General features: G+C 45.8%; 38 protein-coding genes, 7 tRNA genes and 1 other RNA gene. 28 read left to right on the forward strand and 18 right to left on the reverse strand.

The features are described 5' to 3' along the window. Window positions 1-2: 2 nt before the first annotated feature. The 10 genes from MKHDV_RS16875 (at window position 3) to MKHDV_RS16920 (ending at window position 8,679) form a co-directional block, all read left to right on the forward strand. Complete coding sequence (locus MKHDV_RS16875) at window positions 3-311, forward strand: DUF2590 family protein (protein ID WP_254060508.1); 309 nt, start codon at window positions 3-5, stop codon at window positions 309-311. After that, the gene (locus tag MKHDV_RS16880; protein WP_371416041.1) at window positions 311-1,489 is read left to right on the forward strand and encodes a baseplate J/gp47 family protein; all 1,179 of its coding nucleotides are present in this window, start codon (window positions 311-313) and stop codon (window positions 1,487-1,489) included. The genes MKHDV_RS16875 and MKHDV_RS16880 overlap by 1 nt, the downstream gene beginning before the upstream one ends. Next, window positions 1,489-2,013: a phage tail protein gene (locus MKHDV_RS16885; RefSeq protein WP_254060509.1), complete on the forward strand. Its 525-nt coding sequence runs from the start codon at window positions 1,489-1,491 to the stop codon at window positions 2,011-2,013. The genes MKHDV_RS16880 and MKHDV_RS16885 overlap by 1 nt, the downstream gene beginning before the upstream one ends. Next, window positions 2,013-4,172, forward strand: a complete 2,160-nt coding sequence (locus MKHDV_RS16890) for a phage tail protein (RefSeq protein ID WP_160717397.1) — start codon at window positions 2,013-2,015, stop codon at window positions 4,170-4,172. The genes MKHDV_RS16885 and MKHDV_RS16890 overlap by 1 nt, the downstream gene beginning before the upstream one ends. A gap of 4 nt (window positions 4,173-4,176) precedes the next feature. Further along, on the forward strand, window positions 4,177-4,482 hold the full coding sequence (locus tag MKHDV_RS16895; RefSeq protein ID WP_160717399.1) for a hypothetical protein: 306 nt from the start codon (window positions 4,177-4,179) through the stop codon (window positions 4,480-4,482). Further along, window positions 4,469-5,365, forward strand: a complete 897-nt coding sequence (locus tag MKHDV_RS16900) for a hypothetical protein (RefSeq protein WP_160717401.1) — start codon at window positions 4,469-4,471, stop codon at window positions 5,363-5,365. The genes MKHDV_RS16895 and MKHDV_RS16900 overlap by 14 nt, the downstream gene beginning before the upstream one ends. Further along, a complete protein-coding gene (locus MKHDV_RS16905) occupies window positions 5,362-5,919 on the forward strand; it encodes a DNA-binding protein (protein ID WP_160717403.1) in 558 nt (185 codons plus the stop codon). Before MKHDV_RS16900 ends, MKHDV_RS16905 begins: the two co-directional genes overlap by 4 nt. Further along, window positions 5,916-6,593: a hypothetical protein gene (locus MKHDV_RS16910; RefSeq protein ID WP_160717405.1), complete on the forward strand. Its 678-nt coding sequence runs from the start codon at window positions 5,916-5,918 to the stop codon at window positions 6,591-6,593. The genes MKHDV_RS16905 and MKHDV_RS16910 overlap by 4 nt, the downstream gene beginning before the upstream one ends. A 455-nt stretch (window positions 6,594-7,048) precedes the next feature. Then, window positions 7,049-8,188 (forward strand): hypothetical protein, encoded by a 1,140-nt coding sequence (locus tag MKHDV_RS16915; RefSeq protein WP_160717407.1) that lies wholly within the window; start codon window positions 7,049-7,051, stop codon window positions 8,186-8,188. A 17-nt stretch (window positions 8,189-8,205) separates the two neighbouring features. Then, window positions 8,206-8,679 (forward strand): hypothetical protein, encoded by a 474-nt coding sequence (locus MKHDV_RS16920; protein ID WP_160717409.1) that lies wholly within the window; start codon window positions 8,206-8,208, stop codon window positions 8,677-8,679. Window positions 8,680-8,704: 25 nt separating this feature from the next. Here the strand turns inward: MKHDV_RS16920 and MKHDV_RS16925 are convergent, their stop codons facing one another. Both MKHDV_RS16925 and MKHDV_RS16930 read right to left on the reverse strand, forming a co-directional pair. Further along, window positions 8,705-9,418 carry a hypothetical protein gene (locus tag MKHDV_RS16925; protein ID WP_160717411.1) on the reverse strand — a complete coding sequence of 238 codons (714 nt, stop codon included), beginning with the start codon at window positions 9,416-9,418 and terminating at the stop codon, window positions 8,705-8,707. Between the two features lie 88 nt (window positions 9,419-9,506). Beyond that, the gene (locus MKHDV_RS16930; RefSeq protein ID WP_160717413.1) at window positions 9,507-9,920 is read right to left on the reverse strand and encodes an HNH endonuclease; all 414 of its coding nucleotides are present in this window, start codon (window positions 9,918-9,920) and stop codon (window positions 9,507-9,509) included. A gap of 124 nt (window positions 9,921-10,044) precedes the next feature. Between MKHDV_RS16930 and MKHDV_RS16935 the strand changes: the two genes are divergently transcribed. From MKHDV_RS16935 to MKHDV_RS16950, 4 genes are all read left to right on the forward strand, one after another. Further along, a complete protein-coding gene (locus MKHDV_RS16935) occupies window positions 10,045-10,662 on the forward strand; it encodes a hypothetical protein (RefSeq protein WP_160717415.1) in 618 nt (205 codons plus the stop codon). Between the two features lie 315 nt (window positions 10,663-10,977). Then, the gene (locus MKHDV_RS16940; protein ID WP_160717417.1) at window positions 10,978-11,163 is read left to right on the forward strand and encodes a hypothetical protein; all 186 of its coding nucleotides are present in this window, start codon (window positions 10,978-10,980) and stop codon (window positions 11,161-11,163) included. Then, window positions 11,160-11,348 carry a hypothetical protein gene (locus MKHDV_RS16945; protein WP_160717419.1) on the forward strand — a complete coding sequence of 63 codons (189 nt, stop codon included), beginning with the start codon at window positions 11,160-11,162 and terminating at the stop codon, window positions 11,346-11,348. The genes MKHDV_RS16940 and MKHDV_RS16945 overlap by 4 nt, the downstream gene beginning before the upstream one ends. A 156-nt stretch (window positions 11,349-11,504) precedes the next feature. Beyond that, window positions 11,505-12,083 (forward strand): hypothetical protein, encoded by a 579-nt coding sequence (locus tag MKHDV_RS16950; protein ID WP_160717421.1) that lies wholly within the window; start codon window positions 11,505-11,507, stop codon window positions 12,081-12,083. 416 nt (window positions 12,084-12,499) lie between these two features. Here MKHDV_RS16950 and MKHDV_RS16955 read toward each other — a convergent pair whose 3' ends face one another. From MKHDV_RS16955 to rfbB, 5 genes are all read right to left on the reverse strand, one after another. Continuing rightward, window positions 12,500-13,672 carry a tyrosine-type recombinase/integrase gene (locus MKHDV_RS16955; RefSeq protein WP_160717423.1) on the reverse strand — a complete coding sequence of 391 codons (1,173 nt, stop codon included), beginning with the start codon at window positions 13,670-13,672 and terminating at the stop codon, window positions 12,500-12,502. A 162-nt stretch (window positions 13,673-13,834) separates the two neighbouring features. Continuing rightward, window positions 13,835-14,194, reverse strand: a transfer-messenger RNA (tmRNA) gene (gene ssrA / locus MKHDV_RS16960). Between the two features lie 230 nt (window positions 14,195-14,424). Further along, the gene (gene lpxB, locus MKHDV_RS16965) at window positions 14,425-15,540 is read right to left on the reverse strand and encodes a lipid-A-disaccharide synthase (protein ID WP_160717425.1); all 1,116 of its coding nucleotides are present in this window, start codon (window positions 15,538-15,540) and stop codon (window positions 14,425-14,427) included. Window positions 15,541-15,552: 12 nt separating this feature from the next. Next, window positions 15,553-16,500 carry a hypothetical protein gene (locus MKHDV_RS16970; protein WP_160717427.1) on the reverse strand — a complete coding sequence of 316 codons (948 nt, stop codon included), beginning with the start codon at window positions 16,498-16,500 and terminating at the stop codon, window positions 15,553-15,555. Between the two features lie 388 nt (window positions 16,501-16,888). Further along, complete coding sequence (gene rfbB / locus MKHDV_RS16975; protein ID WP_160717429.1) at window positions 16,889-17,911, reverse strand: dTDP-glucose 4,6-dehydratase; 1,023 nt, start codon at window positions 17,909-17,911, stop codon at window positions 16,889-16,891. A 367-nt stretch (window positions 17,912-18,278) separates the two neighbouring features. On the opposite strand from rfbB, the gene MKHDV_RS16980 reads away from it, so the two are divergent. Both MKHDV_RS16980 and MKHDV_RS16985 read left to right on the forward strand, forming a co-directional pair. Beyond that, window positions 18,279-19,061: a sirohydrochlorin cobaltochelatase gene (locus MKHDV_RS16980; RefSeq protein WP_160717431.1), complete on the forward strand. Its 783-nt coding sequence runs from the start codon at window positions 18,279-18,281 to the stop codon at window positions 19,059-19,061. 25 nt (window positions 19,062-19,086) lie between these two features. Beyond that, window positions 19,087-20,373, forward strand: coding sequence for a hypothetical protein (locus MKHDV_RS16985; RefSeq protein WP_216846955.1), 1,287 nt, complete (start codon window positions 19,087-19,089; stop codon window positions 20,371-20,373). A gap of 426 nt (window positions 20,374-20,799) precedes the next feature. Here MKHDV_RS16985 and MKHDV_RS19015 read toward each other — a convergent pair whose 3' ends face one another. Genes MKHDV_RS19015 through MKHDV_RS19025 form a run of 3 tightly spaced genes read right to left on the reverse strand, consistent with a single transcriptional unit; the run spans window position 20,800 to window position 23,414 of the window. Continuing rightward, entirely contained in the window at window positions 20,800-21,972 is a 1,173-nt protein-coding gene (locus MKHDV_RS19015) for a pitrilysin family protein (RefSeq protein WP_254060510.1), read from the reverse strand. 10 nt (window positions 21,973-21,982) lie between these two features. After that, a complete protein-coding gene (locus MKHDV_RS19020; protein WP_254060511.1) occupies window positions 21,983-23,002 on the reverse strand; it encodes a pitrilysin family protein in 1,020 nt (339 codons plus the stop codon). Continuing rightward, window positions 22,956-23,414, reverse strand: a complete 459-nt coding sequence (locus tag MKHDV_RS19025; RefSeq protein WP_254060512.1) for a pitrilysin family protein — start codon at window positions 23,412-23,414, stop codon at window positions 22,956-22,958. The genes MKHDV_RS19020 and MKHDV_RS19025 overlap by 47 nt, the downstream gene beginning before the upstream one ends. A 205-nt stretch (window positions 23,415-23,619) precedes the next feature. On the opposite strand from MKHDV_RS19025, the gene MKHDV_RS16995 reads away from it, so the two are divergent. Beyond that, window positions 23,620-25,170 carry a hypothetical protein gene (locus MKHDV_RS16995; RefSeq protein ID WP_160717435.1) on the forward strand — a complete coding sequence of 517 codons (1,551 nt, stop codon included), beginning with the start codon at window positions 23,620-23,622 and terminating at the stop codon, window positions 25,168-25,170. Between the two features lie 89 nt (window positions 25,171-25,259). On the opposite strand, the gene MKHDV_RS17000 is transcribed toward MKHDV_RS16995, so the two are convergent. The 6 genes from MKHDV_RS17000 to MKHDV_RS17025 form a co-directional block, all read right to left on the reverse strand. Continuing rightward, entirely contained in the window at window positions 25,260-25,532 is a 273-nt protein-coding gene (locus tag MKHDV_RS17000; protein WP_160717437.1) for a hypothetical protein, read from the reverse strand. 210 nt (window positions 25,533-25,742) lie between these two features. Next, on the reverse strand, window positions 25,743-26,840 hold the full coding sequence (locus MKHDV_RS17005; protein WP_160717439.1) for a nitronate monooxygenase family protein: 1,098 nt from the start codon (window positions 26,838-26,840) through the stop codon (window positions 25,743-25,745). A 128-nt stretch (window positions 26,841-26,968) separates the two neighbouring features. Beyond that, window positions 26,969-29,866 carry a PD-(D/E)XK nuclease family protein gene (locus MKHDV_RS17010; RefSeq protein ID WP_160717441.1) on the reverse strand — a complete coding sequence of 966 codons (2,898 nt, stop codon included), beginning with the start codon at window positions 29,864-29,866 and terminating at the stop codon, window positions 26,969-26,971. Between the two features lie 2 nt (window positions 29,867-29,868). Next, complete coding sequence (locus MKHDV_RS17015; protein WP_160717443.1) at window positions 29,869-33,069, reverse strand: exodeoxyribonuclease V subunit beta; 3,201 nt, start codon at window positions 33,067-33,069, stop codon at window positions 29,869-29,871. A gap of 74 nt (window positions 33,070-33,143) precedes the next feature. Further along, entirely contained in the window at window positions 33,144-33,935 is a 792-nt protein-coding gene (gene blaOXA, locus MKHDV_RS17020; protein WP_160717445.1) for a class D beta-lactamase, read from the reverse strand. 129 nt (window positions 33,936-34,064) lie between these two features. Beyond that, window positions 34,065-35,405 carry an ATP-dependent 6-phosphofructokinase gene (locus tag MKHDV_RS17025; RefSeq protein ID WP_160717447.1) on the reverse strand — a complete coding sequence of 447 codons (1,341 nt, stop codon included), beginning with the start codon at window positions 35,403-35,405 and terminating at the stop codon, window positions 34,065-34,067. A gap of 257 nt (window positions 35,406-35,662) precedes the next feature. Here MKHDV_RS17025 and pdxA point away from each other — a divergent pair, with 257 nt between their 5' ends. The 3 genes from pdxA (at window position 35,663) to MKHDV_RS17040 (ending at window position 39,603) form a co-directional block, all read left to right on the forward strand. After that, on the forward strand, window positions 35,663-36,670 hold the full coding sequence (gene pdxA / locus MKHDV_RS17030) for a 4-hydroxythreonine-4-phosphate dehydrogenase PdxA (protein ID WP_160717449.1): 1,008 nt from the start codon (window positions 35,663-35,665) through the stop codon (window positions 36,668-36,670). Window positions 36,671-36,776: 106 nt separating this feature from the next. Next, complete coding sequence (locus MKHDV_RS17035; protein WP_160717451.1) at window positions 36,777-38,456, forward strand: hydantoinase/oxoprolinase family protein; 1,680 nt, start codon at window positions 36,777-36,779, stop codon at window positions 38,454-38,456. Between the two features lies 1 nt (window position 38,457). After that, complete coding sequence (locus MKHDV_RS17040; protein WP_160717453.1) at window positions 38,458-39,603, forward strand: glycoside hydrolase family 3 protein; 1,146 nt, start codon at window positions 38,458-38,460, stop codon at window positions 39,601-39,603. Window positions 39,604-39,727: 124 nt separating this feature from the next. Here MKHDV_RS17040 and MKHDV_RS17045 read toward each other — a convergent pair whose 3' ends face one another. Further along, window positions 39,728-40,402 (reverse strand): TVP38/TMEM64 family protein, encoded by a 675-nt coding sequence (locus MKHDV_RS17045; protein ID WP_160717455.1) that lies wholly within the window; start codon window positions 40,400-40,402, stop codon window positions 39,728-39,730. Window positions 40,403-40,491: 89 nt separating this feature from the next. Further along, on the reverse strand, window positions 40,492-41,217 hold the full coding sequence (locus tag MKHDV_RS17050) for a glycosyltransferase family 2 protein (protein ID WP_162859889.1): 726 nt from the start codon (window positions 41,215-41,217) through the stop codon (window positions 40,492-40,494). 162 nt (window positions 41,218-41,379) lie between these two features. On the opposite strand from MKHDV_RS17050, the gene MKHDV_RS17055 reads away from it, so the two are divergent. From MKHDV_RS17055 to MKHDV_RS17090, 8 genes are all read left to right on the forward strand, one after another. Continuing rightward, window positions 41,380-41,456: transfer RNA gene (locus MKHDV_RS17055), tRNA-Met, on the forward strand. 12 nt (window positions 41,457-41,468) lie between these two features. Further along, window positions 41,469-41,545, forward strand: a tRNA-Trp gene (locus MKHDV_RS17060). Between the two features lie 220 nt (window positions 41,546-41,765). Further along, a tRNA-Met gene (locus MKHDV_RS17065) sits at window positions 41,766-41,842 on the forward strand. Window positions 41,843-41,854: 12 nt separating this feature from the next. After that, window positions 41,855-41,931: transfer RNA gene (locus tag MKHDV_RS17070), tRNA-Trp, on the forward strand. Window positions 41,932-42,091: 160 nt separating this feature from the next. Next, window positions 42,092-42,168 (forward strand) — tRNA-Met (locus MKHDV_RS17075). A gap of 453 nt (window positions 42,169-42,621) precedes the next feature. Continuing rightward, entirely contained in the window at window positions 42,622-43,992 is a 1,371-nt protein-coding gene (locus MKHDV_RS17080; protein ID WP_216846956.1) for a serine hydrolase, read from the forward strand. Window positions 43,993-44,307: 315 nt separating this feature from the next. Next, window positions 44,308-44,384 (forward strand) — tRNA-Met (locus MKHDV_RS17085). Window positions 44,385-44,508: 124 nt separating this feature from the next. Further along, window positions 44,509-44,586 (forward strand) — tRNA-Met (locus MKHDV_RS17090). The last annotated feature ends 2 nt before the right edge of the window (window positions 44,587-44,588 follow it).

Raw genomic sequence — 44,588 nt, forward strand, 5'->3', positions numbered from 1 at the left:
ACCTGCTTGTGACGGGCGATGACATAACGCTTGATGCAGGGCATAACCCTGTATTTGTACATGATGTGGACTGCATTGCGCAGGATTTAGTGCATATGATTCGTGAGACGGGGTTACTTGTGGAGCTGGTGGCGAACAAGGATAAGCGCAAGCGTTCTGCGAATCTTATTAAGCTTGAAATTGCTATTGAGGAAGACGACCGAATTAAGCCTGGTACTGTGTACATAGAAGAGCCGGAGCTTGGTGTTTTTTATGTACTAGCGGAGACGCTTGAGTTTGGAGAATTTTCCCTGCAGCTGGAGGCAAACTAGTGGCAGAGCATAGAAAGATATTTACTGCCATGCTGCAAGATGCCGGTGTGCCTGTAACAGAAGAAGCAATGCAGCAGCGCTGGAATACAATTAACAGCGAGCAGGGCGGCATTATTCAAAATGACAGTAAGTGGAGCCCGTTTTGGAGGCTGATTACTGCTGTTGTTACAGAGCCGTGTAAGCAACTGGTGAAGCTGCTTGTTGAACATGCGTTGCCTAATGTTTTTTTACGATACGCAAGCAACACATGGCTTGATTTGTATGCTTGGGGCGTGGATGTGGAGCGAAAATCCGGAGTGAAGGCGCAGGGGCAGCTTGTTGTTACCCGTACCGTGAGCACGGGAACTTTGTTTATTCCAGCTGGTACGGTTGTGGAGAGTCCGCCAATCAACGGCTATGTTTACAGGCTTGTGAGCGATGCAGATGTATCCATTGCAGACGGGCAGATTACAAGGCTTTTACCTGTAACAGCAGAGCAGATTGGCAATGCTTACAACCTTGGGCCGTCGTATTATTCAATTCTTCCGGTGGCTATTACGGGAGTTGCTTCCGTCACAAACAACGCGGATTGGCTGCACGTTTCAGGCGCGGATACAGAAGAGGACGAACCGCTGCGGCTGCGTTGTCGTAATCAATTTTCTGCGGTCGGGCAGTATCATCATGATGCGGCGTACACGGCGGAAATCTCCAGCTTTGCGGGCATTCGTCCGGATTATCTTTTCTTTGAGCATGATGCCCCGCGTGGTGCCGGATCTGCCAATTGTTATGTGATGATTGAAACTGGCGTACCCACGCAGGACGTTGTGGACACCATCAACACACACATTTGCGATACCGGAAACCACGGACATGGCGATGACCTACGCTGTTTTCCTATGCCCACAACTGCTGTGCTGCTGACAGTTACGGTGCATCCTGTGGCGCATCTTTCTGATGAAAAACAGGAGGCGCTGCGAGTTGGTGTTGAGAATATGGTGCGCTGTGCCTTTAGAGAAAACACAGATTTTACCGTTTCCAAAACATGGCCGCTTGGTCGTTTTTCCTTCTCTCGCCTTTCCGATGAACTGCACAGCCAGTTTGTTGATTTACAGTCTGTAGAATTCTCCCGTGATGACATTGTGAGCGAGCTTACTTTGCCTATGCTTTCTACTCTTACAGTTCTACTGGGGGCAGAATAGTGCAGCTACCGTTTTGGTTTTCTAAAGAGCAGATTAGCGCGCTTGCTGCTGCCTGTTCCCAATGGTTTGCTAAGCTCACAGAGTGGGCAATGTGGCCAGCCGTGCAGAGTAATCCGGAAACATGTGCAGAAGGTGTACTCAACCTTATTGCATGGCAGCGCGACATAGACCGCTTTAAAGGTGAGCCGCTGAGTCTGTTCCGAAAGCGCGTGAAGTATGCCTACATTAACGCCAAAGACGCAGGAAGCGTTGCCGGATTCAAGCGCATCTTTATGCGGCTTGGTATTGGCTATGTAGAAATTGAAGAGCGCATGGACGGTGTAGATTGGGACGTGGTGGATATTCAGTTATCCGACTCTCAGCTGGCTGAAAACCAACGGCTGCTCACCGTACTTATTCAGCATTACGGGCGCACCTGCAGGCGATATAGATGGACAGTAATTACACCTGTTCCGCTGCAGATAACTGCTATTGAATTTAACAACGACTATCAGGACATTTTAGCCGTATCCGAGGGGCAATAATGAGTACTGTAATTACCGCTGCCGGTGAAACATTGATTGCGCAGAAGCATATTTCCGGTGAAGCGCTGGTTATCGATCGAATCATTTTAGCCAACATCCCGGGGCTTGATGTTTCTTTGCCTGTGGATCCGGAGCAAGGAAAACCCTCCGCCAACAAAATTGTTTACGACTACGTTATTCCGCAAGACTACAAGGGCTTCGTTAATCCGAATCAGGTTGTGTATTCCATGCTGCTTGGAAGTGAAGTGGGAAACTTCCAATTTAACTGGCTTGGCTTGTTTTCTTCTGCAGAGAATGCCCTTGTAGCTGTTACGCATTTACCCGTTACAGAGAAATGGCAAACGGATAAGGGCAGCAATACGCTTGGGAACAACCTTACCCGTAACTTTCTACTCCAGTTCTCCGGAGCGAAGGCCGTAACCAACATTACTGTTGAGGCTAAAACATGGCAGGTAGATTTTACTGCGCGTCTTCGATCTATTGATGACCGTGAGCGTTTGAGTAACCGCGATATATACGGGCGTAGTTGCTTTTTTAATGACGGGTTTAATCTGGTAAAAGAGAGTGGAAAGTACAAGCTTAAAGCTGGAGTCGGCTATGTAGACGGCCTTAATTGCGTTCTCGCAAGTGATCTACAGGTTGCGGTTTCTGCGCTGCCTAAAAATGTTTTTATTGATGTGTCGTTGCAGCAACAAGGCAGTAATGTTCTGCCGGTGATTGCTCCAAAAATTGGGAGCAACTGGGAAGATTATACGGACGGAAATAACGTACGGCATTACTGCATTAAAGTTGCAGAAATCAGCGCTGCAGGAGTGATTAATGATGTTCGCAGAGCTGAGGGCGTTACCAGTGATCTGGTAGAATACCTAAAGCGCAGGACAGATACTCACGCGAACCGCAAGGATGATCCGCATAATACGTTGGCCAAAGTGCGGGCTCTTTTTAGCAGCTCCACTACAAATGCCAGCTCTTCCAGTATCGCCACACCATTGGCTATTAAGACTGTTAATGACAGCCTAAGTACACACAAGTCTGCAAACGATCCGCACGGTGTTGTTGCTAAAGTAAAAGCTTTGCTGACGAGTTCAATTACCAGTTCCAGCACAACTACATTTGCGACACCGAGAGCAGTTAAGACTGTTAACGATTCGTTGAATGCCCATAAGTCGAGTAATGACCCGCATGGCGTAGTAGCAAAAGTTAAGGCGCTACTAAGCAACGCTACTACAAGCTCAAGTACGACAACCTTTGCCACTCCTAAAGCAGTAAAAACAGTTAACGATTCACTGAATGTTCATAAGGCGGGCAATGATCCACACGGTGTAGTTGCCAAGGTAAGGGCGCTGCTTACCAGTTCCGTCACCAGCACAAGTACAACCATGTTTGCAACGCCAAGGGCTGTGAAAACTGTTTATGACCATTTGAATACGCACAAAGCCGCAAGTGACCCACATAGTGTTGTGGCAAAAGTAAGGGCTTTGCTTACCAGTTCTGTTACCAGCACAAGTACAACTCTGTTTGCAACGCCAAGGGCTGTGAAAACTGCGCATGATAAGGGCATATCAGCGTATAACCTTGCGAATACAAAAGTGAACAAGGTTAATATGGTAGTTTTTACCAGTTCGGGAACTTACCGAAAGTCGCCAAACCTTATTGCGGCAGAGGTCATAGTCACTGGTGGCGGGGCTTCTGGTGGTAAATTGTATTACAATGGTGCAGGCGGTGGTGGTGGTGCGGGAACTTCAATAAAAACCTATAGTGCTGCCGAAATTCCTTCCTCTGTTTCAGTTGTCGTTGGTGCTGGCGGCATAGGTAATGCTGACAATGGGCATAACGGCGGTAACTCAAAATTTTTGAATCAAATCGGGGGAGGCGGAATGCAATCACATTTATATCACAGTGGTGGTGCTGGTGGGACAGGCGCTGGTGGAGACATAAATTTACGTGGCTCTGGTGGGTCTGTCGGAGATCATGAGGCAGCGGGCGGTGCTGGTGGTGCCTCTTATTGGGGTGGTGGTGCCCTTGGTTCAATGGATGAGTCACTAGACTATCTGCATGGATCTAATGGCGGCGGTGGTGGTGGACGCGATGAAATGGCGGTTCAGTCCGGCAATGGAGGCAAGGGATTAATTGTAATTAAAGAATTTTTGAAGGGGTAGCATCGTGCCAACATTTGTAAGTCCTGATGGGAATTTTGAAGTGTGGGAAGTTAAGCCAACAGGTTATTTTGAGGTTGAAGAATGGGAACGTGATCATCCGGCTCCTCAACAGTCAAAAGCAGAAAAAGCCCAACAGCGCATAACTGAAATCCAATCCCTCCTTACCGCCAATGACCTCGCTTCCGTTCGCCCACTGCGCGCAAAACTTGCAGGTACATCTACAGACTTTGACGACAATCGCCTTGCAGAGCTCGAAGAGCAGGCACAGGCGCTGCGTGCAGAATTGGTAACGCTTAGTGCTGTGGTCTAATATTTTTTTTGCTCCGACCGGAGCGAGCATTCATAGTTCTTTGTCTCCTGTGCTGTCCGGAGCTGCTGGCGAACTGGCTGGCAGCAAAGGGCGGCTTTCTTCTATTACTGGAGTTGTGCCGGCTGCGCGTAATCCACTTTCTTCGGGTGCGGCAACTGTTGCGACTTTGCGAAGTGCGTTGATTGATCTTACGGCGCAGTCGGGGCGCTGCGTGTGCGTGCATCCGTATGTGCATACGGTTGGGCATCGGCGCGGCGAGTACAGTTATCTTACTCCTAACGATGCGCTCAAGGCGCTCGGCAATAAGCTTGTTGATGCGGAGGAAACGCTGCCTTCCGGCAAACTGGGAGCCGTGTTTGTTCTGCTGTATGGCGCAACGCATTCGGATTTTGTGAAGCAGCTTAATGCGTTTTTGCAGGTGTTTCCGGTAACGGAATTGCAGCTTGTTATGCGTCGGGCAAATGCGCTGAACACGCACGAGGAAGATAAATTTATTACTCCTGCAGGACGCATCTGGCCGGAGTTTCAGCAACGGGATCTGCGGCAACACGGGGCGGTTCGTTCAGTGGATTCGCGTCTTGGTCGCCTTGTGGCAGTGGGCGAAGGATACAACGAATCAACCACGCCGGAGGCACAGCTTGCGGCGCTTATGGATAAGAAAGCAGCGCATATTCAGCAGGCAGAACAGGCATGGCAGCAGCTTGTAGAAAGCATGAAGGGCGGCGCAGGAAAAGCGCTGTATCGTGAAGGCAGCCTTGCAGGGCTTCGCGGTGAATTGCTTAAAAGCGGCACGCCTTCAAGCGTGTACAAACTGAGCGCTGCCATGTGTTGGCTCGCGCGCCCGCCGCAATTGAAGGTATTAAGGGAGGTGCTTGGGCTATGACAGAATATTTGCAGCTGAGCGGATTCAATGTACCAGGCTACAATTTGACCGTCTCCGGAGAGTTGGAAATTCGCACAGAAGATCTTTCCGGAGAAACAAGCGGCACTGCGCGTGTGGATAAAGGCGTAAAGCCGAAAAAGCTGAGCGTATCGACCAATATTCGATGCGAGGATGCAAAACAGTTGCGCGAGTTAATCCGCGTAATAGAAGCACGTGGCGAGCATGGCGAGGGCAAGGTGTACAACATCACAAACCGCGAGGCCAACGCCGCAGGCATAAAGCAGGTGCGCGTCTCCGATCGTTTTAGTTGGAAGCCCATAGAAGGGCAGCAAGCGTGGGCGGTTTCCTTCACCTTGCGAGAATATTTGAGTGTTCCGGAGAAAGCGGAAAAGCGTGAAAAAGCACCGGAGCCGGTAGCGCAAAAGAGTGAAGGCGCAGCCATTGTCCCAAAACAGGAAGGCTCGCCACCTGCGCCGCAGACAGCCGAAGCCGCACAGGAACCATTAACAATGCTCGAAAACATTCTGCATAAAATAGACAGGGCGCTGGCATGAAGCTGCGAAAATCTCTCTATATCGGCGGTAAACCCTGCAAGCTTGTGGAAGATGATGTGCGGCTGGAACTCAACACGTCCGGTCGTGCGTTGTTTCGTGTGCAGTCGCCGCGTGTGCTTAGCGGCATAGTGCAGTTTCGGCTCGGCTATTCCAGTCAGAACAAGGACCAGCTATTTTTCACCGGCTACATTGAAAGCAGCCATACGGTGGATGCTGCAACGCAGAAGATTTTTTGCAGAGAAATGGCGGCAGCGCTAAGCTATCAGCTTCCCATAAGCCTACGACATCCTACCTTTCGCGATGTTCTGCGCGCCTACAGCGACAAAACAGACCTTGCCTTTACTGTTCCGGAGCAGCCGTATGCAGATCGCAAAATTCCGCACTTTCATACTCTCGGCAGTGGCTATCACGGCATGGATCAGCTCGGCGCGGTGTTCGGCATAGAAGACTATTTCTGGCAGCCGCAGCCGGACGGTTCTGTCTTTGTCGGGTCGTGGAAACATAGTCGCTGGGCAACACGGCCAGTGGAGATAGAGGAAAAGTTTTTTACAGGCGTAACAGCAGCCGGAGCAAAGGTGCTTCCGGTAATTCCTGCGCTGCGTGCGGGTGTGTTGCTGAATGGGCAGCGTGTAAATTCGCTACAGTTAACAGGCCATGAGATGGTGGTGGGGTAAAAAAGCAAGGGAAGAATGCGTGAATAGCTCTGGGGGGTGTTTCTTCCCTTGCTTTTAGTCGTTGCCCCAATTGTAGGGCAAGCAACATTAGAAGCGTGTAGGCTTTGCAGGGGGAGTATAGTGATCAGAGAGGTTAAGAAAAGGTTAAGATTAGGGAGAAATGGTAGGTTTTAGCAAAATTAATGGTGGGTTAGAGTGTTACTTGTTTAAACTAGGTGTAAGCTCATTAAGAAAAGAGTGCTTAGGTTTTTTGCTTAGCTGACAGCCCATAAGATGATGGTGGGATAGTAGGGAGAGGGCAGACAAGCGCTTTTTTGGCGTAGAAAAAAGCACAAGAACCCTCCCCCCTTTTCTGGGTATGCCCTACCAATAGGGCAATTTCTGTTTAGCGACTGTTCACTTAAACAGTCAAGCCTTGATAGTAAATTTATTGAATAGTTGTGGGTGGTTTAACTATGCGTGACCTCATTAAGAAAATTGTGCTGCGAACCTTTCCGGAGCTGACTGCGGGCTTGCATCTTGATCGCTACGCGCGAGTAATAAAAGTGTGTGATGCACCGGAGAATGGCGGCACAAGCGAGCGGTTTAGACCGCGCTACGCTGTAGATGTGGAGATTCTTACGCCGGAAGGCACGCGGGACAAAGCATTCCCCATTTACGAGGCAGTACCGCTGCCCGTGCCGATAGGGGCAGGCATGGAGTCCGGCCTGTTTGCTTTTCCAGAAGCAGGCGTGTTGGTTGTTCTGGGCTTTGCCTATGGTAGAGCCGATCATCCTGTTATTCGGCAAAGTTACCCGATGGGGCTTTCTCTACCACAGTTAACTAACGGCGAACTACGTTGGCAGCAGTCTACCACAGTTTACCAGAGTGCAGATACGCAAGGGAACTGGCTGCGAACCAGTGAGGCAACAATTACGGATGACAGCCTGCGGCATGTGCGGCGCTGTGTGGAAGCCGTGGACGAGCTTTCGCGTGAGCTACGCACCATAGCGGAGAATAGTTCTGAAGAAATAGGCGGCGTAAAAACAGTAGAAGCCCTGGGCGCTATGAATCTTACATCCGGCGGGCGCACAAACATAGCAGCCGTGGATAGTCTGAACCTGACAACAGCGCGTGATCTACGCTGCGTAGTGGCGGACAATAAACGCGTAGCAGTGGGTAAGAATCAGCAAACAGAAGTTAAGGGCAGCCGAACAAGCAACATACAAGGTGCAGACTCTAATACAGTCGGCCAGAACTTTATCCAGACCATTGCCGGAAACCGTACAGAAACAATCGGCGGCAAAGCAACGCAGTCCGTAACGGGCACAATAAGCGTAACCTCAAACGCTGCCACAACTCACACCGCAGGCGGCGTGTTCACCATAGCCGCGCCAAAGATTAAAATCGGGAGTGGTGGAAATGGCGGTGTATCTTTGTTGGATGAAATGCTGACAGTCTGGCAGGAAGTTCGCGACGCTCTGCACATATTGGCAAGCCATACACATAGAGTCTCCGGAGCCGCCACTGGTACACCAAATCAAAGCGGAGTGATTGCAGGGCATGGTGATGAGGTTGGGGAATGTAGAGGGCGAGTTGATGGGATTCGGGGGTGAGGCGAGGGAGTTTTTATGTGAATAACTATGTACTGATATTATTGCGTCATTCGAAAGGTAAGGAGTTTTATGTGCCCAACTACATTGGTTTTTTATCAGAGGTGGCAAATGAAGAAAAATTATTGTGTGCTGTCGCCTTTGCACATGATTTAGCAAGGTCTAGCCGTGGGCACCTGACTTTTCTTGTTCCAACAGCTAGAGAAGCTTCGCTAACAGTTCTGGATACTGTGCTTGATGAAAGTTTTTTGTATGAGTTAAGAAGGAAGAGAAGGATATTAGGCGCAGATTGTTCGTATTCTTTGGAGTCAGTGGAGACTATCCAAGCTTCTGAAGAATATGGCATTGTGCTTGTTTTATGTTGCAACGAAGAAATGTTGAAGAGGTTGGAGCAGTGCAGTAATGCAGATAAGGTGGTAATACTTTCTCGTAATCCTGAGGAGGTACGTTCCTGGGTTAGTGGTAGAGGGGCTGCTATCTATTTTGTAGATTAATCAAAATTTATTTAATGAAAAAAAGTTAGCTTGCAGGCTTAATTGATTGAGTTTGTTCTTGTGGACTAGGGAAAATCTCTTCAAAATTTTTTGTAAGCTGTCTCATCAGTTTATGTTTAATCTTAAGACTGTTGTGTTTACTGGTGAGAAAATCCACTCCGGTGTTAGTTAGCGCAAATGATGGTGTGTGCACAAGGAGATTACAAAGCGCAGTATTAAAAATGGGGTCAAAGTTCTTTAACGTTAATTGTGATTTTGTAAGTTGGTGTTTTGCAAGGACAGAACATAGAGTATTCTCAATGGTGGTTTTATCAATTACGAATAGCCCAAGTGCTTCTTTTAACGCTAGGTAAATAAGGAGGCCGCATACATCCGGATTTGAGTTGAAATTTTTGAGGTTCATATCAAACTGCGCAGTAATTGCTTCACCTTTGTGCACGTTGATAGCGTATGAATGCTGGAACGACGACTTGTTGTAGGATTCAGATAATAAGACTGAGCATTGAAGGATTCCAAAATAACGCAGGTAGGCAATAATGCTCCCAGTTTCTTTGTTACCCTCTATGCAAATGACATGATAGTTGAAGTCGTTATCTTGTAGGTCAATTACGGGGTCAGGCCCCAAATGGAAGTGCCAAGGAGTAGTCGTCTCTTTTCCCTTAAAATATTCTAAGATATTTGGTGAAACATGATAGTCCATTCCAGAGTTAAAAAGTACTGCTAAGATGCTTTTAAGCATGGAGCGACCGCTGTTGATCCCACCCAATGTAATTTCAATGTGATAATATTGTTCTATTGTTTCATAGATTAAGTCCTTTTCATCAAAGTTAAGAGTAGGATATTTTTTTTTTCAATTCTTTGATCTTAGTTCGGGCGAGCTTTTCATTTCCCACACTGAAGTGAATATTTTTTCCACTAGGTGTAATTTTTTCACTATATTCTGTATCAACAAGGTGAACGTTACAGTCAGAGTCTAAGATGTACCTCCGTCCATCCGTTTTACCAATAACAGGTACACTCAGCTTAGTTTTGCGTTCTCTCTTTACACCTAATGTAGTTGTGAAAAAAGTTAGATCATCAGCAAGTGATTTATCCCAAGTCTGTCCTGTCCTGTTGTTGCATTCTCTGCAAATGAAGCCAGATACTTTTTTTCGTCCACCGATCGCATTGGGAATAATATGTTCTTTAGAATCATTTTCTGGAGTGATCTCGTCGCCGCAAAGAAAACAGAAAGTGCCCATAGAAACCTCGTCGCATGTAATTCGTTAAGTTTCAGACGATTACTGTAAGTTTCTTGAGATTGCAAGATTGCCTCAAAGCCTCTTCTGTCATAAGAAGAGGCTTATTTTTTAGGAGGATAGCGAGATGAGTGTAGTTCCTGTTCAAATGGCGGGTAGTATCTTTTTAGATTCCGGCTGGCAGTCTATGTTGATGCCTGTAATATCGGCTTTTGCTTCAGTTCTTGTGACATGGTTTATTATTTCGAAGTCTACGAAAGAAATGAAGGCACTGATTAAGCAGAATAAAGATATTGAAGAAAGAAAATTAGCATTCGAAGATCATAAGCATTGGTTAGAGACAGTCGTAGATGCGTTAGCAGATTATTGTGCATGTTGTGATGAATATGAGTCTTTGCTCGCTGAGCGGAAGATAATTACTGTATCAGAATCCTCAGTTAGTCCTGAACAACGAAAGGACGTTGACATAAGATCTAAGGAAAATGTTGATCACATCCGTGCAGCAAAAAGAAAATTGTCACACTCGTCTTGGAGATTAATTTGCTATTTAGATTTGAATAATCCCAAGCACGATAGGTTGTTTCAAAAAGTACATGAGTTAGAGATGGTTGCGAAAGATAGTTTAAAAAAAACGGATAGTCTTGAGAAGTTAGAATGGGATGTTTTAGAATTGCTCGATATTATTCAAGATTTCGTGAAGTGCGAAAGGGCAAAGCTAGCTTCCCCAGTTGACACCAACCCCTAAAAAAGACTAATTTTCTCCTAGGTGCTCTCAAACACCTACCTTTATAGTCACAGGCGGATATCCCGCTCCCGTAAGAAGTGGTTTTTTTGCGTCCAATGAGCAGAATACACAGTCCCTAGGATTAGTGCATCTTGCGATAGGAAGCATCTTTACTTACATATACCAAATATTTTGGTCGGGAGTACGAAGGTTATACAACACCCGTAAGGGGAAAACCTTCTGCCGTTTCCTGTGAACGGTTTGAGAACTCCCGACCTTTTTTTATTGGCTAAGGTGAACTTCTCAATACTCAAACAAAATCACAGGAGTTGCCAAATGGCACAATCAACCAACATTCCAACCGGAATGCTTCCAAGCATGGACGAGCTGCGCGACGCAGCTGCAACGCTCCAACAGATCCGCAAAGACACTTCCACAACAGAAAGCAGCCTCGCGCTGGACTACATTGCAGACAAGCTCATCGAACTCGCTAACACAGTAGAGCGGAGGGTAGCAGCATGAGCCAGCCAGTAGAGCAGCCGGATCACGTAATGAATCTCTACAACATTGCCCGTTCCCTAAACCTAATGCATGAAGAATTCGGCGATAAATACCCAGAGCTAGTCTTCATCCTTCAATCCATGGAAAAGGCCGTAGAAGACTGTGCCGCCCACTTCGACGGAATGGAAGAACGGGTTACAGAATAGAAACAGAAGAATTAAGAATGGAAATACGAAGCCCCCTGCCAATGGTAGGGGGCTTTTATTTGTGCTTTGACTGTTTTTCTTTTTATATCTACCGTCTAGATCGTTTCGATTGTGTGGTTGAAATGAAAATATATAAGATTAATAGGTGGAATATAAATGGAGATAGAATTGTTATTTACAACAGGCGTGCTTTCTGCAGGCATTGCCGCGTTGGTTGCAGGATTGAATGTTAGTAAAACTATTAGCGCTCAGAATGTTACTCAAGAGCGCAAGCTTTGGAGAGAAACAATTCGTAAATTGACTCTTGAGGTTCATGATGCATTGAGCAACGGTGATGAACAAAAACTATTAAAATTACGCACTAGTTTTACAAATTTATTGAACCTAACACATTACGAAGATCGTAAGCTTATTGCATGTATAGAACTGGGTGGAGATGTAGGTAAGAAACAAAATGAATTTGCAGAGCGGATTAGTTTCTTATTAAAGCATGATTGGGAACGTGTTAAACATGAAGTCAGCTTCTACTCTAAGTTTTTGTATCATGAGCCGAAGCGTGTATCGTACGATGATTGGAAATGTGACCCAGAAATGTGTACATGTAGCAAAGACAAACGGGCGTTGTACGCAATTGTATCTGTACCTTATTGTTTTATATTCGACAGGGTTAATTCTTTTGCAGAAAAGCAGGCAGCTTTTTTTCTCAAGCTCGATAACAAAGCTGAAAAGAAATAGTGATAAAAATAAAAACCCCCTTGTGAGAGCAGGGGGCTTTATTCTTAGTCATGGTAATGTCCTTGTACTCCACGTTGATTTGTCTGTCGCAAAAAAAGTCCAGCCCAGAATTAAAAACACTCCTCCGCTCCCGCCTTAGAGCATTTTTGTGCCACATTTTTGCAATTAGCGAGGGGCGCAAAACAGGGTGCCAGAGCCCGCCAGTACTGGATATTATGGTGGGATAGCCAATTGCACTTTTTGCAACGTTTTGCCAAGTTGTGCAAAAGAGAAGGCTGCTTGAATTTAAAGAAAAAGCTCATAACTTGCCGAAAATTATGAGCTTGTCTTGTTTTTTTATTTAAAATTTCAAGACGAAAACAGAATCGCACTGTGCAAGCGCGTTTTTTCGCTATGCCTGCAATGCCGCATGTAGCCTAGCTTTTCTGCGATTCGAAGGTGTCCAACATGTCTGCCCAGTCTTGCATTAATTTGTATCGCTCTGGGAGGTATTGAGCGCGGTTGTAGGCTGCCCTAATTTTGTTGGCAGGAACATGCGCCAGCTGCATTTCTATCACGTCCGGATTGTAGCCTGCCTCATTCAAAATTGACGATGCCATGGCGCGGAATCCGTGCGCTGTCATTTCTTCTTTAGTAAAACCCATGCGGCGAAGGGCACCATTGCAGGTGTTTTCGCTTATGGGCTTTTCGTCTGTGCGTAATGACGGGAACAGATATTTTCCTTGTCCGCTTACTTTGCGCAGCTCAAGCAGCAGCTCCATAACTTGATCTGAAAGGGGCACTATGTGTTCGCGCTTCATCTTCATTTTGTGAGCTGGGATAATCCACTGGCGTTCACTCAAGTCTACCTCTGTCCATTCTGCGTGCCGTAGTTCACCCTGACGAGTGAAGGTGTAGGCAGTCATAAGTAGAGCACATTTGGTAACAAAGAAGCCGTTGTAGCCTTTTATGACGCGCATAAGGGCACCGGCTTCTTCCTTTGTGGTGAAGGCTGCAAAGTGGTTGCGCTTGGGAGGAGTGAGAGCGCCTTTAAGATCGCGCGTAGGGTCGCTTGGAATAATGCAGGAGGCGACAGCGTAACGGCAGATCTGCCCGCAGATGCCCTTTACCTTGTGTGCGGTAACGTGGGCTCCTCTGGCTTCTATATGGCGCAAGGTATGTAGGAAGTCGATTGGTTGCAGATCGTCAATAGGGCGGTCGCCTAGCGTATTGTACACGTCATTGTTGAGACGGCCTACGACAGTGCGGCGATGGTTTGGTTTCCATTGGTGCTGTTTGGCGAGCCATTCTTCTGCAACATGGCGAAATGTGATTACCGGGGCTTGTTTTTCTTTTTTCTGGGCAGCGGGATCTGTTCCTTCACGAAGGAGAATAGAAGCGCTTTTCTGAAGTAGCCTTACTTCTTTCAGCGAAACTTTTGGATAGACCCCCAAAGCAAGACGTTTCTCTTTGCCTTCAAAGCGATATTTCCAGCGCCAGTATTTGGAGCCGCTCGGGGTGACTTCCAGGTAAAGTCCATTGCCGTCGAAATACTTTTTAGTTCTAGCATCCGGCTCTAGGACACGGATAGCAACGTCTGTCAGCTTCATTGGGGGCACCTCATAATGGGAAACAGAATGTGCCCCCAAATGTGCCCCCACAATGCGATTGCTGTCAACTTACCCCCAGAACCCTCGAGAGGTTCCAAGTCCCCATAAAAAAAGGGTTTCAGAAGATTTTGAAATCTACTGAAACCCTTTAAAAGTACCTCATGGTGGAGGCGGCGAGAATCGAACTCGCGTCCGAGAATGGTCCACTCGAAGCATCTACAGGTTTAGTCCTGGATTAATTTGTCTCGTTTTACGCTTTGCCCCAGAACAGGCGACGTAAAACCAGTTAGCTGTATAAGTTTCGCTTCAGCTGCAGCAAACGCCTACTGAAACTAGTCGGATAGTGTTTTGTCATTCTCTAAGTCTATCTGACGTCAACAAAGAGAATGTGGCGGTCAATTAAGCTGCCATTGCGTATTCGTAATCGTTTGCAATTACTTTAGTGCCGCTTTTAACGAGGCCAGCGGCGCCTCGACCTGCAACTCCGGTTTCTTCTATCCCCGTCGAAACCAGTGCGCCCCCAAATTGGGAGTATCTGTTGTCAGTAAAAAAATGGGAACTAACGACAGATAGTTTATTGTGCGTTGTAATGGTGTATCCTGCAAGCAGAATCCATTCACGCAGGCGAAAGTGTTTACGTCTTTTTAGTAACCCCTGCAAGAAGAAAATGCAGTGTTTGAAAGACCGTACTATGTTTTCTACCTTTCAGAGAATATAATGCTCATTTTCCACTTGTCCAGAAGGCAATATCTTTATTTTGATAAATCTTCGATAATTAGTTTTGCAGCACGGTCGGCAGCACCAGGCTCACCAACTTTTGTGCGAAGTGTCTCTAAGTCTCTACGGATAGCAGCAAGCTTTCCGTGAGTATTAATCCACGCCAATGCTCGTTGAGCGATAACATCACCGTTAGCATCTTCCTGTAAAAGCTCTGGAAAGACTTCGCGTCCCATAATGAGGTTGGGTAATCCAACATATGGAACTTTGACGAGTTTTGTTCCCAGAAAAAATGTCAGTTTAGAAAGCTGATAGGTGATTAATGTCGGTGTACCTACAAGGGCAGATTCCAGCGTTACTGTGCCGGATGCTGCAATAAGCATGGTACAACCACGCATGAACTCATATCTATTTTCAGGGCTGTGAATTGTAAGCGGAACAGAGCATGTCCATAACTCACGTAATCGTTCCTGTGAAATACCTGGTGCCTGTATGCAATGAAATTCTAGTTCAGGATTCTTTTTTGCCATAATGGAAGCAGCTAGAGCAAATTGAGGCATGAGCGATTCAATTTCTTTTTTACGACTTCCGGGAAGAATACCAATGCGATTCTTTATTGGTTGAATATGGTCAATCGAATGCCAATCAATTACGTCTACAAGCGGATTGCCAATGTAATCAATGTCCATGTCGAATTGTTTATAAAATTCAACTTCAAATGGTAGAATAGAAAAGAGACGGGTGATATGTTTAGCGATAAACTTAGCCCTGCCAGTACGCCATGCCCATAGTTTTGGGGATATGTAGTAGTAAACAGGAATGTCGAGCTTGTAAGCATACTTGGCCACACGGAAGTTGAACTCTGGTGCATCAATAAGAATGACAGCATCTGGGCGACGTATCGCCAACTCGTTCTTGATCTTTTTCAGCATGTTAAAAATGTCGAACAGTTTTCCGAGAACTTCCGTAATGCCCATGACGGAAAGATCTTCAACACGCAAAACTGCGTCGAGACCTTTGGCGCGCATTTCCTGCCCACCCATTCCACAAAAAGTGGTGTCGGGTGCTATGGTAGAAATAGCTTCCATGAGTTTACCGCCATGTAGATCTCCGGATGTTTCTCCGGCGTTGATCCATATATTTTTACCCATCAAATTTCCTTATTAGTCCGTTCCTTGAACTGCTTTGGCTGGCTCGTTAGAATAGAAACGCATCATAATTGCAACGAAAATAATGGCAAAAATAAGGCGTGTCCAGAGGGTGCCGCTCGTATGCGCACCAAGGAGCATCATTAAGAGAGTGTCCTCAATAAGTGCGTGAGCAAGTCCCATAAGAGTTAATGATGCAAATACATCGCGCTTGGACAGTTTGTCTGATTTTACTTCATGAATGATTAAGCCGCCACCGTATGTAATACCTAATGATAAGCCCAGTACAGTTAGCGTTGCGGCATCTTTACCAATACCGATGGCTTGAAGAACCGGCTTAAGCAGGTGGTTGAGTTTTTCTGTTATGCCATAATATGTGAGTAAACGCATTATGGCAAAAAGGGTGAGGATGATAAAAAATAGGTAAACAAGGTTGTTAGCTTCGTTTAACGCCCAAGGGAGAATGCCAGCTTCAGGGAGTTGTGGTTCCCAAAGGATTTTGCTTTGTTCTGCAAAGATGCCAGTTTTTGTAAAAACAAGGTTCATCAAAAAACCGATTAAAAATGCTGAGACCATGCGAACGACAATCTGTCCTGTCATGGAGACACCACACTTTTGAGCCACTTTACATTCAACAGGGAGAGAATGAGCAAAAAGCATCATTGTGGTGAGTGTTGTGATTTGAGCAACGCTTAACGGGTCCATTGTTGGAACCATTGAGATGTATACAATCAGGCCACTGTACAAGTTAACGATGATTGATGTCGCCCAGACAAGACCCATTTCAGCAGGAAGTCCCGCAATGCTCATAATTGGCTTGAGAGGCACTGCGAGATATTGGATGAGGTCAAGTTCCTGAAGCAGTTTTACAATAATGATGACAGGGATCATTACTTTGTACAGATCGAAACTGGCGGAAACAGCATCTTTTAGGAGTGCCTTACATGTATTAACGAGATTCACAGCAGTATCCTTTCGACTATTCAAGAATGTAAGTGAGTTAACTTTTGATACATAAAAAGAGAGCTTTCGTGCCGTTGCAATTAGCGATATCTGAAAAAATATCGCTCGGCGAGTATCTCTATGGATTGAGAGGTTTCTTGTAGGCTGCTAAATGAGTTCATACTTTATGACATTGTAATGAGCATCATTTAATTACTGAGTGAGTAAATACTCGCATGGTGATGCGTCAAGTAAGAATCGTATAAAAAGAGGAGGTAGTTGCCGTAAACAGTAAGTCTGTTGCTGGCTTGTAATAGAGATTGCTATTCATCGGGTAGAACGACTTCGCCACTGAAATTGGGCAGATGCTCATTTCCAGTGGCGATTGTATTTCGGATAAATAAACTATTTACTTGGATCCGTACCATTTTTTCATGAAATCAAGGTACGCACCGGATTGGACATCTTGTAGCCAATTCGAGTTTTCTCTGTACCAGTCGAGGGTCTCCTTGATGCCACGCTCAAAGGAGTATTCTGGTTCATATCCAAGTTCTTTTTGTGCAAGGGTGTAATCCATTGCATATCGACGATCATGTCCCGGACGATCTTTAACATAACTAATAAGATCCTCTGATTTTCCGAGATCATTCAAAATTGTTCGAATAACTTCAAGGTTGGTACGTTCTGCATTGCCGCCAAAGTTATAGGCTTTGCCAGCTTTACCTTTCATAAGTGTAAGGTGCACGCCTCTGCAATGGTCAGATACGTGAATCCAGTCGCGGATGTTCATGCCGGTTCCGTATACAGGTAACGGCTTGTCGGTTGATGCGAGGCTGAACATTAATGGAATAAGTTTCTCTGGGAACTGGTATGGTCCGTAGTTATTGGAACAACGGGTGATGGAAACATTGTATCCATAGGTGCGGTAAAATGCGTATGCAAGCATATCCGCAGAAGCTTTTGACGCAGAGTACGGGCTACTTGGATGAAGCGGTGTTTCTTCTGTAAATGCCGGGTCATCGAGTGAGAGGTCGCCGTACACTTCATCAGTGGAAACATGAACAAAACGTTCGATATTTGCTTTGCGCGCAGCTGTAAGCAGTACCTGTGTGCCCATAACGTTCGTAGTAATGAAAGGTGATGGATCATTAATAGAACGGTCAACATGTGACTCGGCTGCAAAGTTTACGACAGCATCAATCTCGTACTTCTCAAAGATGTCAGCCACTGCGTTTGCGTCGGCAATGTCTGCATGTTCGAAGAAGTAGCGTTTTCCACTGTGTTCTTTTTCTATGGATTGTAAATTTAAAAGGTTACCCGCGTAGGTGAGCTTGTCTATGTTGATGACGGTGATGTCACTGAATGTATTGAATATATAGTGGATGTAGTTGGAGCCGATAAAGCCGCAACCGCCCGTAACGAGTAAATTCATATAGAAACCTCTTAAAGGAAGAATAAAATTTGTGCTGTTGTAACTATAGATAGAAGCAAGGTCAAATTTGGAGCTATGAGAGAAAAATATTAAGTTATTGGGTAGATAGTATGTTATTATCTGTTTGGCTTATGAAAGTGTGTAAGGAAAAAAATGTTCGATTGAGATCGTGAGAGAACTGTATTGTTCAACATTTTCTAATGAGTATAGAGATAGGCTAATTGTGGATAACCTTGCTAATTGTGCGCAGATTAGCTAATTTATTTTGTTCAAATTTATTGACCTTATTTTGTGCAACCAGCTTCTGACAACGGTTTTCGGATCTCCTGGTCTCCATTCACCACCAGACTTATATTAGCGTGTGTATATGAAAAAAGGTATTTTACTTGTGACATTTGGCGCTAATAACTTGCAGGCGCATCAAACTCTCAGGCTTCTTGATGAGCGGGTGCGTTCGCGTTTTGACGGGGTAAATGTACGGCTTGCGTTTACTTCTGAGCTTATTCGCGACCGTCTTGCTGCGCAGCGTGTAAAACGAGATTCTGTTGTTAAGGCGCTGGAGAAGATGGCTTTTGAAAATTATACACATATTGCAGTGCAATCATTGCATATTATTCCCGGTGTGGAATATGAAGATCTATGCGCTCATGCAAAGACTCTTGTAACCTCGAGTCGTTTGCAAAACGTAAGTGTCGGGGCGCCGTTACTAAATTCAGAAAAAGACATCGCACAGGTTGTTTCGGCGATTATTCGACATATTCCTCCTAGCCGGAAAGCGGAGGAGGGAGTTGTCTTTATGGGACACGGATCATCCCATGAAGGTGATAGCTGTTATGACGCGGTCTACCAGCAGTTGCAACAGATTGATCCGAACATTTTTCTTGGAACAATGGATGGTAATCATACGCTTGAACATATTTTGCCTGAATTGGCGGATAGAGACATTAAGCGTGTGTGGCTGATGCCGTTCCTATCTGTTGTTGGTCGCCATGCGCGAAATGACATGGCTGGCAGTGACGATGATTCCTGGAAGTCACAGATCGAAGCAGCAGGTATACGTTGTACACCTATGGTGCTTGGTCTTGCTGAATATTCCAGCTTTGTAGATATTTGGTTGGATCATTTGGAAGCTACTTTGAGGCTTTTGTAATGTGGTAGTAATTTGAGAGGGTGAAATGGTGAGTAAAAGAGTGTTGGCAAGCGTATGCATGGCAACATTACTATTCGGAACTCAGGCCGCAGCAGAAAATACGGGGGTAGATTCTGTTGCAATTAAAGCTTCAAGCACTATGGCAACACCTGTTGCAGAAAGTGCACCTACAGAAGCAACACAGATTCAACTTATTGAGCAGGCCATACGCGAAGTGGAAGCTGAGGTGCAGAGCGAAAGTCAGAATGAACTATATGAAAAGCAGAACATGCATGATGCTTCCAATATTTCTGAGACAACGCTAAGCAAAGTTGTTCCAACGCTTCAATATCAACCACAGCAGCCGATACAGCATGCACTGCATGAGCAGAATTTCGTTCCTTCATGGTATAAGGGAGGTTCAGAGATCTCCGCAGAAATGCCGAAGGCCCCGCTCTTTTCGAAAGACGGTTTCGAACTGGAAAGTTTTACACCGTATGAACCTGGATTTATTCAAGAGTACGCTCACGGGGCAATAAACTGGCTCACAGGTACTGTGACTGCAAAAGGCGAAAGTCTTTCAACAGGCCTTGCGGTAAGCAGTCGTGAAGCACGCCTTAAGACTATGCGTGCTGCTACTGTTGATGCTCGAAAAAATTTACTTGAGATTTTGAATAAAATTCCGGTGACGGAAAAGTTGCGCGTAAAAAATATTCTGCGAACAGATGAAGATATTATGCAGTTTGTGCGTGGCGACATGCAGAATTCTCGTATTACTTCAACAACCTTTGCCGAGGATGGCGTAGCAAGTGTTACCGTAAGCATTACTCTGCGCGATATGTTCCTTGAGAAGCTTATTGGTAAACATGTGTCATTTCATCGAGTGAATGATAACCCGTATTCAGCTGCGAATGCTGTTGCAGAATCTATTGAAAATGCAGTGCTTCCAGATTCTCAGCAGGAATCCGTCGAGGCAGACATTGTGTTACCCATCGCTTACACTGGGCTGCTTATTGATGCGCGTGAAGTGGGGATTAGTCCTGCCATTACCGTTAACATTGTAGATGAAACAGGACATGTTCTGTACAGTCCACGAGTTGTTAACCGTAACGTAGCGCTGAGAAATGGTATGGTGGAATACGCGGGAACATGGGAAGAGGCTATTGCTTCAAAACGTAGCTCTACGAACCCATTGGTACTTAAGGCCGTGCGTGTTCAGGGTAAAACCCGAAGCAATATTGTTATCTCAGACGAGCAGGCTTTGTTGTTAAAACAGATCAACAACGCACATAATTTCCTTGAAGAAGGGCGTGTAGTGGTGGTCTGTAAGTAAATAGATTATCAGTTCTTCTGAGCAAAGGTGTTGTTACCGTTGCGGCGGGCTTCGACCTTCTTTCAGTAGCTTTTAGACTACACAACAGGGTCGTAATCATAGAATGTAATAAGGGTGAGTCCTACGGACTCACCCTTATTTTAATTCCTGCGAAATGAAATTCATAAAGCCGATACCGTGATAGTAGAAAAACAGTCTCGCCTAATCGCAGTCGAGAGGGCGTCCCTCTCGCGGGGATGCAAGGGGCTGACCCCTTGCCCGTCGGAGACAACACATAGATGCAGGCCAGTATAAACGCGGCATTACTGCACCGGCTTTGTGCTATCGAATAGAGTCACCGTACAAATCAACAACGCTCAGAAAAAATAGTAAAAAAAGGGGTGAATCCATCGGATTCACCCCTTTTCATATTTTGTACTCGGATGCTTATGGCGCTACACGAAGGATGTATGCTTTATCTGCATTGAGATATTTTTTCGCAATTTCCTGAACATCTTTAGGAGTAAGTTTTTGTACTTGATCCACGATGTCTTTGTTGTAGCTGAGTGGTAACTGGGCTGTTGCCAGTCCTGCTGCTTCTGCACTGCGACTGCCGAGGCTCTGGTGTCCACGGTAGTACTGGCCGCGCATTAAGTTTTGTCCGCGTTTGATCTGCTCTTCAGAAAGAGGCTTTTCTTGAATCTCTTTAATGATTCTGCGGAAACCAGCCATTGCAGCTTCTTCTTTCTCAGGCTCGGTGCCGATGTAGAAGTAGGTAAAGCCGGTAATGGTGGACTGCCAACTTGAGGCCGTTACAGTGTAGCCAAGGCCATGCTTATCGCGCAGGTCATTGAAGAGCAGTCCGCTCTGACCGGCGAGGATGGTCTGCATGAGCTCAAGTCCTGCTGTGTCTTTGCTGGTAAGCGGCACAGTTTCAAAGATCATAAACAGGTGTGCCTGATTACGGTCTTTGAGAGAAATGGACTTGGTGCGCTCTTTATTCCAAACAGGAACGAACTTTTCAGGACGTTGTTCTGTTGGTGTCGGGAGCTGTTTTGCAAATTCGATGATTGCATCACGGTCAAATTCACCGGCGACAGCCATTACCCATGGCATTGATTTCTGTTTATTCCAGAAAGCGTCAACATCAGCCTGTGTGAATTTTTCTACCTGTGCCGGAATACCTGCGTGGTAGTAACTGTAGATGGAATCAGTAAACAGGAACGGGAAGAGGTTACGAGTGGCCAAGCCAAGTGGCTGGTCCTCGCGCAACTTAATGCCTGCTACCTGATCAACTTTTTCGCGGTTAACTTCCTCAACAGCCAATGTTGGAGTCTGCACCATTTTACTGAAGAGCTTTAGAATATCACCAGAGAAGCGGGCAGGGTAACGCGCGCTTACTGAGAATGTTCTTCTGCTTGCAGATGCTGCAACTGATGCTGCACGGTCTGCAAGGTATTCTTCAATGGCAGGAGCATCCATGGAACCTGTGCCTTTGGTAAGAACGCGGGCAGCAAGTACGGAAAGACCTTCCTGATCTTTATTGATCAGAGTGTCTCCGCCCATGAAATCCATATCGATCGCAACGTATGGCAAAGTTGTATCTGGAATCAGAATCAACTGGCGACCGTTACCGAGATCGATAACTTCCTTTTCGCCGGTGATGTCTTTTGCAATCAGCTGTTTTTTTACAGCATCTTTTTGATTCCCAGTTTTTAACTACCTGTGCGGTAAGCGTGGTTCCGCTTACTTCGCCATCCTGTGGCGCGAGGACTGTTGCCTGTAAATGTTCCGGCTTGAGGTAGGTGTCGATAAGGTTCTGAAGCTGTTCACGGTTTACGTTATCAACTTCATCAAGGTAATTCTGTTCACCCTGTTCGCCGCCAAAGAAAAATTCGAACATGCCGATCTTGGAAGTAAGGCCGGAAAGAGTTTCTTTAGAGCGGAAAAGGGAATCCTCAAGATTTAAACGAACGCGGGCCATGTCTTCATCTTTGAATTCAGAAGCCTTGAGGTTGCGTAAATCTTTCATTAATTCAGGCCAGAATTCATCCAATTTATCTGCATCAAGCACTGCTGTAATGTAGATAAGACCTGCACGTTCAAAAGAGTATGCAGATACGGAGATGGCGTCGACAAGCTGCTTTTCATACTGGTACTTGCGGTAGAACGGAGAAGTCTTATCTCCACCCATGAGCTGTGCCAACATGTCGAGACCCGTGGTGTTAACATCATCAAATCCCGGAATGGGGAAAGAGATACCAAGGTATACTTTGTTCCACTTGCCTTCTACAACCTGAATGTTAGGTCCGGTCATATCCAGTTTGTCAATATTAACAACGGATGGCGGAGTAACATTGGCAGTGTTTTCGAGACTACCGTATAGCTTTTCTGCCTCAGCGAGCACAGCTTTTTCGTCTATATCACCGCATACAACCAACAGCATCTGCTGTGGCTGGTAATGCTTTTTGATGTAGTTGGTAATGTCTTCACGAGTGAAGGAATTGATGGTGTCGCGGTAGCCGATAATTGGCCATGCGTAGGTTGTCCCTTTCATAGTCTGCTGTTGCAGTTTTTTGAAAAGAAGACCGAACGGGCTGTCTTCACCGCGCTCCAGTTCGGAAATAATAACTTTTTTTTTCTGACTCAAGTTCTTCCGCATCAATATTGGCGAAAAATGCCTGATCGCGTAAAACTTTCAGTCCAGTTTGCCATGCATCAGCAGGTAGATCTGCAATATAAACTGTGTAATCAAAACTAGTAGCAGCGTTAAGGTAGCCACCTAATTCTTCAATACTTGCAGCGATCTGGCCCTTTGCATAGTTTTTAGTGCCTTTAAAAACCATATGTTCAAGCACATGGCTGATGCCAGCTTCCCTAGGCTCTTCATAGCCTGACCCAGCATGTACATACAGTCTTGTTGAGACGAGCGGAAAACGCTTATCTTCTTGAATCAAAACAGTAAGACCATTTTTGAGTTTAGTCACCGTTGCCGCAGACGCTGCGGTTGCAGTGCACATCATAAGTACTCCACAAAAAAGTATAATAAGTCGTTTGAACATTCCATGCCTCCTAATTGCCTAAGCAAAAAATATGTTCAACGGATAGTGTACGCAATGGTTTCAATTTGGCAAGGAGAACCATTGGTTGTGACATACAGGTTATAGGGGGGCTGTGCAAGCTATGTGTACATTGAACTCATAACAGGGTATGGTGTTGCGACTTATTGCATGCCAAGGGTTTTTCCCCATACGGAGTGATGTTTGAATGCTGGATTCGCTTGTTGGAACAATTCTGACAGACGCACGAACTGTACTTGATGACTTGGATCCATTCCTTCTGGATTTGGAAGTATCTGCCGAACGGGCAGATACAGTGCTTCTTTCAACAATATATAATACAACCCCGTTACTTTCTAACTGTTTTAATTTACTTGGGCTGACTGATGCAGTTGCTCTGGTTGACTTGTTGCAGCTAGTAATCGGGGCGTTCCGAAAACGGACTTTATCACTTTCGTATGTGAATATTCGAGAAGTCATACGTGCATTCAGTGCATTAGTGGCGTTTCTTGATAGTGCCGATGCTGAGAAAATTTCTAAGGCAAATAATGCATTGAAAGAGCTGATTGAGGCAACGTGGCCTTCTGACGCAAAAACGATGCTTGCAATGCATTCGCTACGCGACCCGCAGGGTAACGTAGCCTTTTCTATTTCCGGCTATGTGCTGCAGGATGACTTCATGCAGGAGTGCACATGTTTTGTACTCGAACTGGATGATAGCGGGCTGTTAGCAGGTACCCAGTTTACTCCTTTCTCATTACTTCAGTTCCTTTACAAAAGTGGTCAGGTGTTGGGCGTACAATTTGCGTCCCCGGCGTCTGGTGCATACTTACAAGTTTTGTTTGCAACGGTGCTTAATGCAGAGCAGTTGCAGATGGTTCTTGATATTCCTGAAGAGGCTATTCATGTCGTTTCCATGTCAGCCTTTGATTCAAAAAATCCTGCTTGGAAATCAGCGCTCCTGTCAATTGATACTGACAATGTAGAAACCGCCGATATTGAAACTCGTCAAACTGAAATTTCAGAGAGCACTGAGCATACTAAGGTAGCTTCTTTTGAAGAGAGTGAGCCTGCTGACGATCCTTTATACGGGGTTTCAGACCAGCAACGGCCTCTCGATTCAGCGAATGTTCCTGTAAGTTCATATCAACCGAGAGAATACGCTTCACCTTCCTTGTCTTCTGATTCAATAGCAGATGACAAGTTTGCCTTGCTAGAAGCAGAGCTTGAAGGGGAATTGTTTGAAGAAGCAATTTCCGCTGGAATTGCCTCTCGGTCATTAGATAAAGCACAGCAGGAATTACCTGAGAAGGCCGAAGCAACAACAAGCAGTGATGCAGAGCAGGCTGAAGATTCTCAGGTGCAAGGGGCGCTTCTTGGTGGAACTTTGGATGTGGCAAATCAAGAGTCTGCTAAGCAGATGGAAGAGCTGCATGGATTTAGCTATGAGCGCAATTCCAACAGCGTGACACTGTACGTTTCAACAATCGAAAATGTTGTTGAGGCAGAGCAACTGCGTGCAGTGCTGCTCGAATTGTTGTCGACACATGCTGATGTCGAATTGGTGCTACATGCCCCGATTCGTGGAAATTTAGAGCTGCTTCAATTGTTGCTGTCAGCAGCAATGACGGTCGGTTTGCGGCATCAGGAATTTAAAGTTTCCGGTGAAGGGAAAGAGAGTGTGGCCATGTTGCTTGCAGGCTGTGGCATAACGATCGACGTGCTTAAAGCTCAGGGCATTGCAGACTTTTTGAGCTAATAAGCGTTCTGCATAAAAAAAGGACTGCCTTTATACGCTTGCGTCCCCCGCCGATTACGTAAGTGGCAGCCCTAGGAGTGGTGTAAAGTTTATTTGACGTTACACTCAGAGCTTTCGCTGCAATAATTGAAAATGAACTGACCTATCTGAGTACCCAAGTACACGCATTCAATACCATTCAAGCATTCCTGCGCATCTTTAGGTTCGATATATGTTATTAATTCATGATGATGCTTAGACAATTGGGCAACCCATGCATTTTTTTCTTTATCAAACTGAACAGACAAATCTATCTGTTGTTTTGTAATTTCCGGATAAAACGATAATATTTTAGTGCGTAATTGTTCTGGAGTAATAATCATGCGACAGCTCCTTTGCTTCTAGTAAGCATAGTTGAGAGGGCAGGGCTGCACAATGTTTGGAGCTCAACATATAAAGTGGGATAAGCCATGATAGCTTGTTATCATGCCTAAATTGTGTGGCATTTTGTGATGCTGTGTGTAGGAAAAAATAACGAAAAAAAAGCCGTGACCATATGGTCACGGCTTTTTCTGTTAACAGAAAAGAATGTTCTACTTTTTAGTAGATAAGAACTCATTTCGCAGAGAATCAATAAGTTTTCCTACGGGAATGATTTCTTTAATACGGTGTACGTTAGTACCTGAGAATGCAAAGCCTCGAGAAAGGTTGCCTTTTTTAGCATTAAGCAGTGCTGCAGCGATGCAGTACGGGCTTTGTTCATGTGCGCAGTTGTGAATACACTCAAATGGGCACTTGAACGGCTTTTTAAGACCGTTTCGGGAGTCTTCAACAAACTTGTTTTTCAGAGCGCGACCGGGGAGACCTACAGGACTCTTAATAACGGTTACGTCTTCTTTTCGTGCATCAACATACGCTTGTTTAAAGCGATCGTCTGCATCGCATTCATCTGTAGCAACAAATCTGGTTCCCATCTGTACCCCTGCTGCACCCATTTCGATGAATTTTTTAATATCTTCACCGGTGTAGATGCCCCCTGCAGCGATAACAGGAATGGTTTTTCCTGATTTTGCTTCAAATTCTTTAACAGCTTCAATTACTTCACTTATTACTTTTTCAAGTGCAAAGTCAGGATCTTCGAGCTGTTCAGCTTTAAAACCAAGATGTCCGCCTGCTTTGGGTCCCTCAACCACAAAAGCGTCTGGCAGGTAATCATACTTGGATGCCCACTTTTTACAAAGAATCTTAGCAGCGCGAGCTGATGAGACGATAGGCACAAGTTTGGTGTTAGCTTTTTCTTTGTGTTCTTCGTAATAGTCTTTCAGGTACGCAGGTAAATCCATAGGAAGTCCAGCACCTGAGAAGATTACGTCGATCTTTTCATCCAAAGAGGTTTTTACGAGATCAGCAAAGTTCGTAAGAGCAACCATAATGTTTACTCCGAGTACGCCTTTGGTCATCTCTTTAGCTTTGCGAATTTCTTTACGCATAGCGCGGATGTTAGCTTCCATAGGGTTTTTGCCTATGTCTGGCTCACTCATTCCGATCATAGCTCCAGCGATAACTCCGATGCCTCCCTCATTGGCAACGGCACTAGCAAGATTGGAAAGAGAAATTCCAACGCCCATACCTCCCTGAATAATAGGAGTATTGGCAACAAGATCGCCAATCTTCAAGGTAGGAAATGACATGATTCAGTCCTCCAAATGCGGCGCTTCAATTCCGCATTGTGATTATATGTACTGCGCGGTGTCTCGCAGTCAGAGTACGGCAGTTAATTTGGACATACTGCACTCAATTATTTGCTTCGTCTTAGTCTTTACACAGAACAGCCAGCAGTGCAAGTACACCATTGGCAATGGCGACCTTTTCGGGGTCTAATTATTGGTGATTTTTCGATGTGTCTGAGCATGAATTGGAGAATAAGCGGGATGTGCTCTGTGATAATTTCATCGTGGAGTTCGTCATCAATTTTTTCAAAGAATAGATGCTCCTTACCGTCTTTTTTCAATTCAACCCATCCTGCGTCACAAGTAGATGTGAGCCTTGGATTGTGCATCATGTACAAATACGCAGGCAATTGCAGGTTAACAACTTTGTCTGCTAACTGGTTAAGCGGGTCTTCAACGCCACCATCCCATGTACGCATTTGCGCCATCAGGAACTCGTCCTGCCATAATCCGTTGTCCGGTTTATGGATGTTGCCAGTTTTGTAATCCAGAATAACCCGTGTGTTGTTACGGATATCAATTCGGTCGGCAATTCCGGCGATGGAACGCTCTTTTGCATCAACACCAATAGTTTTAATAAGTCTTTTTTCCAGAGAGTCAATTTTAGCCATAGGCTGGTTTCGCAAGAAGCGGCTCAGGCGTTCTTTTCCTGCTGTCTCCAGCATGACAAAGGAATCGTAAGGCACTTCTTCTTTGATACTGGATTCATGGAGCATTTGTACAAACATGCGCTGGAGCGGTTCTGGATCAAGCTTGCTGAATTCGGTTTCTTTATGCAGATACTCAGTGAAAAACTTTTCTAACACTTTGTGGAACAGATCACCGATTGCAGCAAAGTCTTCGGCTTCATTTACTTCGTCCACAGGGCGCAAGTTACCAATGCGCTCCATATAGAACTGCATAGGGCAGTTGAGATATGTGTTGAGTGCAGAAGGTGAAACCGGCTTGGCTAAAAAGGTTTCAATCATGTCATTGATTGCGGAAGTGCGCTGAATGACATGGTCTTCTTTTTTGATGGTGGAAACGGGGTAGCTGATACCGTGCAGTGGTGCGTCACCTGGTGCAAGGAGTTTGCCTTGCTTGCATTCTTCTTTCCACAGCAGCTCTTCTACAAAGCGGGAACGGATATGCTTTTCTTCAAAAATACCGGTGCGCTCAGATCCTGTCTGGTAGAGCACATGAACATTTGTTGCTCCGCGGATAAGACGATAAAAGTTGTATGCTGCTACGCTTTCACGATGGCGCGCGTCCGGCAGACCAAGCATGGAGCGCAGGCTGTCCGGCAATAGTGGATCATTACCCGGTAAGCCGGGAAGTTTGTTTTCTGTGGCATCCAGAACATATACATTCTTAAAATGCAGCAGACGAGATTCCAGCATACCCAAAACCTGCAAACCGGTAAGCGGGTCAGCTTCAAAAGGCACCCGTTCACCACGAATAATTTCGCGCAGAATAGTGAACAGTACTCCCTGAGAAAATTCCTGATTTGCAAGAGAACACTCGCGTAACGAAGGGATAACCTTACGCATGATGCGGTACATGGATTCTGCATCAATCGGGAATCGATCCCATAGGTTGCCGCCATGTTCCAGCAGAACCGTACATAAATCAGAAAGAGTGTTTGCAAGTTGCGCCGGAGTCTCTATTTCTTCCCATGCTGTGATGGCGTTGGAAAGAACCCTGTGGAGCAGCTCCTGCATTTCCTCTTCGGAAGCAGTGACATTTTCGTCGCGGGTAAATGGAATAGTGAAAGGCGTGGTGTAGCTTTTACCCCGACGCAGTTCTTTTTCCATAGTATGCAAGGTTACACCGAACGGACGCTCTTCTCCGATGGTCAGCATTTTAATATACGGATGACGAATAAGAGAGATGATGTCTTTCCAGTAATAGCCGTCCGCGCGTTTGTTTTCTTGCAGATGCAGCACTACTTCCAATAGTTGAAATAAGTTGGAACGCCAGAGCGGGTAGCCCATGGAAATGTTCACGTCTTTACGTGGCAAATGGTGGAGTACCGGCATCATAAGCCCAGTGTCCGGCAGAACTACAGCGGTGTCACTGATGGAGTCCTGTTGCAGAAGCTTCTGTTCCATCGCGTCCAGCTGTGAATGTAGATCGAACCCTTCATAGAGCTGTAAGTCTTGTTCACGCTCTTGTGGTTCTTCACATAATTCGGTGCCGATTGACCATTCGGAAATCCACTTTCTGTGCTCACGACATGCCCAGTGAGTCTGCCCACCTGTTGTCAGTTCCGCATCAGAATGAATCATGATAGTAGCGCCGTATTCGGCGTGTAGAATGCGGAACAATTCTTTTTCTACACCTGTGAGGCCATAGAAGCCTGCAATGTAAATTTTCTTATGAGAAAGACTCATAACCGGCTTGGAGCTGTCATTCAGTAATTGCAGAACTCGGAACGCATCGTATCCCGGAGTAGTCCAGCCACGATTTTCCAGTTTTTCTGTGTATGCATCATGAATACGACCAAGCTGTCCGAGCAGGATTGCTGCAAAAGGAACAACCTGTCCTTCCATGTGGAAGTAATCTTCTGGCGTTTTGTTCTGGTTAAAGAAATCTTCCAATAACGAGTTCAGACGCATACCCCACGGGAAAAAGCGCTGTGGATCATTAAGCGGTAGCGTCTGAAGAGGACCGGACGTAAAGGTATCTTTCTTGTTAATGTCCTGTATGCATTCCATTAACAAGCCGACACGATCCAGTACTTCAATAACGTGAGGCGGTGTTGGTTCCAGCTCACTACGGAGCATCTGGAAAACATCGCTTACCTGAAAGATCTGCGGCATAAGAAACGGTTTTGGAAGTGCTTCATTAAAACGCAGACTGTCAGACAGATATTTACGTGGGCGTGAATGCGGGAAGATAATCAACGCATCACCCGGATTATTGTCGGTGTCTGCGAGAACCCGTTCCATAAGACCGGAGATAAAATCGTTCTGCCAAGGGATAATGACAAATGGTTTAGTATGCATGGTTAGGCTCCGGTGGAAAGGGTAACGTCTACAGTTTCGCGTGAATCGAGATAAATAATCGTGCCTAATAGCGCGCAGTTGTCATACGCAGGCATGGCATTCAGTAAGTTGAGATAACGACGCACCTGCTGTTTGTGCGCAGGGTCGTGGCCGCCAGTCTTATATTCAACAATAGTAATGGCGTCAGGCTCGCGAACAAGTAAGTCAGCCCTGTGCTGGTTACCTTGCTCGTCCATGATGCCTTGCTCCGGTCTTCCGAAGTGTTGCCATTTAGTAAAGTCTGGCAGAGACGTGAGCCACAACAGCATATCCGTCAGCTCTTCTTCTACCTCAACTCTGTTTTCCATAGGCAGCGGATACTCGCGCATGCCATGCTGAATGGCGCGGTGCACATCTTCCTGCGGATTATCCAGAACACGCAAATGCTCGAGGCAGGTATGGACAAGAATACCGCGGCGGCGTTCATCGTAGATAATTTCTTCCAGCGGGTTACGGAAAATTTTTAATCGCGGCAGCCAGTGCATCGGTTTCCATGCAAGCACGTCTTCATGCGCTGGCATCAGCTTGTTACGATCTACTTCATCAACTATTTCTACTGTGAGCGTGCTTTCCGGCGCTTCGCCGATGGTGATGCAGCCTTTTTCATCCATTTTGTCCTGAAGATCTGTGAGCAGTACTCGTAAGCTTTTTAACAATGGTGAAGTGCGTTCGTGTGTCGGAGTAGAGGTGATAACAGCATGCAACTCTTCAACAGGGCGTGTCCATGCCACGTAAAGTAAATGCAGTTGTTCACGAGCATCTTTACCTACAACACGGTAGTAATCGTCACCTAGTTCTTTACACTGCGGAACAAGAATTTCCTGTCCGTTAAAGGTAAATGCCTCTTGTCCGGAAGGGCGTTGCTGCATTTGGTGATGAAATGGAATGACAACTACAGGGAACTCAAGTCCCTTTGATTTATGCATGGTGAGAATACGGATTGCATCCAAATTTTCCGGCATTGGAACTTTTTCTTCTACACCGCCGTCCTGCCAGAAAGTGAGGAATGCAGAAAGGGAACGCAGTCCGTTTGTTTCTGCTGTGTGCACAATCTCAAGGAAACGGCGCAGGAATATTTCATCCTGCGGGAAGCGTTTGAATACTTCGAAATGCTCAAAGCCTTCACGCACCGTATCGTACGCACTCATCAAGCCTGCCTGTGAATAGAATGGAGCAATCCATTGTTCCCATGCCTGTGGGTAGTCAGCTTTAAATGCGTTGAAAAGGGTACCTTTGCGCGGCGCTGCAAGCCAGTCATCAAGTTCTGCTCTGTTGATTCCGGCAATGTCGCAGAATAATTCAGAGCCGCTGATAACAGACCAGAAGGCCACGTCGTTAAGCGGGTAATCCAAGAAGGTTAGCAGGTTGACCATTTGTTGAATGACAGGGTGGTCAGCAAGGCACAGACTGTTTTCTGTAATAATAGGGAAGCCCCATTCTACAAGCCAGTTTGCCAGCATGTTTGCTTCACCGTTGGTGCGAACCAGTACAGCAATATCTCTCAGCTTACGGCGATGCTGTAAGTCATCTACAAAAAGTTTTTTCAGTTCTTTATGAACAGATTCAAACAATGCTTCTGTATTTTCTGCTTCAATGTCGTAGAGCTTAACAAGGCCACCACTGCCTTCTTTGTGCGGTGGAACGTTCTGTGCGGCGCCGGAGAAGCCTTTCATAATATCCGCAGCCAACTCGTCCACAACGTCTGTAGAAGCTTTCCCTACAAGCTCATTGGCGATGCGCTTTGCGGTTTCTTCATCTTCAAGGCGAGAGAAAATAGCGTTGTTAAAATGCACAACGTTTTCGCTACTGCGCCAGTTGTTATCTAGCGTAGTGCGCTCCGGATCATGGGCAACTGCTTGAATTGCCTCTTCGTCCAAGATGCCGTCAAACAGATCGGAATCACCACCGCGCCAGCTGTAGATAGCCTGTTTAACATCACCAACGTAAACAACGGAGCCTTCTTTTGACAGGCACTCAACAGCAAGCGGTTCAATCGCTTTCCACTGTGTTTTGGATGTGTCCTGAAATTCATCAATGAGCAGATGTGTAAGACGGGTACCCATTCGGCAAAAAGCCTCAGAAGCTGCGTGCTCACCGCTTAGTACTTTTTGCGCGTAAATAGGCCACTGGGAAGCAGGGATAACACCTTTTTCACGTTGTAGTGTCTCAACTTCAGCTGCAAGCGGTTCTGCAATATTAATGAACGGAACAAGCTCTAAGGCTTTACGAAGAATCGCACCTTGAACTTCCAGTAGTGCAAAAGTGTCGCACATATCTGCATAGGCTTTATGCAAGTCGGCAGATGCTTTGCCTCTGGATGCTTTCAGCACGCAGTCATCGACAGAAGGTTTTTTCGCATATGTGGCAGAAGGGAGCTTGGACGAGAATATAGACAGTGCAAGGCACTTGTCTAAAAACTTCGTAAAGTTTGCAGCAGGTTTTATGCCTTCTTCCGCAATAAATTTTTGCACAGCTGTGGTGGTGCGGCTGAGTTCTTCATGCAGAAGTACAAGCCAGCCGCGCAGGGCATCTCCGTCAACTTCCGGTAATGCTCCATGCTCCAGACGGTATTGCATGAGGGTGTGGACTTTATCGCGAAGTCTGTCACCCGGTACAAAGCCATTCATATCTGTATGAAACAGCAACGATTCGCATGCATCTTTTAACAGTGCACTTTCTTTGCCGCCTTGTGATGCTCGAATAAGCATCTGGTCATAGAGAGGGTCAAAGAGGATTTTATCGTCAAAAATTGGTTCAAAGTCTGGTGGCAGGGAAAGGTCAAGTGCGCCAAGGCGTACCAGCATGTTCAGCAAGCTGTCGATGGTACGGATGTTAAGCGAAGAATAGCGCTGGAGTAGTTTGTTGACCCATCGATGAGCATCCTCAGGGTTCCAGGCAGCTGCCGGATTGTTCAAATCAGGATAAATGGCTCGTTCTTTCAAAGACTGGATAACACGCTCACGCATTTCCGTTGCCGCTTTGTTGGTAAAAGTAACGGCAAGGATTTCGTACCAGTTGAACGAACCATCTGGGTTCGCAATGGCACATGCAGTATTTTTTTCTTTGTGTTCTTCCTGAGTAGCTTCAGCAAGAAGACTTAAGAATTTTTGTGTGAGTGTGAATGTCTTACCGGAACCGGCTGCGGCTTTAATCTGTTGGAGCATGGTTGATCCGTACAAAAGAGTGTTAGGGGGTAGTCTGTTTAGCTATGCATATGGCGCAGGGACAGTGTGTTTGTTTACTGAATAATGCCCTTACGTTTGAGAGCTTCTATGGTGATTGCTTTGCGATATTTAGCATCGCTTTTTTGCGTAATAACAATGTTGGTGGCAAAGAACCAAACTGTTCCTTTTGATTCTACGTAACCGACAAACCAACCCTGTGGTTGCGGAATTCGAGTTGCCCAGCCTGTTTTGCCGTACAGTGTGTAGTCGGGAGTTTGTTGCACGAGTAATAATTTGTTGAGCAAGTCTTGATGCTTTTTATCATATGGCAATGACCGTGCATACAGGGCTTTTAGAAATTCAATTTGTTCAAAGGCAGAAATGGCTAAATCGCCCACAAGCCAAAAGTTCGAAATTTCAGGGCCTGCTGTCTGATTTCCGTAGCCAACCGCCTTAAGGTGCTTGGTATACTTCTTCATACCGATGCGGCGTGCAAGTTCCTGATAAAACCAGACACAGGAAACAGGAAGGGCGGTTTCAATGGAGTGGTCTCTATTCCATGCAGACAGACCTCTGTCTTTGCCATCCCATGTAAGAATCTCCTGTTCATTTGCAACAACTTTTTCATCTAACGCAATGAGAGTGTTAAGCATTTTAAAAGTTGATGCGGGCAAAAGCTGTGTGTTTGCACGTTCTTTGTTGTGCAAAAAAACAGTGGTGCCGTCTAGTGAGGAGATAACAATGGTTCCTTCCACCTTGTTTGTATGGAAGAGGTCTGCAAGGCCAGCGTCTTCGGCAAACGAGCTGGTGGTGCAGAAAACCGTAAGCATAAGCACTAACAAAAAGCATGAAGCAGAGCGAAGCATAGGTATCCTTCCGTATACTAAAAGCGGTAAGACAATGAGTCTTACCGCCTGTTCTGGTGGTGTATGAAACGAGCTGGAATATAAAGCAAAGGTATTCTACCCTGCCTTATTTGTTAACAAAGCAGGGGGCTACTCGCAATAGTGGTTATGAAAATCTATGAGGGTTGATTGCCCTGTAGATTCTATAACAGCACGCCAGTAGTCAGACCGCGTGTTAATCCTTCGCCGTTTACGGGTTACGAGGCGTAATGGAAGATGTACGAATCTGTCCATAAGTTTCGACACAACCATTGCAGTTTTACCTGCCATAGCCGCATGTACTGCGTTTTGTCCGAGGAATCCGCAATAAACTCTGTCGTTGGCGTTGGCCGGTACGGAACGAATGATGTAGCTCGGATCAATAAGTTTGAGAGTATAAGGAACGTTGCGCTCGGTCATGTAGCTATGGATTTCTTTTTTGAGGAATCCCATAATGTCGCCAAGAACTTTGTTGCCCGATGCGTCCGTTAAATTTGTGTCGGAAAGCAAATGCTGCCCCGCACCTTCTGCTACAACAATAACTGCATGTCGGCGGGTGAGTAATCGTTTCTCTAAATTTTCGAGTAGGCCGCCTTCACCGTATAAAGCAAAATCTTTTTCCGGAATAAGCACAAAGTTAACCTCTTTGAGGGATAACGATGCGTGCGCCGCAATAAAACCGGATTCCCGACCCATAAGTTTTACAAGGCCGACACCGTTCATAGAGCCTTGTGCTTCTGTATGAGCACATTGGATAGCTTCAGTAGCTTTGTCCACGGCAGTTTCGAAACCGAACGTCTGTGGAATAAAGTCGATGTCGTTATCAATAGTCTTAGGGACACCGATAACAGAAATTTTAAGCATACGTTTTGTTACTTCATCCACGATAGCGCTTGCGGCTTTCATGGTGCCGTCTCCGCCGATCATAAACAAACAGCTGATGTTGAGGCGCTCTAATGCATCAACAACTTCTTCAGTAGACTGAGGACCGCGTGATGAACCGAGGATTGTGCCGCCCAGCAGGTGGATGTGCGAGATCATCTGCGGAACTAGCTCAACAACATCATGTCCATATTTAGGAATAAAGCCTTCCAGTCCGTATTTGATGCCGAGAACACTGCTTACATGGTAGTTATGAAATGCCGCCATAACAATGGAGCGGATAACTTCGTTGATACCGGGACAGAGTCCACCACATGTTACAATGGCACATTTGGCTTTTGGAGTGTCGAAGAAAAGATGCTGGCGCGGGCCTGCCTTTTCAAAACAAAGCGGAATCGGTTGGTCATTTGTAATGTCTTCGTGCAGTTCATTATCCAGATAAAAGTCTACACCGCGTTCGTCAGTTTCAAACTTGCAAGCCGCAAGTGGAGATGGGATTTTTGGAGCCCCCAACGTGGGAATAACCGTTGAAATCTTCAATTCTTTATTTTGTGTGCGGTTCTTGGGCATGAAAAGGCTCCTTACATATGACTGTCGGGCATGTGATTATTTTTTATTGTAGATCATAATGTACAGTGTGTTTTGTTTAAGGGCAAATTTCAATGAGTCTGGAGACAGAATTTAGAAAAATACGTTGCTTCTGGACAGGCAGAAGGAAAGCGCATAATTTTAGCCCGCATTTCAGAATGTGGCTTTATTGTGTATAGTCCTGTTCTGAATGGTGGGACATAGTCATAGACTGACTACATACTTAATTCGAGTTTGTTATGCCAAAAAAAACGCTTCTTATTACACTTGGTGATGCAAACGGGCTAGGGCCTGAGTTGGCCTGTCGCCTGTTTGGTGAAGATATATTCATTGCGGCGAAGCGCCCGATTATTATGATCGGCTCTGCTGCTTCGTTGCTGGTGCACACCGAGCGACTCAATATGGACCCGTTCTGGGAGGTTGTAGAATCTCCACGAGACATTACAAGTAAGGCGTACGGTGTTTATCTGTACGAACCTTCGTCAATTCGAGATCTGCCGATTACAGTAGGTGAAGCCACCAAAGAAGGTGGATTTATCGCAGGTGAATCTTTGCAGGCAGCATGCCAGTGCATTACCGATGGTATTGCCACAGGTATGGTGACATTACCATTACATAAGGCAATGTTGCAGGAGGCAGGATTTGATTTTCCCGGACATACAGAATTTTTAGCACGGCACGCAGGACTTCAGGACGATGAAGTGTGTATGCACCTGTGCGGAGAAATTTTGCGGGTAAGCCTTGCCACAACACATCCGCCACTTCGCGATGTCGCAGATATGATAACTGAAGAACGTCTGCTGCGTACCTTCAAACTTACTGATGACTTTATGAAACAAGTCGGACACGGCGATCGTCCGATTGCTGTTTGCGGCTTGAATCCACATGCTGGAGAATCCGGCAAGATTGGTACAGAAGATCAGGAAATTGTTGCTCCTGCTGTGCTTAAAGCCCAGGCCATGGGTATGAACATTGAAGGGCCGTTCCCTGCCGATACCTTGTTCCACAAAGCTGCACGCGGTGTGTATTCTGCTGTTGTGGCTATGTATCACGATCAGGGACTTGCGCCGCTGAAGCTGCTGCATTTTTCAGAAGCAGTTAACGTAACACTCGGTTTGCCGTTTGTGCGCACCTCAGTTGACCACGGAACAGGCTTTGATATTGTGGGCAAAGATATTGCTCATACAAATAGTTTTAGAGAAGCTATCCGACTTGCGATCTTGATGTTGGAAGGCGACGAATTGTAATCTGTTCTTCTTTCGATACTACAGGGCAGACAATGACACATTACTTGGCATTGTCTGCCTTTTTTGCATACACTGAAGACTATACGAAAGACTACAGGAGGAAACCATGCTTATTGGTATTGATGTTGGTGGAACGCACACCGACGCAGTGGCAGTTGAGAGTGGGAAAGTGGTTGCCTCTGGTAAAGTGGCTACGGCGCATGATGATTTGTTGTCATCGGTTCTGGGCGCGCTTGAGATAGTGCTTAAGGCTGTTTCTCCCGAAGATGTGACACGCCTTAATTTATCAACAACACTTTCTACGAATGCCATAGTTGAAGGTCGCACTGATGAAGTCGGTGTGATTGTTTCTTCAGGTCCCGGCATTGACCCATATAATTTTCAGACCGGTAAATTTTATTTTCCTGTAAAAGGCTCCATTGACCACAGAGGGGAAGAAGTGGCCCCTGTTGTGGAAAAAGAAATTATGGATGCCTTTGAAACGTGCGTTGCGGCGGACGTTACCGCGTATGCTGCTGTGAGTAAGTTTTCTACAAGAAACCCTGCGCACGAAGAGCATATTGCGGAATCCATTGCTTCTAAAAGTGATGTGACCTCGTTAGGGCATCGTTTTTCCGGTCAACTGGACTTTCCGCGGCGTATTGCAACGGCCTACTACAACTCCGCAGTTTGGCGTCTTTATAACAGATTTGCAGATGCCGTCGAAGCCGGAGTCCGTGCAAAGGGTATTACAGCTCCTGTAAATATTCTTAAAGCTGACGGTGGAACCATGCCGCTTGAAAGCTCTCGAGAGATCCCTGTGGAATCCATTCTTTCAGGCCCTGCTGCGAGTGTTATGGGCGTGCTTGCTCAGCGTTGTATTGGCAAAGATTGTTCAGATTCCCCATCTCCCGAAGGGGACACGCTTATTTTGGATATCGGCGGAACAACTACAGACATTGCTTTGCTTGTTGTAGATGCTCCGCTTGTGGAAAAAGACGGCATTTCCGTCGGCAGTTTTCCGACCTTGGTTCATGCATTAAAGACTCGCTCCATAGGTGTCGGTGGAGACTCCGCGCTGCATTATTCCGCAGGTGCATTACGTGTAGGCCCTGAGCGAAAAGGCGTTTGCATGGCAGAAGGTGGAAGCAGTCCGGCTTTGATGGACGCACTCATCTATTGCGGACACGCGTCATTCGGTGACAGTTCAGCTAGCCGCAAGGGGATAGAATCTCTTGCCGAAGAATGTGGCATGGAGCCGTTAGCTCTGGCAACATCGGCAATTACTCTTGCTGTAAAAACAATATCACGTGCTGTGCATGAATTTATCGAAGAAGTGAACAGCACTCCTGTATATACTATCCGAGAAATTTTGAGCGGGGCAGACCTGGCACCGGATCAAGTAAGCATTATGGGCGGGCCTGCAGAGGCTTTTCAAAAATTGCTTGCTGATGAATTGCAGATACCGGTGTATACTGTTCCGCAATATGCTGTTGCTAACGCCATTGGTGCTGCCATGACAAAGCCGACATTCGAGCTGGAATTATTTGCAGATACTGAAGCGCAGACGCTGTTTATCCCTGTAATGGGTGAGCGTCGTAGTGTTTCGTCTAAGTATAAATTACTCGATGCTGTGCTGGATGCGAAAGAAGCTTTGGTGAGTTATTTTGAACAGCGCGATATCGTCATCGGTGCTGATGAAATTGAAGTAACCGAAGAACAGTCTTTTAACATGGTTGGCGATTACGGCACAGTTGGAAGAAACATTCGTGTAAAATGCCAGATAACACCAGGGGTTGATATATAGGATGCCAAAAATTATAGCGTGCTGTGTACTGTTTTTAATGATTGCGACGCAGAGCTTTGCTGTGCAGGCCACTGAATCCCCTGCATCTGAAGTTTCTCTCAAAACAATGATCGGTCAAATGATCATGGTTGGTTTTCGGGGAGAGGGTGCTACCGCTGCGCGCGTCATATTGCGGGACATAAAGCAACACCAGATTGGTGGTGTCATTTTATTTGAAAAAGATTACCTGCGGCCACAGGCTGTACGTAATATTATAAGCAAAGCACAGGTGTGTGATCTTGTTGACGCATTGCAGGACATCTCGACTATTCCATTATTCATCGCAATAGATCAGGAAGGCGGGTTGGTCTCACGGTTTAAACCTACACACGGCTTTGCTGGAACGCCTTCTGCTCAAAAGCTGGGTGAAAAGCCGGTGAGTGAAACCTTTGCGGCAGGCGAGCGCACAGGCGCGTATCTTAAAGATGTTGGTGTGAATATGGACTTTGCGCCAGTGCTCGATGTTAATGTGAATCCAGAATCTCCGGTTATTGGTGCCATACAGCGTAGTTTTAGCTCAGACCCTGCGACTGTTGCTAAGTATGCACACGCATTCGCTCAGGGCATGGGACGTTATGGAATCATTTCCGGTTACAAGCATTTTCCGGGACACGGCAGCTCTCTTTCAGATTCCCACAAAGGGCTACCGGACGTTACAAAAACATGGTCGAAGAAAGAGCTACTGCCGTATGCTGAATTGTTAGGTACAGAGCCACTTCATGTCGTTATGGTAGGGCATCTGTACCACCGTAAGCTTGATGCTGATACACCGACATCATTGTCTTATCCGGTAGTTACCAAAATGCTTAGAGAGAAGCTTAATTACGATGGTGTTATTGTGACAGATGATCTGCAAATGAGAGCGATCACAAATCAATACTCCATTGATGAGGCTGCTGTAAAAGCTGTGCAGGCAGGTAGTGACATTGTGCTTGTGGGAAACAACATGAAGTATGATCCGAAAATTGTTTCCAAGCTTGTTACTTCGCTTACATGGGCGGTTCATAATGGCGATATCCCAATCGAGCGAATTCGTCAGTCTTATGATCGGATCATGAAACTTAAGCACGATTCAGGACTACTCGTGGATGATGTCTCGAAGCAATAAGTCATTAAGTAATAGGTTATTGCGAGTCGGAAACGGCTGCGAAAAAATATCATAAAAAAAGAAGGGTGGAGTTAAAACTCCACCCTTCTTTTTTTATGTACGGTAGTGAGGCAACGCCTCAGAACTAAGCGTCTTGTTCCACTTGTGAGGTAAGAAGCCGATATTTTTTATACAATCTCACGCCAATGGCGGAGGAAAGAATAAAAAGCACGGCGCTCACACTGGTACGGAGTACAGGCTCAACAGTGACACCACTTCCCAGAAGAGAGAAGATGAGAGTCTGTGGCATGTACCCTAACGAAGAACCCGCGACAAAAGACAAGGGGCGGATATTACTTACACCGGCAACTACGTTTGTAGCCAGATTGCTGCCGACTGGGAGCAGGCGCACAATCATTGCTGTCTGAAATGGTGAGCTTTGTAAAAAACCGTTGATGCCCTGTAAGTGATTCGGGAATCTGCGGTTAATTGTTTCCTGTCCTAACAATCGGGCTACCCAAAAACAGCATATGCACCCAAGTGTCACTGCTGTAATCGCGGCTAAGAAGCCATGGACGGCACCAAACGCATATCCTGCGCAAAAGGCGGAAAGTTGTCTTGGAATGCCCATGCCTGTAAGTAAGGCGGCTATTCCGATAAACAGGGCAACGCCTTGCATTCCAGTATTTCGAATATATGTATCGACCCACTCAGGTTCTAAAACCTCAGCGATGCCTAATTTACGTAATGTAAGTACAACAGCAACCAGCAGTCCGATAACTGCAAGGTTGATAATAACTTTTTTTTGACTTGAAGACATAGTTTTCCCTGCATTAATGAACCAAATCATCAAGCAGTTGGTCTAGGGATAGAATATATGGCGCAAGTAACTTCGCGTATAATCGCGAGTTATAAGTTGCGATCTTTAATAGAATAACGGAAGTGACGGCTCTGCATCCAGCGGATAGCTAACAAATCAAGGAAAGTAGCTTTAGCTCTGTCGAGGATTCCGTATTTGGACTCTCCATGCTGACGATGTCTGTGGTTCACAGGTACTTCAGAAACAGTTGCGCCCTGCATTTTCATAAGCGTAGGGAGGAATCGGTGCATACCGGTGAGCATCGGAATTTGCTGAACCAGTGTGGTGTCCATAACTTTAAGTGAGCAACCGGTGTCTTTTACGGTTTCACGGCTTAATTTGTTACGGATTGCGTTTCCGATTTTGGAAGCAACTTTTTTCTGCAATGTATCCTGACGTTTCTGACGCCAGCCGATAACCATTGTGTAACCTCGTTCGTATTCACGAAGAAGGGCAGGAATATCAGCAGGATCATTCTGTAAATCTGCATCGATAGTAATCACTACGTCAGTTTCAGCAGCATCAAAGCCAGCTTTGAATGCAGCGGACTGCCCACAGTTTTCTGCAAACGCTACATATTTTACTTCAGAGTGCTTATCGCCCATGGAGCGAATAACCTGAAGGCTGTTATCAGAACTACCATCATCAACAAAAATTACTTGCCATTCTTTGTCGAGCGGAGAGAGTGCTTTATTTATTTCACCGAAAAGAAGGGGAATATTATCTTCTTCGTTGAACACAGGTACAACTATAGATAGGGAATTAATATTTGTCATGCGCATGGTATAAGGCGATTGGTGTTGCTTGTAAATAAGGATAGAGTATATTCCATTGAGACTTCCGGTATTGGTACGGTTAATTGTTTAGAAAAATAAAATTTTATTGCAAAGTGCTGTTGACAGGTAGGGCGAATCGGCATAGAAGCTCTCTCACGATGACGCGGGGTGGAGCAGTACGGTAGCTCGTCGGGCTCATAACCCGAAGGCCGCAGGTTCAAATCCTGTCCCCGCTACCATTAAAATGATCCAGGGGTGTAGTTCTAACGGCTAGAACGCCGGTCTCCAAAACCGGATGTTGGGAGTTCGAATCTCTCCACCCCTGCCATTAACATTCAATTCAGTGTAAATTGTTTTGAAGTGTAATGAGCAGATGATGCATATTCGTATGTGTCCAGCACGTTTCGCGCCACGCACAGTAGTGCGTTGCAGGTTAATGGATGGTTAAACATCTAGATTCAGCGTATTGTCTGAATCTTTTTTTATGACTTCAAAATAGCATTGTTCGTATGAACTGATTGCTGTTAAGAAGAGCATATATACGGTGACGCGGGGTGGAGCAGTACGGTAGCTCGTCGGGCTCATAACCCGAAGGCCGCAGGTTCAAATCCTGTCCCCGCTACCAAAAAAATGATTCAGGGGTGTAGTTCTAACGGCTAGAACGCCGGTCTCCAAAACCGGATGTTGGGAGTTCGAATCTCTCCACCCCTGCCATTAAATTCTAATCAATTGTACATTATGTATCAGTAAAGATTAGTATTTTTTGAAATGATATGAGATTACAGATTCAGAAAAGACTCTGAATCATTTTATGACTTCAAAATAGCATCGATCTTTATGACTGATTGCTGTTAAGATGCTCATTATACGGTGACGCGGGGTGGAGCAGTACGGTAGCTCGTCGGGCTCATAACCCGAAGGCCGCAGGTTCAAATCCTGTCCCCGCTACCACGAAATTTCAGGCACCTAGAGATATCTCTCTAGGTGCCTTTTTTTGTGTTTTTCGAGTCTGCCTTTCGACCGATTAGTGTTTTCTCCACATCTTTCCTTCCTTTTTGTTCCCTTCTTAGCAATTCACATAGCATTTAGAGATTCTGATTAACGTCTTGTCTGTACTGTTTTATATACATACACCTCATGGGGAAGGCAGGGGCTGCGTCATGCTCTACCTATTGAACAGGCCGTTTGTACTGCGTTGTCTAGTCGATTTTCTGTAGCGTTATTTTTTCTTGGTAAACGCTCTGCTGTCCATGGTCTTACAACTTGTTCTTTTAGATAGTTGCAATGTCCTTTTGTTGCATCAGAGTAGGAAGGCTTTGAAGAAATCCTTTACTCGTTCTTGGCTGAGTATAACGTATGTAAAGGTCAGAGATCCGGATGTCATCGGCTATAACAGGAGTACCTATGAAAAGTTTTGTTAACGCTAAGAACCCGTATGTATATTTGCTATGCCTCTGTGCTCTAATGGTTGGGGCAATGCTCTTTCTGTTCTCAACTGTTGCGGGTGCGAATGCTGCAACGGCCACTCAAGACAAATATGCCACAGCGTCTGAGCTAGAGCTTATGGAAGGGTTTCCTCCGCCGCCGGATAAGCGAGTGACCCGTGATAATGCCATGCTGACGGCGCCGTTTAACCGTTGGTCGTATTTGAATATGCGAATGCTGTATCCTTCTGCATCGATCAAGGCTGCTGAGAAGGCGATAGCCATCAAGAAAGAGATCAATAAAGGTTTAGATACGGTTGTCGTAGAAGAGCCCGGTAGTGACTCGATGGTGGATATGGAAACTTTTATGAAGAAGACATATACCGACTCGCTGGTGGTCATTCAGGGTGATAAAATTGTTTATGAAAAGTTTTTCAACGGTATGAATGCTAACCAGCCGCACCAGATGATGTCAGTTACAAAGTCATTCGGTGGCTTGCTTGGATTGATTGCTGTGGAAGATGGGAAGCTGGGCGAAGATGATTTGGTTGTTGAATATATACCTGAGCTTAAAGATGCGGGCGCGTTTGCTGATGCAACCTTTGGGCAGGTTTTGAATATGACCAACTCCATGGACTTTTCTGAAGTGTATTCAGATCCTAAATCAGGTATTCGTCGTTATAGTGCAGTTCTTGGGTGGACAGCGCCAGAGCCTGGAGTTGAATACGAAGAAAATCTCTACGAGTACATCGGCACACTCGGTATCGACAAAAAGCATAAGCATGGTGAGATTTTTCATTACCAGACGCCTAAGACTGATGTGGTGAACTGGGTAATTAACCGAGTGAATGAGCAGCCTTTTCAGGATATAATGTACGATAAGCTCTGGTCAAAGCTTGGCACAGAGGGTGAAACATATGTTCTTTTAGATAAGAACGGTACGTTGGTTGTTGGTGGCGGCTTGAATGCCACGCCGAATAACTTAGCTCGCTTTGCGATTATGATGATCAACGACGGCAAGTTTGATGGCAAACAGGTTGTATCACCGTCTGTCATTAAAAAGCTTGCTGACGGCGGAAGCATTAAAGCGTTTGATACTGGTCCGGAGTCTGATGGAGTAGTTTTTCCGAAAGGCGAATGGAGCTATCGCGCACAATGGTGGGTCAAACATACTAAAGGAATGGAAGCCATTGTTGCGATTGGCGTACACGGGCAGTGGATTTATTTAGACGTGAATCATAGAATCGCAATAATTAAGCAGTCGTCTCAGCCTTTGTCCAAAGATGAATATCTAAACGGCTTCGATCTCAATGCGTTTTATGCAATCATTAACTATCTGAGCAAAAAGTAATTTGAGCCGACTTGAGCGGCATCTAGCCAGTGCAGTTTTTAGGGATAAGAGAGCCTGACGGTTTTAGATGGGCGCAGTGGTCACTCCGTTTGGAGCGACTGATGTTTTTGGTTGATATAGGGTGTTGGCGCTTGCAGCATGAAAAAGACTCACGCACTGTAGATCGTCTCTGATGTGTTTGCTTTTGTACAAAAGCATGATGAGGTCAAAGCTGATTGTTAAGGACGTTTTTCTCTTCTTATCTCTTAAGGGCATAAAGTTTTTGTTTCTTGTTGACGGGCGACCTGTAAGAGCATAGATACCTTTTCACGATGACGCGGGGTGGAGCAGTACGGTAGCTCGTCGGGCTCATAACCCGAAGGCCGCAGGTTCAAATCCTGTCCCCGCTACCATGACTATATGAGGTTCGGAAGTGATTCTGAACCTCTTTTCTTTTTTATTCCGTCCCAGTAGAAATAAAGTTTTTGTTTCTGTTGACGGACGACCAAGAAGGGCATAGATACCTTCTCACGATGACGCGGGGGTGGAGCAGTACGGTAGCTCGTCGGGCTCATAACCCGAAGGCCGCAGGTTCAAATCCTGTCCCCGCTACCACG

The organism is Halodesulfovibrio sp. MK-HDV, assembly GCF_009914765.1.
Taxonomy (GTDB): domain Bacteria; phylum Desulfobacterota; class Desulfovibrionia; order Desulfovibrionales; family Desulfovibrionaceae; genus Halodesulfovibrio.

What these genes read in the sequence shown, in the direction of transcription:
- MKHDV_RS16890 (WP_160717397.1), top strand. Translation starts at nt 2,013, where the DNA reads ATGAGTACTGTAATTACCGCTGCCGGTGAAACATTGATTGCGCAGAAG.
- MKHDV_RS16950 (WP_160717421.1), top strand. Translation starts at nt 11,505, where the DNA reads ATGGAGATAGAATTGTTATTTACAACAGGCGTGCTTTCTGCAGGCATT.
- MKHDV_RS16915 (WP_160717407.1), top strand. Translation starts at nt 7,049, where the DNA reads ATGCGTGACCTCATTAAGAAAATTGTGCTGCGAACCTTTCCGGAGCTG.
- MKHDV_RS17080 (WP_216846956.1), top strand. Translation starts at nt 42,622, where the DNA reads ATGAAAAGTTTTGTTAACGCTAAGAACCCGTATGTATATTTGCTATGC.
- MKHDV_RS19025 (WP_254060512.1), bottom strand. Translation starts at nt 23,414, where the DNA reads ATGTTCAAACGACTTATTATACTTTTTTGTGGAGTACTTATGATGTGC.
- MKHDV_RS17045 (WP_160717455.1), bottom strand. Translation starts at nt 40,402, where the DNA reads ATGTCTTCAAGTCAAAAAAAAGTTATTATCAACCTTGCAGTTATCGGA.
- MKHDV_RS16910 (WP_160717405.1), top strand. Translation starts at nt 5,916, where the DNA reads ATGAAGCTGCGAAAATCTCTCTATATCGGCGGTAAACCCTGCAAGCTT.
- MKHDV_RS17050 (WP_162859889.1), bottom strand. Translation starts at nt 41,217, where the DNA reads ATGACAAATATTAATTCCCTATCTATAGTTGTACCTGTGTTCAACGAA.
- MKHDV_RS17000 (WP_160717437.1), bottom strand. Translation starts at nt 25,532, where the DNA reads ATGATTATTACTCCAGAACAATTACGCACTAAAATATTATCGTTTTAT.
- MKHDV_RS17040 (WP_160717453.1), top strand. Translation starts at nt 38,458, where the DNA reads ATGCCAAAAATTATAGCGTGCTGTGTACTGTTTTTAATGATTGCGACG.
- MKHDV_RS16985 (WP_216846955.1), top strand. Translation starts at nt 19,087, where the DNA reads ATGGTGAGTAAAAGAGTGTTGGCAAGCGTATGCATGGCAACATTACTA.
- MKHDV_RS16980 (WP_160717431.1), top strand. Translation starts at nt 18,279, where the DNA reads ATGAAAAAAGGTATTTTACTTGTGACATTTGGCGCTAATAACTTGCAG.
- pdxA (WP_160717449.1), top strand. Translation starts at nt 35,663, where the DNA reads ATGCCAAAAAAAACGCTTCTTATTACACTTGGTGATGCAAACGGGCTA.
- MKHDV_RS16935 (WP_160717415.1), top strand. Translation starts at nt 10,045, where the DNA reads ATGAGTGTAGTTCCTGTTCAAATGGCGGGTAGTATCTTTTTAGATTCC.
- MKHDV_RS16945 (WP_160717419.1), top strand. Translation starts at nt 11,160, where the DNA reads ATGAGCCAGCCAGTAGAGCAGCCGGATCACGTAATGAATCTCTACAAC.
- MKHDV_RS16905 (WP_160717403.1), top strand. Translation starts at nt 5,362, where the DNA reads ATGACAGAATATTTGCAGCTGAGCGGATTCAATGTACCAGGCTACAAT.
- blaOXA (WP_160717445.1), bottom strand. Translation starts at nt 33,935, where the DNA reads ATGCTTCGCTCTGCTTCATGCTTTTTGTTAGTGCTTATGCTTACGGTT.
- MKHDV_RS16930 (WP_160717413.1), bottom strand. Translation starts at nt 9,920, where the DNA reads ATGGGCACTTTCTGTTTTCTTTGCGGCGACGAGATCACTCCAGAAAAT.
- MKHDV_RS17015 (WP_160717443.1), bottom strand. Translation starts at nt 33,069, where the DNA reads ATGCTCCAACAGATTAAAGCCGCAGCCGGTTCCGGTAAGACATTCACA.
- rfbB (WP_160717429.1), bottom strand. Translation starts at nt 17,911, where the DNA reads ATGAATTTACTCGTTACGGGCGGTTGCGGCTTTATCGGCTCCAACTAC.
- MKHDV_RS16925 (WP_160717411.1), bottom strand. Translation starts at nt 9,418, where the DNA reads ATGCTTAAAAGCATCTTAGCAGTACTTTTTAACTCTGGAATGGACTAT.
- MKHDV_RS17035 (WP_160717451.1), top strand. Translation starts at nt 36,777, where the DNA reads ATGCTTATTGGTATTGATGTTGGTGGAACGCACACCGACGCAGTGGCA.
- MKHDV_RS16940 (WP_160717417.1), top strand. Translation starts at nt 10,978, where the DNA reads ATGGCACAATCAACCAACATTCCAACCGGAATGCTTCCAAGCATGGAC.
- MKHDV_RS17025 (WP_160717447.1), bottom strand. Translation starts at nt 35,405, where the DNA reads ATGCCCAAGAACCGCACACAAAATAAAGAATTGAAGATTTCAACGGTT.
- MKHDV_RS16995 (WP_160717435.1), top strand. Translation starts at nt 23,620, where the DNA reads ATGCTGGATTCGCTTGTTGGAACAATTCTGACAGACGCACGAACTGTA.
- MKHDV_RS16955 (WP_160717423.1), bottom strand. Translation starts at nt 13,672, where the DNA reads ATGAAGCTGACAGACGTTGCTATCCGTGTCCTAGAGCCGGATGCTAGA.
- MKHDV_RS17010 (WP_160717441.1), bottom strand. Translation starts at nt 29,866, where the DNA reads ATGCATACTAAACCATTTGTCATTATCCCTTGGCAGAACGATTTTATC.
- lpxB (WP_160717425.1), bottom strand. Translation starts at nt 15,540, where the DNA reads ATGGGTAAAAATATATGGATCAACGCCGGAGAAACATCCGGAGATCTA.
- MKHDV_RS17005 (WP_160717439.1), bottom strand. Translation starts at nt 26,840, where the DNA reads ATGTCATTTCCTACCTTGAAGATTGGCGATCTTGTTGCCAATACTCCT.